Source organism: Sphingomonas sp. LR60 (assembly GCF_036855935.1).
Taxonomy (GTDB): domain Bacteria; phylum Pseudomonadota; class Alphaproteobacteria; order Sphingomonadales; family Sphingomonadaceae; genus Sphingomonas.
Window position 1 is genome coordinate 1610172 of the sequence record NZ_JASPFK010000001.1, and the last position, 57671, is coordinate 1667842.

Annotated in this window: 44 protein-coding genes, 1 tRNA gene and 1 pseudogene (2 of these 46 cut by a window edge); 17 read left to right on the top strand and 29 right to left on the bottom strand. The window is 63.7% G+C overall.

What is annotated here, in order from left to right:
• Window positions 1–2159 carry the 5' portion of a glycoside hydrolase family 3 protein gene (locus QP166_RS07335; RefSeq protein ID WP_333915329.1) on the bottom strand. Its footprint begins 241 nt before the window's first position, so only the first 2159 of its 2400 coding nucleotides appear in the window; its start codon is at window positions 2157–2159; the stop codon falls past the left edge of the window.
• Window positions 2160–2461: 302 nt separating this feature from the next.
• On the opposite strand from QP166_RS07335, the gene QP166_RS07340 reads away from it, so the two are divergent.
• Both QP166_RS07340 and QP166_RS07345 read left to right on the top strand, forming a co-directional pair.
• Complete coding sequence (locus QP166_RS07340) at window positions 2462–4000, top strand: DUF885 family protein (protein WP_333915330.1); 1539 nt, start codon at window positions 2462–2464, stop codon at window positions 3998–4000.
• 93 nt (window positions 4001–4093) lie between these two features.
• Window positions 4094–6943 carry a TonB-dependent receptor domain-containing protein gene (locus QP166_RS07345; protein WP_333915331.1) on the top strand — a complete coding sequence of 950 codons (2850 nt, stop codon included), beginning with the start codon at window positions 4094–4096 and terminating at the stop codon, window positions 6941–6943.
• 44 nt (window positions 6944–6987) lie between these two features.
• Here the strand turns inward: QP166_RS07345 and QP166_RS07350 are convergent, their stop codons facing one another.
• A complete protein-coding gene (locus QP166_RS07350) occupies window positions 6988–8583 on the bottom strand; it encodes a sodium:solute symporter family transporter (protein ID WP_333915332.1) in 1596 nt (531 codons plus the stop codon).
• Between the two features lie 176 nt (window positions 8584–8759).
• Window positions 8760–9680 carry a glutaminase A gene (gene glsA, locus QP166_RS07355; protein ID WP_333915333.1) on the bottom strand — a complete coding sequence of 307 codons (921 nt, stop codon included), beginning with the start codon at window positions 9678–9680 and terminating at the stop codon, window positions 8760–8762.
• 154 nt (window positions 9681–9834) lie between these two features.
• Between glsA and QP166_RS07360 the strand changes: the two genes are divergently transcribed.
• Window positions 9835–10524 carry a DUF2490 domain-containing protein gene (locus QP166_RS07360; protein ID WP_333915334.1) on the top strand — a complete coding sequence of 230 codons (690 nt, stop codon included), beginning with the start codon at window positions 9835–9837 and terminating at the stop codon, window positions 10522–10524.
• A gap of 27 nt (window positions 10525–10551) precedes the next feature.
• Here the strand turns inward: QP166_RS07360 and QP166_RS07365 are convergent, their stop codons facing one another.
• Complete coding sequence (locus QP166_RS07365) at window positions 10552–11388, bottom strand: hydroxypyruvate isomerase family protein (RefSeq protein ID WP_333915335.1); 837 nt, start codon at window positions 11386–11388, stop codon at window positions 10552–10554.
• Between the two features lie 78 nt (window positions 11389–11466).
• Window positions 11467–14364: a TonB-dependent receptor domain-containing protein gene (locus tag QP166_RS07370; RefSeq protein ID WP_333915336.1), complete on the bottom strand. Its 2898-nt coding sequence runs from the start codon at window positions 14362–14364 to the stop codon at window positions 11467–11469.
• Between the two features lie 181 nt (window positions 14365–14545).
• On the opposite strand from QP166_RS07370, the gene QP166_RS07375 reads away from it, so the two are divergent.
• Genes QP166_RS07375 through QP166_RS07385 form a run of 3 tightly spaced genes read left to right on the top strand, consistent with a single transcriptional unit; the run spans window position 14546 to window position 17546 of the window.
• The gene (locus tag QP166_RS07375) at window positions 14546–15820 is read left to right on the top strand and encodes an extracellular solute-binding protein (RefSeq protein WP_333915337.1); all 1275 of its coding nucleotides are present in this window, start codon (window positions 14546–14548) and stop codon (window positions 15818–15820) included.
• A complete protein-coding gene (locus QP166_RS07380) occupies window positions 15817–16698 on the top strand; it encodes a carbohydrate ABC transporter permease (RefSeq protein WP_333915338.1) in 882 nt (293 codons plus the stop codon). Before QP166_RS07375 ends, QP166_RS07380 begins: the two co-directional genes overlap by 4 nt.
• Window positions 16689–17546: a carbohydrate ABC transporter permease gene (locus QP166_RS07385; RefSeq protein WP_333915339.1), complete on the top strand. Its 858-nt coding sequence runs from the start codon at window positions 16689–16691 to the stop codon at window positions 17544–17546. Before QP166_RS07380 ends, QP166_RS07385 begins: the two co-directional genes overlap by 10 nt.
• On the opposite strand, the gene QP166_RS07390 is transcribed toward QP166_RS07385, so the two are convergent.
• The 5 genes and pseudogenes from QP166_RS07390 to cysS form a co-directional block, all read right to left on the bottom strand.
• Window positions 17536–18618, bottom strand: coding sequence for an ABC transporter ATP-binding protein (locus QP166_RS07390; RefSeq protein WP_333915340.1), 1083 nt, complete (start codon window positions 18616–18618; stop codon window positions 17536–17538). The two genes, QP166_RS07385 and QP166_RS07390, sit on opposite strands and share 11 nt — an antisense overlap.
• A gap of 351 nt (window positions 18619–18969) precedes the next feature.
• A tRNA-Glu gene (locus QP166_RS07395) sits at window positions 18970–19044 on the bottom strand.
• A 98-nt stretch (window positions 19045–19142) separates the two neighbouring features.
• Window positions 19143–20518: pseudogene (locus tag QP166_RS07400) on the bottom strand (class II 3-deoxy-7-phosphoheptulonate synthase).
• Between the two features lie 60 nt (window positions 20519–20578).
• Window positions 20579–21358, bottom strand: coding sequence for an SDR family oxidoreductase (locus QP166_RS07405; RefSeq protein ID WP_333915341.1), 780 nt, complete (start codon window positions 21356–21358; stop codon window positions 20579–20581).
• Window positions 21359–21381: 23 nt separating this feature from the next.
• A complete protein-coding gene (gene cysS, locus QP166_RS07410; RefSeq protein WP_333917284.1) occupies window positions 21382–22812 on the bottom strand; it encodes a cysteine--tRNA ligase in 1431 nt (476 codons plus the stop codon).
• A gap of 115 nt (window positions 22813–22927) precedes the next feature.
• Between cysS and QP166_RS07415 the strand changes: the two genes are divergently transcribed.
• The 3 genes from QP166_RS07415 to QP166_RS07425 all read left to right on the top strand — a co-directional run bounded on the left by QP166_RS07415 (window position 22928) and on the right by QP166_RS07425 (window position 24719).
• Window positions 22928–23755, top strand: coding sequence for a carbon-nitrogen hydrolase family protein (locus QP166_RS07415; RefSeq protein ID WP_333915342.1), 828 nt, complete (start codon window positions 22928–22930; stop codon window positions 23753–23755).
• A gap of 99 nt (window positions 23756–23854) precedes the next feature.
• Window positions 23855–24061 carry a 30S ribosomal protein S21 gene (gene rpsU / locus QP166_RS07420; protein WP_007404630.1) on the top strand — a complete coding sequence of 69 codons (207 nt, stop codon included), beginning with the start codon at window positions 23855–23857 and terminating at the stop codon, window positions 24059–24061.
• A 103-nt stretch (window positions 24062–24164) separates the two neighbouring features.
• Window positions 24165–24719, top strand: coding sequence for an FKBP-type peptidyl-prolyl cis-trans isomerase (locus tag QP166_RS07425; RefSeq protein ID WP_333915343.1), 555 nt, complete (start codon window positions 24165–24167; stop codon window positions 24717–24719).
• A gap of 273 nt (window positions 24720–24992) precedes the next feature.
• Here QP166_RS07425 and QP166_RS07430 read toward each other — a convergent pair whose 3' ends face one another.
• From QP166_RS07430 to QP166_RS07440, 3 genes are read right to left on the bottom strand one after another with little or no spacing between them, the layout of a single operon-like run.
• On the bottom strand, window positions 24993–26222 hold the full coding sequence (locus tag QP166_RS07430) for a cell wall hydrolase (RefSeq protein ID WP_333915344.1): 1230 nt from the start codon (window positions 26220–26222) through the stop codon (window positions 24993–24995).
• A gap of 22 nt (window positions 26223–26244) precedes the next feature.
• A complete protein-coding gene (gene cysK, locus QP166_RS07435) occupies window positions 26245–27165 on the bottom strand; it encodes a cysteine synthase A (protein WP_333915345.1) in 921 nt (306 codons plus the stop codon).
• On the bottom strand, window positions 27162–28517 hold the full coding sequence (locus QP166_RS07440; protein ID WP_333915346.1) for an MFS transporter: 1356 nt from the start codon (window positions 28515–28517) through the stop codon (window positions 27162–27164). Before QP166_RS07440 ends, cysK begins: the two co-directional genes overlap by 4 nt.
• A 113-nt stretch (window positions 28518–28630) precedes the next feature.
• On the opposite strand from QP166_RS07440, the gene pdhA reads away from it, so the two are divergent.
• Window positions 28631–29689, top strand: a complete 1059-nt coding sequence (gene pdhA / locus QP166_RS07445; protein ID WP_333917285.1) for a pyruvate dehydrogenase (acetyl-transferring) E1 component subunit alpha — start codon at window positions 28631–28633, stop codon at window positions 29687–29689.
• A gap of 1 nt (window position 29690) precedes the next feature.
• Complete coding sequence (locus QP166_RS07450) at window positions 29691–31109, top strand: pyruvate dehydrogenase complex E1 component subunit beta (RefSeq protein WP_333915347.1); 1419 nt, start codon at window positions 29691–29693, stop codon at window positions 31107–31109.
• A 27-nt stretch (window positions 31110–31136) separates the two neighbouring features.
• Here QP166_RS07450 and QP166_RS07455 read toward each other — a convergent pair whose 3' ends face one another.
• Genes QP166_RS07455 through QP166_RS07470 form a run of 4 tightly spaced genes read right to left on the bottom strand, consistent with a single transcriptional unit; the run spans window position 31137 to window position 34100 of the window.
• Window positions 31137–31817: a TadE/TadG family type IV pilus assembly protein gene (locus QP166_RS07455; RefSeq protein ID WP_333915348.1), complete on the bottom strand. Its 681-nt coding sequence runs from the start codon at window positions 31815–31817 to the stop codon at window positions 31137–31139.
• Window positions 31808–32359 (bottom strand): TadE/TadG family type IV pilus assembly protein, encoded by a 552-nt coding sequence (locus tag QP166_RS07460; RefSeq protein ID WP_333915349.1) that lies wholly within the window; start codon window positions 32357–32359, stop codon window positions 31808–31810. The genes QP166_RS07455 and QP166_RS07460 overlap by 10 nt, the downstream gene beginning before the upstream one ends.
• 53 nt (window positions 32360–32412) lie before the next feature.
• Window positions 32413–33162 (bottom strand): hypothetical protein, encoded by a 750-nt coding sequence (locus tag QP166_RS07465; protein WP_333915350.1) that lies wholly within the window; start codon window positions 33160–33162, stop codon window positions 32413–32415.
• Entirely contained in the window at window positions 33093–34100 is a 1008-nt protein-coding gene (locus QP166_RS07470) for a TadE/TadG family type IV pilus assembly protein (protein ID WP_333915351.1), read from the bottom strand. Before QP166_RS07470 ends, QP166_RS07465 begins: the two co-directional genes overlap by 70 nt.
• A 70-nt stretch (window positions 34101–34170) precedes the next feature.
• On the opposite strand from QP166_RS07470, the gene QP166_RS07475 reads away from it, so the two are divergent.
• Together QP166_RS07475 and QP166_RS07480 are read left to right on the top strand one after the other, a co-directional pair.
• Entirely contained in the window at window positions 34171–34842 is a 672-nt protein-coding gene (locus QP166_RS07475) for a squalene/phytoene synthase family protein (RefSeq protein ID WP_333915352.1), read from the top strand.
• A 66-nt stretch (window positions 34843–34908) separates the two neighbouring features.
• Window positions 34909–35376: a histidine kinase gene (locus tag QP166_RS07480; RefSeq protein ID WP_443027196.1), complete on the top strand. Its 468-nt coding sequence runs from the start codon at window positions 34909–34911 to the stop codon at window positions 35374–35376.
• An 11-nt stretch (window positions 35377–35387) separates the two neighbouring features.
• On the opposite strand, the gene QP166_RS07485 is transcribed toward QP166_RS07480, so the two are convergent.
• The 3 genes from QP166_RS07485 to putA all read right to left on the bottom strand — a co-directional run bounded on the left by QP166_RS07485 (window position 35388) and on the right by putA (window position 42064).
• The gene (locus QP166_RS07485) at window positions 35388–36878 is read right to left on the bottom strand and encodes an HWE histidine kinase domain-containing protein (protein ID WP_333915354.1); all 1491 of its coding nucleotides are present in this window, start codon (window positions 36876–36878) and stop codon (window positions 35388–35390) included.
• 81 nt (window positions 36879–36959) lie between these two features.
• Window positions 36960–38360, bottom strand: coding sequence for a Na+/H+ antiporter NhaA (gene nhaA / locus QP166_RS07490; RefSeq protein WP_333915355.1), 1401 nt, complete (start codon window positions 38358–38360; stop codon window positions 36960–36962).
• Between the two features lie 86 nt (window positions 38361–38446).
• A complete protein-coding gene (gene putA, locus QP166_RS07495) occupies window positions 38447–42064 on the bottom strand; it encodes a trifunctional transcriptional regulator/proline dehydrogenase/L-glutamate gamma-semialdehyde dehydrogenase (protein ID WP_333915356.1) in 3618 nt (1205 codons plus the stop codon).
• Window positions 42065–42179: 115 nt separating this feature from the next.
• Here putA and QP166_RS07500 point away from each other — a divergent pair, with 115 nt between their 5' ends.
• The gene (locus QP166_RS07500; RefSeq protein ID WP_333915357.1) at window positions 42180–42653 is read left to right on the top strand and encodes an Lrp/AsnC family transcriptional regulator; all 474 of its coding nucleotides are present in this window, start codon (window positions 42180–42182) and stop codon (window positions 42651–42653) included.
• A 218-nt stretch (window positions 42654–42871) separates the two neighbouring features.
• Here QP166_RS07500 and QP166_RS07505 read toward each other — a convergent pair whose 3' ends face one another.
• The 4 genes from QP166_RS07505 to QP166_RS07520 all read right to left on the bottom strand — a co-directional run bounded on the left by QP166_RS07505 (window position 42872) and on the right by QP166_RS07520 (window position 47961).
• Complete coding sequence (locus QP166_RS07505; protein WP_333915358.1) at window positions 42872–43600, bottom strand: PEP-CTERM sorting domain-containing protein; 729 nt, start codon at window positions 43598–43600, stop codon at window positions 42872–42874.
• A 187-nt stretch (window positions 43601–43787) separates the two neighbouring features.
• Window positions 43788–46208, bottom strand: coding sequence for a TonB-dependent receptor plug domain-containing protein (locus QP166_RS07510; RefSeq protein ID WP_333915359.1), 2421 nt, complete (start codon window positions 46206–46208; stop codon window positions 43788–43790).
• Window positions 46209–46678: 470 nt separating this feature from the next.
• The gene (locus tag QP166_RS07515; protein ID WP_333917286.1) at window positions 46679–47449 is read right to left on the bottom strand and encodes an amidohydrolase family protein; all 771 of its coding nucleotides are present in this window, start codon (window positions 47447–47449) and stop codon (window positions 46679–46681) included.
• Window positions 47450–47514: 65 nt separating this feature from the next.
• Window positions 47515–47961 carry a hypothetical protein gene (locus QP166_RS07520; RefSeq protein WP_333915360.1) on the bottom strand — a complete coding sequence of 149 codons (447 nt, stop codon included), beginning with the start codon at window positions 47959–47961 and terminating at the stop codon, window positions 47515–47517.
• Between the two features lie 584 nt (window positions 47962–48545).
• On the opposite strand from QP166_RS07520, the gene QP166_RS07525 reads away from it, so the two are divergent.
• From QP166_RS07525 to QP166_RS07535, 3 genes are all read left to right on the top strand, one after another.
• Window positions 48546–49607, top strand: coding sequence for a rod shape-determining protein (locus QP166_RS07525; RefSeq protein ID WP_333915361.1), 1062 nt, complete (start codon window positions 48546–48548; stop codon window positions 49605–49607).
• 222 nt (window positions 49608–49829) lie between these two features.
• A complete protein-coding gene (locus QP166_RS07530) occupies window positions 49830–50474 on the top strand; it encodes a sulfite exporter TauE/SafE family protein (protein WP_333915362.1) in 645 nt (214 codons plus the stop codon).
• Between the two features lie 4 nt (window positions 50475–50478).
• Window positions 50479–50880 (top strand): hypothetical protein, encoded by a 402-nt coding sequence (locus QP166_RS07535; protein ID WP_333915363.1) that lies wholly within the window; start codon window positions 50479–50481, stop codon window positions 50878–50880.
• Window positions 50881–51185: 305 nt separating this feature from the next.
• Here QP166_RS07535 and QP166_RS07540 read toward each other — a convergent pair whose 3' ends face one another.
• From QP166_RS07540 to QP166_RS07560, 5 genes are all read right to left on the bottom strand, one after another.
• A complete protein-coding gene (locus QP166_RS07540) occupies window positions 51186–51782 on the bottom strand; it encodes an Arm DNA-binding domain-containing protein (RefSeq protein ID WP_333915364.1) in 597 nt (198 codons plus the stop codon).
• Between the two features lie 956 nt (window positions 51783–52738).
• On the bottom strand, window positions 52739–54460 hold the full coding sequence (locus QP166_RS07545; RefSeq protein WP_333915365.1) for an anti-phage dCTP deaminase: 1722 nt from the start codon (window positions 54458–54460) through the stop codon (window positions 52739–52741).
• 776 nt (window positions 54461–55236) lie between these two features.
• Entirely contained in the window at window positions 55237–55440 is a 204-nt protein-coding gene (locus tag QP166_RS07550; protein ID WP_333915366.1) for a hypothetical protein, read from the bottom strand.
• A gap of 538 nt (window positions 55441–55978) precedes the next feature.
• On the bottom strand, window positions 55979–56716 hold the full coding sequence (locus tag QP166_RS07555) for a hypothetical protein (protein ID WP_333915367.1): 738 nt from the start codon (window positions 56714–56716) through the stop codon (window positions 55979–55981).
• A gap of 363 nt (window positions 56717–57079) precedes the next feature.
• Window positions 57080–57671: the 3' end of an AAA family ATPase gene (locus tag QP166_RS07560; protein ID WP_333915368.1), read on the bottom strand. It continues 1211 nt past the right edge of the window; the window shows 592 of its 1803 coding nt (coding positions 1212–1803); its start codon lies off the right edge, out of view; its stop codon occupies window positions 57080–57082.

Below are 57671 nucleotides of genomic sequence, written 5' to 3' on the forward strand. Positions count from 1 at the left end.
GTGTCGACGCGGTAGGTGACCTGCAGGTTGAGGTCGGCATTGGTCTCGCGCACCAGCGACAGCTCCGGCCCGGTGATCCGCGCCGTGCCCTTGCCCTTCCACGTCAATCGCACCGCGCCTTCCTGCGCGGTCGCGCTGTCGACCGCTTCGCGCGTTACGGCAGGGTCAAGATCGAGCCGGAACGGGGCAGGGACCCGCCCACGCGCAAAGAACAGGCTGGTGTTCGCAAGGCTCGCATCGACCCCCGCCACTTCGCTCAGCGCGTCGACCTTGCCGGGCTTGGCATAGCTCAGCCCATAGCCGAACGGGAACAATGGGTCATAGCCGGGCGCACCGCGATTGAGCGTGAATTGCCCCGCCGTCTTCGGCCAGCTGAACGACAAGGTCCCGCTGAAATCACGCTTGCCGCCGATCAGCACGTCGGCGACGCCTTCACCCTCCGACCCGGGGAACCACGAGGCGACGAACGCATCCGACTGGTTCAGCTCCGGGTTCACCCACAACGGCCGGCCGGACAGGAACACCGAGACGGTCGGAATACCCGCCGCCTTCAACTGCTTGAGCAGCGCCAGCGACTGCTTGTCGCCGGCCTCGAACTCCAGCGTGCGAATATCGCCGCGCATCTCGGCATAGGGCTGTTCGCCGAAAACGACGATCGCGACGTCGGGCTTGGTCGTGAACCGGCCATCGCTCGACAGCGTCGCGCTGCCGCCGCCCGCGTTGGCCGCCGTGGCGATCCCGGCGAAGATCGAGGTCGCACCGGGGAAGTCGGCATTGGTGTTGCCGTCGCCCTGCCACGACAAGGTCCAGCCACCCGACTGCCGACCGATATCGTCGGCGGCATCCCCCACGACGAGGATATTGGCGCTCGCCTTGATCGGCAGCACGCCATTGTTCTTGAGCAGCACGAGGCTTTTGGCGACCGCCTCGCGTGCGACCGCGCGGTGCGCCGCCGATCCGACCTGGTGCGGCTGCGCCTCATAGGGGCGCGCAGGGTCGAACAGCCCCAGCTTCATCTTGACGCGCAGGATGCGCCGCACCGCATCGTCGATCCGCGCCATCGGGATCTTGCCTGCGCGCGCGGCGGCAAGCGTCGTATCGAACAGCCCCTTCCAGCTGTCCGGTGCCATCGCCATGTCGAGCCCGGCGTTGAACGTCGCCGGGCAGTCGGTGTTCGTGCAACCGGGGATCTGGCCGTGGCCGTTCCAGTCGCCGACCACGAAGCCCTCGAACCCCATCCGACCCTTCAGCACGTCGGTCAGCAGCGAGCGGTTGCCGTGCATCTTCTGCCCGTTCCAGCTCGAGAAGCTCGACATCACCGTCATCGTTCCCGCCTTGATCGCGGGCGGATAGCCGGCGGCGTGGATGCGGATCAGCGTCGCTTCGTCGACCTGCGTGTCGCCCTGATCGATGCCGTCCTTGGTGCCGCCGTCACCTAGGAAATGCTTGACGCTCGCCGCGACATGCCCGTGCTGGATACCGCGATCGGCACCGACGCCCTGCAACCCCTCGATCATCGCGCCGGCATAGGAGCCGACCACCGCCGGATCTTCGGAATAGCCCTCGTAGCTGCGGCCCCAACGATCGTCCTGCGGCACTGCGACGGTTGGCCCGAACGCCCAGTCGATCCCGGCCGCGGCCGTCTCCGCCGCAGTGGCCGCGCCGATCTTTCGGATCAGCGCCGGATCGCGCATCGCGCCCAATCCGATATTGTGCGGGAAGAGCGTCGCGCCGACGACGTTGTTGTTGCCGTGCACCGCATCGACCCCGAACATCAGCGGAACCGCGGTGTGCCCGGCGCGCTGCTCCATCGCCACCGCATTGAACGCCCGCGACGTCGCTACCCAGGGCGCGGCGGGCGAGCGGTCGGGGCTGCCGATCGGCGGCGAGCTGCCACCCGCGAGGATCGAGCCCAGCGGATAGGTGCGGAGATCCTCGGGCTTGATCGCACCGATATCGGCCTGGATCATCTGGCCGATCTTCTCTTCCAGCGACAGCCGCGAGAGCAGGGCGGTGACCTTCGCTTCGGTGGCCGCATCGACCAGACCGGTGCTCTTCGCGGCGGGCCATTGATCGGGATGCGCGACCTGCGCGACTGCCCCGCCCGCCGCAACCGTCATCAACGCCACCGCCAGATAGCTAACGCCCCGCATCGTCATCCCCACCTGCCTTGTTTCTCGATTGTGCTTCAACGATGCTGATACCGCTATCCTAGAGCCCGCGCCACTATCTATCGCGGACGCGGCGACGTCGAACGCTCAGCCAAACCAAAGCCCAAAAGCCATCAAAACAACACTGTTGTTTGCAGCTGCTCATTACATGAATTGACAAGCCAATCGTATACGATAGACGTCTCTCTGTGAGACATGCGCTGCTTTCGCTAATTGTGCTGATAACGGCTCCGGCCGTCGCGCAGACGCCGCCGATATTGGCCGCAACCGTGGATGCGTGGCGTCCGGCTATGGAGCCGGCCATCGTTGATGGCGTCCCGGACTATTCTCCTCCCGCGCTGGACCGTCGTTCGCAGGCGCTGGCCAAGGCTCGCTCAGCGCTCGCGGCGGTCGACCGCGCTCGCCTCGACCCCGCGACATCGATCGACGCCGATCTACTCGAGGCCGAGATGAACGGGCTCGACTTCCAGCTGCGCGTGCTGCGGCCATGGTCGCGTGATCCCGGCTTCTACGCGACCATCTGGTCTGAACAGAGCGACGTTCCTGCGCATGAGGGGCCGAACGCGCCGGTGATCGACCTTTGGCGATACAGCTATCCGCTTTCCGCCTCCGACGCGACGACGCTTGATGCGCGACTGGCGAAGATCCCCGCACTGCTCGACGCGGCGCGCGTCAATCTTGCCTCGAGCCAGGCGCACGACCTGTTCGCTTACGGCGCGCGTGCCTTTCATGATCAGGCCGAGATGCTCGCGCAGCTCGAGGCGGGCACACTCGATCTGCGCTCGCTCGCCGGGCATCGCCGCGCCGATTTGTCGGGCGAGGGGCAGCGCTTGCTCCCGGCGATCCGCGCCGCGCGTGAGGCGTCGGAGCGCTTTGCCAAATGGATCGAGGCAGAGACGCCGCGCCGCACCGGCCCGTCGGGGGTTGGCCGAACCGCCTACGACTGGGCCGCGCGCCACGTCTATCTCTCGCCGTACGACTGGGCGGCGCAAGAGGTTCTGCTCAAACGCGAACTCTCGCGCGCCTGGGCCGGGCTCGCGCTGGAGGAAGTCCACAACCGCACGCTGCCGCCGTTGGCGATGCCGGAAGACCCGGTCGCGTTCGACCGGCGGTCGCTGCAGAAGGCCGAGCGTTTCACGCAGTTCCTGATCGACCGCGGCATGGTCGCCGACCGCCCGTGGTACCGCGCGGCGGTCCCCGCGCAACTGGTCAGATACCGCGGTCCCGCGCAGCGCGACTTCTTCGGTCATGTCGTCGCGCAGGATCCATTACCGCTCTACAGCCACTTCTATCACTGGATCGAGCTGGCGCGGATGGCGCACGAGCCGCACGCCGATCCGATCCGACAAGGGCCGCTGCCGTTCAACATCTGGCAGGACCGGTCAGAAGGCGTCGCCACCGCGATGGAGGAACTGGCGATGCAGGCCGGTCTCTACGACGATCTGCCGCGCGGCCGTGAGCTGGTGTGGATCATGCTCGCCAACCGCGCCGCGCGCGGGCTCGCCTCGCTCTACGTGCAGGCCAACCGCATGACGCTGGCAGAGGCCGGGCGCTTTCACGCGCGATGGACACCACGCGGCTGGTCGGACCCGGACAGCCGGCTCGTCGGGTTCGAGCAGCTCCTCTATCTTCGTCAGCCTGGCTACGGCGCCAGTTACATCGTCGGCAAGGTCCAGCTCGACGATCTGCTCGCGCGTCAGGCGGAACGCGCCAGCCGGGCGGGCAAGCCGTTCGACGCCGCTGCCACCATCGCCATGCTGGCGCAGCCCGGCATCATGCCGCTGTCGTTGGTCGAGCGCGCGCTCGATGCCGGAGCGGCCGCACACTGAATTCGGGGAGAGCGGCCCGCAGAGGCACGCGCCCGGATACCCGCAGCAGGGACAGGGAAACAAATGAAGAAGGGGAAAGCCGTCATGATGAGAATGAATCGAAACGTATGGCGACGTGCAGTCGTCGGCGTCGCCTGGGGCGCGACGCTTGCCGCATTGCCGGCCGCGGCGCAGACTGCTCCGGACTCCGCCAATGATGCCGACGAGCGCGACACTGTCGTCGTTACTGGCTCGCGCATCCGCCAGAACCCACTTGCACAGGCTGCGCCGATCACCACGCTCGACAATGCCGACATCGCGCGCACCGGCCTGTCGTCGATCGCCGACGTGCTGCAGCGCTTGCCCGGCGCAGCGGGCGGGCTCAACTCGCGCTTCAACCGGTCGGGCAACAATGGCAACCCGCCCGATGGCGGCGGCGTCGGCGCGGGTTCGTCGGAAATCGACCTGCGCTATCTCGGCAGCCGGCGGACGCTGGTGCTGGTCGATGGTCTTCGCTTCATCAACGGCAGCGCGGCGAGCGGCGTTCCCGGCGCGGTCGACCTGAACGCGATCCCTGACAGCATGATCGACCGGGTCGAGGTGCTGCGCGACGGTGCCTCGACGATCTACGGCTCCGATGCGATCGCGGGCGTCGTCAACATCATCACCAAGAAGCGCCAGGACGGCTTCGTCGCTTCGGCGCAGGGCGGCGCCTATCCGCAGGGCGATGGCGTGACCCAGAACTATCAGCTCAGCTGGGGGCATCGCGACGAAGAGGCCGGTGTCTCGTTCGTGGCCGGCGTCAACTATATCAAGCAAGGCTCGGTCTTCGCAGGCGACCGCAGCTATTACGCCTTCCCCGATCCGGGCGCGACGGCCTGTACCACCAGCTGTAGCTCAGGCACTCCGAACGGCCGCTTTCTCATCAACAACCCGGTCACCGGCGCCGGGATGAACCTTACGCTCAAGTCGAACCCGCTCGGACGTCCGCGCTTCGACCCGGCCGATCCGACCGGCGCGAACAGTGATTTCAAGCAATTCACCGTCGCCGACCGGTTCAACTTCAGACCGTACAATTATCTGCTCACCCCGCAGGAGCGATTCGGCGCATTCGTCAACTTCCAGGGCGATCTCGGCGACGACGTCCGTCTCACGACGCGGATGATCTATAATCGACGCACCTCGGACAATCAGGCGGCACCGCTCCCGCTGTTCGTCGGACCCGATGCCGGCAATGGCAATCTGCTCGACACGATCTCGATCGACGCCACCAACCCGTACAATCCGTTCGGCGTCACGCTGGCGACCGGCAACGCCGGCCTTCCCCGCAACTACGACTTCATCGGTCGGCGCTTCGTCGAAAACGGCCCGCGGCATTACAGCCAGAAGGTCGATACCATGTATCTCGGCGGCACACTCGACGGGAAGTTCGCGGTGGGCAGCGGGACGTGGTATTGGGACGCAAACGTCATCTACGCCTCGAACACCGCCAAGCAGGTGGTGCAAGGGAACGTCAACGCCGCCAATCTTGCGCGGGCGCTCGGACCGGTTGCCAATTGCACCGGCGAGTGCGTGCCGTTCAACATCTTCGGCGGCGAGGATTCGATCACGCAAGCGATGATCGACTACGTCACCTTCCAGCAGCGCGACCGCAGCGAACAGTCGATGGTCGACGCGACCTTGAACGTCACCGGCACGCTCTTCGAGCTACCTGCGGGGCCGCTCGGTCTCGCCGCCGGCTATGAATATCGGCGTCAGGCGGGGTCGTTCTCGCCCGATCCGCTCGTCGCAGCCGGGCTGGGCTCGGACATCCCGGCGCAGGCGACAAAGGGCAGTTTCGACGTCAACGAGGTCTACGGCGAGTTGAGCATCCCGGTGCTCAAGGACGTCCCGTTCTTCCAGTTGCTCGAAGGATCGTTCGCAGCGCGCTACTCCGATTACTCGACGAGCGGCAGCCGCACGACAATGAAGGCGGGGGTCAGCTGGAAGCCGATCGACGACCTGCGGCTCCGCGGCACCTGGGCGCAGGGCTTCCGCGCGCCCTCGATCGGTGAGCTGTTCGGCACGCCCTCGCGCTTCGATGGCGGCGTGATCGATCCCTGTTCCGCCGACGCAGCCGGAGCATCGGCGACGGTGCGACAGAATTGCGCAACACAGGGCGTACCCGCCGGCTATGTGCAGACCAATCAGCAATTGCCGATCCTGACCGGCGGCAACCGCGCGCTGAAGGCGGAAACATCCGAAAGCTGGATCGTCGGCGGCGTCTACAGCCCGTCATGGGCCGGCGGCGTCGGTCGCCTGTCGCTTGAGGTCGATTATTATACGATCAAGGTCGACAATGCGATCTCGTCGATTGGCGCCGACGTGCTGCTCGCCAATTGTACGCAGACCAACGATCCGACTGCGTGCGGTGCGATCACGCGTTCCACGTCGGGTGCCATCACACAGATCCGCGGGCTTCTCCAGAACATCGCCTCGCTCAAAAGCGAAGGCTTGGACGCGATTTTGACGTGGCGCTCGCCGTCGGTCGGGGCGGGGACGTTCGGACTGTTGTGGTCGAACAACTTCCTGTTCGAATATTCGACCACCCTGCCGACCGCTCCCGGCAGCCAGACCGTCCGGCGGCAAGGCACCGAGCGCGGCGATCAGGCCTATCCGCGCTTCAAGAGCAATGCGACGATCGACTGGTCGAGCCCGAGCTTCGCGGCATCGATTACCGGTCGCTATATCGGGCGCGTGATCGAGCCGGCCTATGACAATCATGTCATGCGCCCGACGCTCTATCTCGATGCGCAGGTCGGCTGGACGCCGGGGATGTGGGACGATCGCCTTACGCTGACGCTCGGGGTCAATAACATCCTCGGCAAGCGTGCGCCGGACTGTCTCAGCTGCGGCGGGTTCGATCCGACCACCTACGATCTGCCCGATCAGTTCGGCTACGCCCGGATCGCGGTGAAGTTCTGATCGTGAAGGGGCGGGGGCTTCCTGGCTCCCCGCCCCGAAACGCCTCACCACCAGGTTGCGTAAAGCGCGATCAGGATCAGCACGATGCCGAGGCAGGCGACGTTGAACCCGGTCGCCGTGCGGAAGTCGACGTCCTGCACCGTCACGCGATTGGCGTTGGCTCGCGAAGGCACCAACAACGACAGCACCACCGCAAGCGCGAGGCTGAGCAGGAACACGAGGCTCATGCGGTTGAGGAACGGCAGGTCCGGCAATGCGGCGCGGAGCACGTAGGACAACACCACCGACGCCACTGCCGCCGCGATCGCCCCCGCTTCGTTGGCACGCTTCCAAAACAGGCCCAGCAGGAAGATCACCGTGATCCCCGGCGTGAAGAAGCCGGAGAATTCCTGGATGAACTGAAACGCCTGATCGGACTGCCCGATCAACGGCCGCGCGGTCAGCATCGCGATCACGATCGATACGCACGCCGCGATCCGCCCGACCAGCACCAGTCGTCGCTCCTGCGCCGGATCGGCGCGGCCGTCTTCGGCGACGGTCCTGCCGCCGAACTGCTTCGCGTACAGGTCGAGCGTGAAGATCGTGGCGATCGCGTTGATCTTCGAGGCGGTGGACGCGATGATCGCCGCGATCAGCGCCGCGAATACCAGCCCGAGCAGCCCGGGCGGCAGCAGCCGCAGCATCGCCGGATACGCTTCGTCGGGCTTGGCAAGGTCTGGCGCCAGGACAACCGCCGCGATGCCGGGCAGAACGATGACCAGCGGCATGAGCAGCTTCAGGAACGCGGCGAACACGATGCCCTTTTGCGCTTCCGGCAGGCTCTTCGCCGCCAGCGCTCGCTGAATGATGTACTGGTTGAACCCCCAATAGCTCAAGTTCGCGATCCACATGCCGCCGATGAGCACCGCGAGCCCCGGAAGCTCCTTATAATGGGGGTTGTCGGGGGACAGGATCATGTCGAAGTGATCCGGAACGCGCCGCGTCAGCTCGCCGAACCCGCCGATGATTCCGGCATCCCCACCGATCGCCCGCAACGTCAGCGCCGAGACCAGCAATCCGCCCAGCACCAGCAGCGTCACCTGCACGATATCGGTCAACGCCACTGCTTTTAGCCCGCCACGCAGCTGATAAAGCACGGCAAATGCGCCAAGCCCGACCAGCGCCACATTCTGGTTGATCCCCGCCACCTGCGTCACTGCGATCGAGCCGAGCCAGATGATCGAGGTCAGGTTGACGAAAATGTACAGCGCCAGCCAGAATATCGCCATGATCGTACGGATCGACGTGCCATACCGCTGCTCAAGGAATTGCGGCATCGTGTAGATGCGATTGTGGAGGAAGATCGGCAGGAAGAACTTGCCGACGATCAACAGCGTAGCACCCGCCATCCACTCATAGGAGGCGATTGCCAGCCCGATGGCGTAGCCCGATCCGGCCATGCCGACGATCTGCTCGGCCGAAATGTTCGCCGCGATCAGCGACGCACCGACCGCCCACCAGGGCAAAGCCTTCGAAGCGAGGAAATAGTCCGACGTATCCTTGCTCTCGCCCGCTTTGTCGCGGCTAACCCATTGCGCGAGCACGAAGATGCCGATCGCATAGCCGATCACCACGACCAGATCGATCGTCTGCAACGTCATAGAATTTCCTCCCCACGATCGTCAGCGACGCGCGATCCGTTCTCCCCTGTTTAGCGCGAACGACGATGACGTCCACGGCCTCTCATTCGCCAGCCTGTCCTCGTCCGGACCGTGACAAGCGATGACGCTGAGTTTTCGCGAGATTCGAGCGTCCTAACTCCGTCGACAAGACCGAGCTATGCGTCGGACAAAGGCGGCCCGAACACTGACCAGCCGGTGCGCGCCACCAGCATCTCCAAAGCGCGAACGCCAAGAATCGAGTTGCCGTGCTGGTCGAGGTTCGGCGACCACGCTGCCATCGACGCAATTTGCGGGGCGATCGCAAGAATGCCGCCGCCGACTCCGCTCTTGGCGGGCAAGCCTACGCGCACTGCGAAGTCACCGGAGGCATCATAGTGTCCGCATGTCATCATCAACGCCAGCACCGTGCGGGTCTGCCGTGCTCGACAATCCCCGGCTAAATCATCGGGATCTCGGCGGGTTGCCGCCAGAAATCGTCCCGCGCGTGCCAGCCCGGCGACGTCGAGAGAGATCGCGCACTGCCGCGCATAAGCGCCCATGATCGCGTCATCAGCAGACAAGATATTCTCGTGATGGCGCATGAAGCTGAGCATCGCGCGATTGAGGTCGCCGCCTTCGCTCAGCACCGCTTCGTCCAGCGTCACTGCGCCATCGACCTCACCCTCGATCAGCTTGACGATACCGCCCTGCGCCGCCTCGCCATATTCCTCGACGAGCATGTCGACGACCACCAACGCCCCGGCATTGATGAAGGGGTTGCGCGGAAGCCCGTGCGTACGCTCCAGATCCACGAGGGAATTGAAGGGATCACCCGAAGGTTCGCGCCCGACCCGTTCGAACACGCGATCCTCACGAGCGCGCAACGCGAGGTCGACGGCGAACACCTTGCCGATGCTCTGAATCGGAAACTTATCGACAGAACCGGCCGTGAGGACCTCGCCACTACACAGCGCAACCGCAATCCCGAACGGTCCCGGCGCGGCTTCGGCGTCCTTCGCGTCGGCCTCGGCCTCGATCGCCGCGGCGTTGGCGTCAATCTCTTCCGCGATGTCGGCAAGCGTTCGTGCAAGGTCCATGTCGTCTCCCTTCCGGCATCACCGCCGGCATCGCGCCAACGTTGGGGGCAGGGCGGAGGCTCCCCACATGGATGACGATCGACGGGGGCGTCGTCAGCCGTGAATGGTCAAGGCGCACGGGTTGCTTTAGGGCGGCGAAAAAACGGGGGTGTACGTGTCTGAATTCCGCTTGGCAGCGTTGCTCTTAGGTGCGGTGCTGTTCGCGACGCCTGCGTCGGCGCAGGTGGAAGACGAACAGTTTTGGGAACAGGTCAACGTCAACGTTCCACTGACGCCCGATGTAAGGGTCACGTTCGAACAGATCGGGCGATGGGGGGATCGTGCCGACGGGATCAGCCAGACCGAATATGGCGCTTTACTCGGCTGGAAGGCCAGCAAGGCGTTTGAATTCGGTTTCGGTTATCGCCGCGTCGGGCTCTTCACGGCGACGGGACCGTCGGTGCACGAGGATCGCCTTCGCCAGCAGGTCGTCTTCACACACGGCAACCTGCTCGGTCGTTTCCGCGTCGACGAGCGGTTCAATCCCGGTGGCGATCAGGTCGGGGTGCGCATTCGGCCGCTACTCCGTCGTAACTTCCCGCTAAGAAGCGGAAAGCTGGCATTCTTCGCCTCGCATGAGAGCTTCGTTCTGCCCAATTCGACCCGGTGGGGACAACGATCGGGCTATGAGCGGATGCGCAACATGCTTGGCATCACGGTGCCGCTGATCGCGCGCAAGGCGATCCTCGATATCGGCTATCTAAACCAATTCCGCTTCGGTCGCACCGGGGCGAGGCCCGTCATGGAACATGCGCTGAGCCTGCAACTGACGATCAACGCGATCGGGCCGATCCTGCACGATTGAACCGGCCACGTATCGTTGCGCGTTAAGCTAGACCGTGCAGGTCCGAACCGCTTGCGCGAGGGCGGTCAACGGATCGCCGGTGGGCACGAACTCGTGCGCGAAATAGCCGTCGAAGCCGAGATCGGCGATGCTGCGCGCCACGGCGTGCCAATTGACCTCCTGCGTATCGTCGAGATTATGACGACCGGGCACGCCACCGGTGTGGAAGTGCCCGAGCCATTTGATGTTCTTCTTGATGGTGGCGATCAGGTCGCCTTCCATGATCTGCATATGGTAGATGTCGTAGAGCAGCTTGACCCGCGGCGATCCGACCTCTTCGGCGACGCGCACGCCCCAGGCCGTGTGATCGGCCATATAGTCGGCGTGATCGACCTTGCTGTTGAGCAACTCGATGCAGATCGTAACGCCATGATCCTCTGCGATCCGCTTCACGCGGTTCAGCCCGATGACGGCGTTTGCGGCGCCTTCGTCGTCCGACATACCCTTGCGATTGCCGGAGAAGGCGATGACGTTGGGCACGCCGGCCTTGGCCGCCTGCGGGATGCCGACACGGAACGCTTTCTCGATTGCGTCATGATTTTCGCGGCGGTTCAACCCATTGGGGATCGTCATGACGTCGGCAGCATAGCCCATCGTGCAGCGCAGCCCATGGCGGCGTGGAATCTCATACTCGCCCGGTTGCAACAGATCGATGCCCTGCAGCCCCATCCGCGCCGCGGCGACGCAGAGTTTGTCGAGCGGAATGTCCTGATAACACCAGCGACTGACAGACTGTTTCAGCCGACCGGCGCGCGGCGGCGCGGCTGCCGATCCCGCGGTTGCCGAGAGGGCCAGAGACGAGGCGACGATTTGGCGACGGGTCATCATACCGCATCAATACGTTAGATGACGCCCTCGTCAAATGGCTTGCGATGGCGCGCAAGACGCCTTCGCATTATCGGGTCATCGCCCGGCCAGCGCGACGCGTGCACCGACGTAGAAGAAGCGCCCAAGTGGAGAGATCGGCACATTGGTGCCATAGGCGGCCGGGTCCGGCTTCTGGTCGGTCAGATTGGTGATGCCGCCGTAGAAACCGAAGCCGTCCGGCACCTGATAGGCAATCTGAAGATCATGCTGCCACAGCGGCGCATTACGGAGATATTCAGCGGCGGCGATGTCGGGATTGGCGGCGGTTTCGTTGCGCGTGAAGGCGCGCGTCGCGTTCAGCCAGCGCAGATTGTAGTTCACCGAGACGCGGTCGAGCGTCCAGGATGGTGCGAAGTTCGCGTTCCACTGCGGCGCGCCGAGCGTGTCGAGAGTGTTGGTGGGCGGCGCACCGGGGCTGGCGATGATCGACAGCCGATTGAGATAGCCACCGATCAGCCGCAGGTCGAACGTCCCGATCCGGGTGGCCGGAAGGCGGTACGTGATGTTGAGATCAAGGCCGGCGGTACGGAAGCTCGCGACGTTCTGCGGTCCCACGGTGAAGCCGTTGATCCGGCCTGTGCCGGACGCGCGTGTGTACGATCGGCAAAAGGCATTATCGAGCGTCGGTTGGTCGACGCACAGGTTGATGACGTCTCCAGCCCCCACGGTGTTGATCGCATCCGTCAGGTTGATATCGTACCAGTCTGCCGACGCGGTCAGCCCCGGCAAGAAGCGTGGTCGCAGGACGACGCCGGCAGTCCAGGTGCGCGCTCGCTCGGGGCGAAGCGTCAGATTGCCTTGAGACACGCCGTTGAGGACGAAGCCGGTGTCGCTTTCGCCCAGTAGGGTCGTGCGCCCCGCGGCGGCGAGTTGCGCCCGACAGTTCGCCTCGCGGAATTGCGTCCCGTTGCCGACCGAGCGCGTGGTGCAGGGATCGTCGAGGAAACCTTGCGCGGTACTGCGTGGCTGGAACAGTTCGCCGAGGTTCGGCGCGCGTACCGCCTGTCCGTAGGACCCCCGGAAGGAGATGTCGCGGATCGGTGCATAGATGCCGGTGAACTGCCACGTCTCCGTCTTCCCGACCGTCGAATAGTGGGAATAGCGTCCCGCTGCGCCCACCGACAGCAACTCCGCGAAGGGACGATCGCGCACGATCGGCACATTCAACTCCCCGAACGCTTCCCAAACGTCGAAACTGCCGCGGCTGGGCAAGACGACGGTCGGCTCGTCGCTGCCGAAATAAGCGGCGGCAACAAGGTTGGGGTTGGGGTCGAACCGGCTGCTTTCCCGACGATATTCACCGCCGAAGGAGAATTGGATCGGTCCGCCGGGCAGGCTGAAGAACTGGCCGAAGTCACCGCTTATCGACGCGCTGGCGACATGCTGGTCGATCCGTACGAAGCTTTGGTCGTTACGCTGGAAATAGGCGAGTTGCGCGTCGCTGGTCGGGCCGGCCCCGAACGGATGGATCGGCAGGCAGCCGTTGCCCGGATTGCTTAGCGTCGAACGGCAGATCGCGGAGCCGTCCGGCCCCGACACTGCGTCCAGCGCCTCGAGATAAGGGGCGGCAAGACGGCTGCCGAGCCGAGTGATCCGCACGTCGGTGCGACCATATTGGTAATAGGCGTCATAGGTCGCATGATCGGACAGGCGCCCGGATGCGGCGATGACGCCACGATAGGTTTGGCGAAGATCGTTCTCGCCCAGTCGTCCAAAGTCGATGTTGTGGCGATTGAAGAATAATCCGTCCGCACCCGCCGCGGTTGCCGCGGCGCGAATGCTTTGCGGGATGAACGGGTTATCAAGCGCAATCGGCAGATAATAGGTTTCCGGATACTGGCCGAAGGTCGTCGCATCGGATCGCGCATACTTAGCGTCGACCGACAGCTTCAGCGCATCCGAAACTTCGAATGACGAGAGGAGGTTGACGACATGACGCTCGATGCCGGGCGACAGATCGCCTTGATAGAAGCCGGGTACGTCGGTGCTGACGCCACCCTGCCAATAATAAGCGATCGGCTGGCCTGGATCGTATGGCCGGCCAAGCCCGTCGAAGCTCGGGTTCGACTCGCCACCCACAAAGATTGCACCAAGAGGGGAGACGTAAGTGTAGTGCAGATTGCCGGCGAGGATCTGATCCGGGACCTTGGGATCGTCGGGCTGGTCGGCCGGATTAGGCACCAGATACCGGCGTCGGCCTTGCTGAAGGTATTTGCGGGCCTCGTACGGCACGCGTTCCTCCGCGCTATACTCATACGCCAGCGTCACATTGCCGCGTCCGTCCGCGAAATTCCGCCCGGCCAGCAGCGAGGCGAAGCGGGTGGCACCGTCGCCATATTGCGAGACGCCCATCTGCGCCCGCGCGCTCACGCCCTGAAAATCGCGCCGCAGCACGAAATTGACCACCCCGGTAACGCCATCGGCGCCGTAGATCGCGGAAACCGCTCCGGTCAGAACGTCGACCCGGCTGATCAGGTCGGTAGGAATGGCGTTGATGTCGACCGCGGCGTTGCTCGCCTCGGCGGCGACATGGCGACGACCATCGACCAGGGTCAGCGTGCGGTTCGCGCCGAGATTGCGCAGGTTCAGCTGGTTGAGCCCCGATTGGCCGAGTTGGGCGCTGGATACCGCATCGCCACCGCCCGCGCGCGTGCTGTCCCGCGAGTTGACCAGCGCGGGGACGCGAACGAGGAAGTTGGTCAGGTTGGTGTTTCCCGACTGCCGGATGTCCGCGGCATCGTTCGAGATGATCGGGCTGGGGGCCTCATAGTCCGGACGCTGAATACGCGACCCGGTCACGACGATATCGCTGACCGCGCTGTCGCTTTCCGCAGCGGCGGATGCGGGCGGGGCCGGCAGTGTCGTTTGCCCAAGCGCCGGTTGCGCCAGCGTGGTCGTGCACATCAGCAAGGCACCGATGGTCGTCTTGGTCATGTCGTTCGAGCCCCTCCGCTTGCGGGCGGCCAGTTCGGACGACTTCGCCTGTCCCGCGTCTGTCGATACGTATGAACCCGTCGCGGGGCTCCCGCACGAAATAATTTAAATATGCGATGTAGATAACACCACTTCGCTTTTCGCTGTTCGAGCTGATCGTGCGCTGTCACAACGATCGCACATGGACGAACGGACAGCGGAGGGATGGACGCGGCGCTGCACGCTGCGCGCGATGTCGGTCGCGGGCACGACCATGCTGCTGCCGGGCTGTATGACCCGCCGCGACCCGGAAGCACTGACTTTTTGGGCGACCGGCTACGAGGGCGACTATGCGCCGCACCTGATGACGGCGTTCACCGCGCGCACCGGCATTGCGGTCGAAACCCAGTCGCTGCCCGGCACTGCCGCGCACGAGAAATTCCTGACCGCTCGCGCCGGCGGCTCGCTGCCGGACGTGATGATGCTTCCCTCGGGATGGGTCGCTGAGTTCGCGATGATCGGCGCCATCGCGCCGCTGCCCGACCCAGCGCTCGGCGAAGACACGTTTCCCGACGTCATGCGCGCGCTGACCTATGCAGGGCAGGGCTATGCGATGCCGTGGTCGGTCGGCAGTCAGGTGCAATTCTACCGCCGGGATTTGCTCGGTGAGCTTGGCTATGAGACGGCGCCTGTCAATTGGGACGGCTGGCGGAAGCTGGGCGCGAAACTCAAGCGTCGTCATCCCGACCGCTACGCGATGTTGATGTTCCTCAACTGGTGGGACACGCTGATCACTTTTGCAGGGCAAGCGGGCGCTTATCCGCTGCGCGACAACGACACGCGCGGCAATTTCCGCACCCCCGCCTATCGCCGCGCGCTGGCCTTCTACGTTTCGCTCTTCGTGGACGGCTACGCGCCGCGGGTGTCATCGAACGAGGTGCAGGATCCGGTGGCGGCCTTTGCGCAGGGGTGGTTCGCAATCTATCCGAGCGGGCCGACGCTGCTGACCGACCTGCATCGTCGCACTGCAGAGATCGCCCCGGAACAATGGGGTGTGGTGCGGATGCCCGGCCCTGATGGCCACGGAGCAGTGTCGGCGATCAATAATAGCATCGCTGTTTCCGCGACGACACCGCGGCCCGCCGCCGCATGGGCGCTCGCACGGCATCTGACCTCTGCGGCGAGCGAGTTGCGGTTCCAGCGGATGATCGGTGTGCTGCCGGCCCGGCGCAGCGCGTGGCGAAGTCCGCAACTCGCCGACCCGGTTATCCGTCCGTTCGCCGAACAGGTCGAGCAGCCCGCCCGCCAGCCGACGATCGTCGAGTGGGAACGCATCCGGCTGGAGGTGCAGATCATCGCCGAGCGGGTGGTGCGCGGCGGGCTGACGATAGACGAGGGACTCGCCACGATGGACGCTCGCGTCGATGTTCTGCTCGCGCAGCGGCGGCGATTGGTCGCAGCGGGGAAGATCATATGACCCGGCAATCGCGCGCGGCGTGGCTGTTCGCGACTCCGGTACTCGCGGTGATCGCACTCGTCTTCGTGCTGCCGACCGTTCTCGCGCTAGGGCTTAGCGTCACCGATTACAGCATCTATGCGCTGGCGGACTGGTCCAATCTGCGCTTCATCGGCTTCGACAACTTCACGGATCTGCTGGCCACTCCGTTGTTCTGGCGCGCGTTGGGCAACACCGCGATCTTCGCCGTGCTCGGCGTACCGATGGCGATCGGCACCTCGTTGTTCACCGCGTTGCTGCTCAATGATGCCACGGTGCGCTGGAAGCCGCTCTGGCGCGTGGCCTTGTTCGCGCCCTATGTCACCGGCATCGTCGCGACGGCGGTGGTATGGCGCTTTCTGCTCAACACACGCTTCGGCCTGCTCAACTGGTTCCTTGGGCAGGTGGGGATCACGCCGGTCGACTGGTTGGGCGATCCGCGCTGGTCGATCCCGGCGATCCTGCTGTTCGTGACGTGGAAAGTCTTCGGCTACAACATGATCGTGTTCACCGCCGCGTTGGCGGCGGTGCCGGAGGAACTGATGGAGGCGGCGCGGCTCGACGGGGCGGGGCCGTGGACACGTTTTCGCCACGTCACCTTGCCGGCGATCGGGCCAACGCTGTTGCTCGCCGCGGTGCTGAGCGTCGCGGGGTTCCTGCAACTCTTTGCCGAGCCCTATGTCATGACGCTGGGTGGGCCGTCGCAATCGACGGTGACGATCCTGTACTTCATGTTCGACGAAGGGTTCAAATGGTGGAACCTGGGACAGGCATCGGGGGTGGCGTTCGTGCTGCTGATCCTGATCCTGTCGCTGACGCTGATCCAGACCCGTATCGGACGGCGTTACGAATGGCTGTGAACCCGCGCCGCCTGCGCGCGATCGTGCTGAACGCCGTGGTGGCGTGCGTGACGTTCGTGACGCTGGTGCCGTTCGTATGGATGGTCATCGTCTCGTTCATGCCGCGCTATGAATCGAGCCGTTACCCGCCGCCGCTCTGGCCGACCCGCTGGACGCTCGGCAACTACTACGAATTGCTTGTGCGCCGGCAGTATGACGGGGCGTGGTTCGACTATCGCATCCTGCCCGCGATGGGGAACAGTCTGCTGGTCGCGACGATCTCGACGCTGCTCGGGCTCTTGTTGACGGTGCCGGCCGGCTACGCCTTCGCCAAGCTGCGCTTTCGCGGGCGCGAATGGTTGCTGAAGGTCTTGATCGCCAGCCTCGTCATACCGGGGCAGGTGGCGATGTTGCCGTTGTTCCTGATCTTCCGCGAACTGGGACTGGTCGACAGCTATGCCGGGGTGATCCTGCCCAGCCTCGCCGGTATCTTCGCGATCCTGTTCGTCCGGCAGGCGACCTTGGGCATCCCCGACGAGATGATCGACGCAGCGCGGCTCGACGGGGCAGGGGAGATACGCATCTTCGTATCGATCGTGCTGCCGTTGCTGATGCCGATCACCGTGACGTTAGCAGTGTTCCTGTTTCTAGGGAGCTGGAACGACTTCCTGTGGCCGCTGATCGTGTTGTCCGATCAGCACCATTATACGCTGCCCGTCGCGGTCGCGGCGATCTCGCGCGAACATGCCGCCGACGGAGAGTTGATGATGGCGGCGGCGGTGGTGACGACGCTGCCGGTGCTGGCATTGTTCCTGGCGTTGCAGCGCTATTATATCGGTGGGCTGCTGGGCGGCAGTATCAAAGGGTAAGACGCGGAAGCGCGCGCCCGTCCTCCCCGAAGACGTGAAGATGCGCTGCTTCGCCGCGAAAACTCAGGATTTCACCAAGCGCGATCCGCCGATCGCCGGGCAGTTGCGCGACGATCGTCGTGCCCAGCCCCGGCGAGCCGAGATGCGCGAAGGATAACGGCCCAAGCCGTTCGAACAACTCGACCGCGCCGCCGAACGCGCCACCGGCATCGGGCACCAGATGTTCCGGCCGAATACCCAGCGTCACCGGCTGTCCGGCTTCGCCAGCGACCGCGACAGGCATCAGTGCGCCGCTCGGCAGCCGAATGTCTGCGCCGTTGCTGTGGACCGCGGCGATCGTCGCCGGCAAAAGGTTCATGCGCGGCGAGCCGATCGCGCGCGCCACCGCCAATGTCGCGGGCTTGTCGTACAGCGCCAAAGGCGCGCCGACCTGCTCGATCCTGCCCGCATTCATCACGACGATCCGGTTGGCGAGCGTCATGGCCTCAACCTGGTCGTGCGTTACATAGATCATCGTCACCGCAAGCTGGCCGTGCAATCGCGCGAATTCGTGCCGCATCTTCACGCGCAGATCGACATCGAGGTTGGACAGCGGCTCGTCGAGCAGCAACACCTTGGGCTCGCGAACGATCGCGCGCGCGATCGACACACGCTGCCGCTGTCCGCCCGACAGAGCCCGCGGTCGCCGCGATAGAAACGGGGTAAGCCCCAGCGTCTCCGCCACAGCGCCGACGCGTTCGGCCACCTCGGCCTTCGGCTTCTTGGCGACACGCAACGGGAAGGCGATGTTCTCGGCGACCGTAAGATGGGGGTAGAGCGCGTAGGATTGAAAGACCATCGCGAGCCCGCGCTCGGCCGGCGCCACGTCGGTGACGTCGCGGCCATCGATCATGATCCGACCGCCGCTCGGCTCCTCCAGCCCGGCGATCAGGCGCAGCAACGTCGATTTGCCACACCCGGACGGCCCGACAATCGCGACGAACTCGCCGTCATCTATCGAGAGGCTGCTCGGCTCCAACGCGGTGATCGCGCCGAAGCGCTTGGTCAATTCGCTGAGGACGACATCTGCCACGTGTATATCCCATCGGCCGATTACCGGTGCAGTGATGCCGGCGATCGGCATCACACTCAGCTCAACGATGGGAGAGCGCGTATCGACGCGCCCGGAGAAGGGAAAGGCGCATTATCCTGTTGATGCACGGCCTTTTATCAGGTCGGTCGTCAAACGAGCCTACGCGTGCCAGAACGACAGTGAAGCCCACGGGTCGCACAGGCAGACGATGAGGCTGTGCTGAGCCGAGGTGGTCAATGCCGATGGCAGCGTTGACCCGCACGACCTACGCGTCGCCGCCAAGTCGTTTGGTTCGAAAATCGAAGCAAATATACCGCGGCAAACGGAGCGACGCGCAAGAAAGGCGCTCGCTGGTGACCCCTACGAGAATCGAACTCGTGTTTTCGCCGTGAGAGGGCGACGTCCTAACCGCTAGACGAAGGGGCCGTGCGCGGTGTGAGGCGCGTCGTTAGGAGGCGGGGGCGGGCGCGTCAAGCGACTTTCACTCCGCCCCTGCATTTATGTCCTTCGACGGCTTCAGTCGATCATGCCGCCTTGCGGCGCTCCGCCATTTCATCGTTCAGCATCTCGGCCAGCAGGAACGCCAGCTCGAGACTCTGCCCGGCGTTGAGGCGCGGATCGCAGTGCGTGTGATAGCGATCGGCAAGGCTCTGCTCCGTCACGTCGATCGCCCCACCGGTGCATTCGGTCACGTTTTGTCCGGTCATCTCGGCATGGATGCCGCCCGCGTGCGTGCCCTCCGCGCGATGAACCGCGAAGAAGCCGCGCACCTCGGACAGGATGCGCTCGAACGGCCGCGTCTTGTACCCGCTGGTCGCCTTGACGGTGTTGCCGTGCATCGGGTCGCAGCTCCACACCACCGGATGCCCCTCGCGCTTCACGGCGCGCACCAGCTTCGGCAGATGCGCCTCGATCTGGTCGTAGCCATAGCGGGTGATAAGGGTCATCCGCCCCGCGACACGCGCGGGATTGAGCGTATCGAGCATCCGGAGCAGCGCGTCGGGGTCGAGCGACGGCCCGCACTTCACACCGATGGGGTTGCCGATTCCGCGAAGGAATTCGACGTGCGACGACCCCTCGAAGCGGGTGCGATCGCCGATCCACAGGAAGTGTGCTGACGTGTCGTACCAGTCGCCGGTCAGCGAGTCCTGCCGGGTAAGTGCTTGCTCGAACGGCAGCAGCAGCGCCTCGTGGCTGGTATAGAAGGTCGTCTGCGAAAGCTGCGGGACGGTGTCCGGGCTGATCCCGCACGCTTCCATGAAGTCGAGCGCCTCACCGATCCGATCGGCGGTTTCGGCATATTTCTTCGCCCATGGGCTGCGGCCCATGAAGTCGTGCGTCCAGCGGTGCACCTGATGAAGATTTGCATAGCCGCCCTGCGCGAACGCGCGAAGCAGGTTCAGCGTCGCTGCCGATTGCGCATAAGAGCGGATCATCCGTTCCGGATCGGGAACGCGCGACTCCGGCGTGAATGCGATGTCGTTGACGTTGTCACCGCGATAGCTCGGCAGCTCGACGCCATCGATCGTCTCGGTATTGGCCGAGCGCGGCTTGGCGAATTGCCCCGCCATGCGGCCGACCTTCACCACCGGCAGCTTCGAAGCGAAGGTCAGCACCACCGCCATCTGCAGGATGACGCGAAACGTGTCGCGGATGTTGTTGGGATGGAATTCCGCAAAGCTCTCGGCACAATCGCCACCCTGCAGAAGGAAAGCCTTTCCTTCCGCGACCTTGGCGAGATCCGCCGTCAAGTTGCGCGCCTCACCCGCAAAGACCAGCGGGGAAAGGAAGCCAGCCGCCGCGTCGCATCATCCAGCGCAGCGGCGTCGGGATAGACGGGGAGCTGGCGCGCTTCGGCATTGGTCCAGCTATGCGGGGCCCAGGTGGCCATGGTATTCATCCTTTCAACTAATGCCCGCGCCTTGAACCAACCGCGCGCAGGCCGCAATCAACTTCCTCTTTACAGCACGCCGGGATAGGCGCCGCCGTCGATCAGCAGACTTTGCCCGGTGATGAACCCGGACGAGGCCGCGCACAGGAAGGCGCAGGCGTCACCGAATTCGCGCGGATCGCCGAAGCGGCGGGCCGGGATACGTTGCCGCGCGTTTTCCGCGGCTTCCTCGACCGATACGCCATTTGCCTCCGCGTTGAAGGCGTGCACGCCAGCAAGCCGACGCGTTTCGAACAGTCCAGGAAGCAGGAAGTTGATCGTCACATTGGCATGCGCGACCTGCCGAGCCACCCCGGCCAGAAAGCCGGTCAGCCCGACTCGCGCGCCGCTCGACAGATCGAGGCCCGGTACTGGCGCCTTCACCGATCCGGATGTGATGCAGACGATCCGCCCGAACTGGCGCTCGATCATGCCATCGATCACCTTCTGAACCAGTCGGATCGGGGTGACCATATTCGCGTCAACCCCGGCGTGGATCGCGGCGCTGTCCAAAGCACGGAAGTCGCGGAGTGGCGGACCGCCGTTGTTGTTTACCAGAATGTCCACTTGCCCGCCCGCTGCGTCGAGCAACGCCTCTTGTACACGGTCGTCACCGACGTCGCCGGCAACCGTCCGCACGTCCGCACCACCGGCGCGTAAGGCAGACGCCGTCTCCTCCAGCGCGGGGGCGTCGCGCCCGTTGAGCACGATCACGCAACCGGCCTCCGCAAGCGCGGAGGCGCAGGCCCGCCCAAGGCCATGGCTCGATGCACAGACGATCGCCGTCCGCCCTGTCAGCCCGAGATCCATATCGATCGTCCTTCCTGTTGCCGTTAGCTCGGCAGTTTCCAGTCCCAGCCGAGCGGATCGCCGTCCATCACCTCGACCCCGGCTTCGACAAGTTCGTCGCGGATCGAATCCGAACGCGCGAACTCCTTGGCTGCGCGTGCCGCCTTGCGCTCTTCAAGGCGGGCTTCGATCGCGGACTCGTCGATACTTGCGTCGATTGGCCGAACCCGCAGCGCCCCGCGATCGAGCCGCGCGAGGTCGAGACCCAGTACGTTGTCGAACGCAGCGAGCGTCGCCAGCCGATCCGCGGCCGACGCCTTCTTGTCGCTTAACAGCGCATCGAGAACGGGAAGCGCCCGCGGTGTGGCCAGATCGTCGCTGAGTGCGGCGTCGAGCTGATCGGTATACGCCGTCATGACCGTGCCGGCTGCAGCGGCGCGTGTCCGCAACGCCTCGACGGCGTAGACCCAGCGCTTGAGCCGCACCTGCGCCGCGGCCAGGTTTTCCCAAGAGAATTCCAGCTCACTGCGATAATGCGCCTGCAGGCACATCAGCCGGTAGGAGAGGGGATGGAAGCCGCGCTCCACCAAGCGAGAGAGCGTCAGGAACTCACCCGAGGATTTGCTCATCTTTCCCGTACGATCGACGAGGAAGTTGTTGTGCAGCCAGAACGTCGCGCCGGTATCGGCGCAGCCGCAATGCGCCTGGTTCTGCGCGATCTCATTGGGATGATGGATCTCGCGATGATCGATCCCGCCGGTATGGATGTCGAACGCCGCGCCAAGATATTTCGCTGCCATCACCGAGCATTCGAGGTGCCACCCCGGTGCCCCACGGCCCCAAGGAGACTCCCACTCCATCTGGCGCGTCTCGCCGGGCGAGGTCGTGCGCCAGATTGCAAAATCCTGTGGATGACGCTTGCCGGCGACGGTTTCGATCCGCCCCTGCGCGGCATCGTCGACGGCACCCGCAAGTCGTCCGTAGTCCTGCACCGTCGTCGTGTCGAAGTAGAGGCCATCGTCCAGCAGGTAGCAATGCTTCGCCGCGATCTGCTCGCCCCACGCAATCATCTCGGCGACATGATCGGTGGCCAGCGGCATATGCGTCGGTGTGCGGATGTTCAGATCGCTGAGGTTCTGCTTGAAGGCATCGGTATAATGCCTTGCGATCGCCCAGATATCCTGGCCAAGCGCGCGTGCCGCCGCCTCCATCTTGTCGTCGCCGGCATCCGCATCCGACGTCAGGTGTCCGACGTCAGTGATGTTGATGACATGGGTCAGCGGCCAGCCCTTTGCGGTGATTGTGCGGCTGAGCGTGTCGGTGAAGACATAAGCGCGGAGATTGCCGAGATGCGCATAATGGTAGACGGTCGGCCCACACGAGTAGATGCGAACGTTGTCGGGATCGAGCGGAGTGAACGTCTCCTGCTGTCGCGAGAGGCTGTTATAGAGTGTGAGGGGGCGCCGGTCATGCAGCGCTCTTAATCCGCCGACCGCATCGCGCCAACCATTTGCGGCCTGTGCGACCGTGCAACGCTTGCGCCGATGATGCGCTTGCTGTTCGGAACAGCGCAACAGCAAGGAGCCATGCGTGACGAAGATTGCCGTCGTACAGACCACGACCGGGATCGATCCTGCCGAGAATGCCGCGACGCTGGTGGCGGCGATCGACGAGGCGGGCAGGGAAGGTGCCGCCATGGTCTTCACGCCGGAAATGTCGGGGCTGCTCGACCGCGATCGCGCGCGTGCGGCGTCGTCGATCGTACGCGAGGCCGACGATCGCGTATTGGTGGCGGTGCGCGAGGCGGCGGCGCGCGCCGGCATTTGGGTGCATCTCGGCTCGCTCGCGCTCCGGCGCCCTGACGGGCGGTTCTCCAACCGCAGCTTCGTGATCGACGCGGTCGGCAACATCCGCGCCCGCTATGACAAAATGCATCTCTTCGACGTCGACCTTCCGACCGGCGAGAGCTGGCGCGAGTCGGCGAGCTATGCGGCGGGTGATCGACCGGTGGTTGTCGGCACGCCACTTGGGCCGATGGGGCTGTCGATCTGTTACGACATGCGCTTTCCCGACCTGTTCCGCGCGCTGACCGATGCTGGTGCGCAATTGCTGTCGGTTCCCGCCAGCTTCACCCGCCCGACCGGCGCAGCGCACTGGCATATCCTGCTGCGTGCGCGTGCGATCGAGGCGGGTGTCCATCTGGTTGCGGCGGCGCAGACCGGAGTGCACCCGGACGGTCGCGCCACCTACGGGCATTCGCTCATCATCGATCCCTGGGGCGAGGTGCTGCTCGATATGGGCGAAGCACCGGGGATCGGCTATGCTGAAGTCGACCCCGCTCGGATGCAGGATGTGCGCGCACGTATCCCGGCGTTGAAGCATCGCCGGGTGGTGACCGCACCGATCGTGATCGCGTGAACGCTTGCGAGGCCCGGCACTTGCTGCTAGGGCCGCTGTGTTCGGCGCGAGCCTCGCTCGCCGCCGCATTACTTGTTTGATCCGGAGTTGAAGGTTCCAATGCAGATCATCGTTCGCGACAACAATGTTGACCAGGCCCTCCGCGCGCTCAAGAAGAAGCTGCAGCGTGAAGGCGTGTATCGCGAAATGAAGCTGCGCCGCCACTACGAGAAGCCCTCGGAGAAGCGTGCGCGCGAGCGTGCGGCTGCGGTGCGTCGGGCACGCAAGCTGGAGCGCAAGCGTGCGGAGCGTGACGGCGCACGGTAAGACGCTGCGTCGATCGTAGCGCCGCAAGATACGGCGCTGCGGTCACACCGTTTCTGCCAGCGCGTCGTCGCGATGACGCGTGCAAGCCTAAGGTTGCCCGCCGATGTCGACTGTCACCGCCGTCCCGATCGCTCCCGTCCGGCGCGCCTATGTGCTCTGGCTGGTAGCGGGGCTGCTGGTCGCCCTGGTGGCCGGCATCGCATTGGCGCGCGCGGGAGATACCGGCATCCTCACGACGCCGTCGGGACTGCGCTATCAGGTGCTCAAGGCCGGTGACGAAAAGGGTGCGCGGCCTACCGACACAGACGTGTCGCTCGTGAATTACGAGGGGCGGCTGGTGGACGGAACCGTCTTCGACAAGTCGCAGCAGCCTACCCCGCTGCCGGTCGCCGGCGTTGTACCGGGCTTCTCCGAAGGCCTGAAGCTGATGCACAAGGGCGCCAAGTACCGGCTCTGGATCAAGCCGGAACTCGGGTATGGTGAGCGCGCCAACGGCCCGATCCCTGCCAACTCGACGCTGGTCTTCGACGTCGAGCTTCAGGACTTTCTCCCTGAGGCAACCGTCCGTCAGCTTCAGATGCAGCAAAGCATGATGGGTGGGATGCCGGGCATGGGTGGTCCGGGCGGTCCTGGGGGACCTGCTCCCGCCGGACGCTGAGCGGCGGCACGAACGAGATGATCGAGGGCGGCCGGATTGGTCGCCCTTTTCGTTGGGCAAGCGCAAGCGACGCCTCCAAGCGCTGCGCTCTGATCTCAGTTCCGGTTTGTCTCCGGCGAGAGTGACCAACCCTCGCCGTTCGTGCCAAGCCTACCGAAATACGCTCACGCAGCACGCCCTTCGTCACGCTGAGGACGAACAAAGGGTGCATTTAAGCTTGCTGCTGCTTGCCGGTGATGGTTCGAAACCGCGAAGCGGACGGTCGCCAAGCGCCTATAGCAAGGCACCCGGAGCCGGGGCCCCATTTGGCTCTTCACGGCGGCGTACCCCGTCCAATGCCCCGGGACCGCGCAGGGCCGGTGTCGCGCTGGGAGCCGGGGCAGGGAAGGCCTGCCGGCGCATGCATAGGCCGGGGCCCGTGCGCGGGAACTCCCGGCAATTCCACAGTTCGCGTTCCAACCCGGCGTCCTTGTCGCGCAGATAGCTGAACGACATGCTCGCCATTTGTACCGGGGTCATCGGCGTCCCACCGGGCAGCATCGTGCGATCGGTCCAGCCGAGGAACTTGCACTTCGGCCGCTGCCCGCAGGCGGCCTTCGCGATCGCCGCATAGCTTTCGGGTGCCCCCGCCGTCAGCAAGGCCGTGAAACTATCCGGCTCGCCGGCGACGGCGCTGGTCGCCAGCGGCGCACCGGCCGATCCCGGTCCTGCCGCAGCAACTGCAACAGCAGCCTCGTCCAGCGCGCCGCCAAGCCGATGCACCGGTGAGATAGCGCCTAGCTTGGCGATCACCGGCTCGTCGCTCGAGACGACCCGCCGGAACGCGGCGGGGGTGCCCCACCAGCCGGTCCAACGGAAAAACAAATGCGTGTTTACCTCGGCGAGCTTGTCGAGGCTCGCGCTCCAATACGGCACGACCCAATCGGTATGGTAATGCGTGGCATAGCCGATCTTGCTGAAAACCTCACCATTCATCGCCTTGGTCGCGATCTGCCGCGCGCGCTCCCAAGCCGGCTCGGATGGTCGCCGCGTCAACGCGCCGTCGCAGGTGAAGGTGAACTGGCAGCCGGTCGAACGCTCCTGGCCCTGGAAGACGACCCCACACACCGTCTTCGGAAACGCCGGGTGCCGCAGCCGGTTGAGCACGACCTGCACCACCGCTCGCTCCCCGACGGGATCGTCCCCGGCCTCGTACCAGGCGGCCGCTGCGAGGCAATCGGTCGCACGCGAACGCTCCGTCTCGTCACCCGCGAAGAGGAACGGACGCGCCGCCGGACGCGGGCCCCGCACGAACGGAATGGCCGCGTTGAAGAGCCGCGCGTCGGCAGGGGTAAGGTCTTGAAGCTCGACAGGTTCAACCGCCGGAACCTCGCTCGCCGCCACCACGCGTTGTGGGCGCACGACCTTCGCCGCGATCGCACGCGGCACCTCAGGCGCGCGACGTGCGATCAGGGCGGGCGCGACCAGCGCCGATGTCGCGATCCCGACAAGGATCGCGCGCATCTTCCAGCTCAGATCGGACAGGTCAGTTCTCCGGCAGGAAGTCCGGCACCGACAGATAGCGCTCGCCGGTATCGTAATTGAAACCGAGCACCCGCACGTCGTCGGGCAGATCGGGCAGCTTCTGGAGGATCGCCGCCAGCGTCGCACCCGAGGAAATGCCGACCAGCAACCCCTCTTCACGCGCCGATCGCCGCGCCATGTCCTTGGCGACGGCGGCATCCACCTCGATCACCCCGTCAAGCACCTGCGTGTGCAGGTTCGAAGGGATGAAGCCCGCGCCGATCCCCTGGATCGGGTGCGGCCCGGCCTGTCCACCGGAGATCACCGGCGATGCCTGCGGCTCGACCGCGAACACCTTCAGGTTCGGCCACTCCTTCTTCAGCACCTCGGCGACGCCGGTGATATGGCCGCCGGTGCCGACGCCGGTGATGATGACGTCGATCGGGGTCTCGCGGAAATCGTTCAGGATTTCCTGTGCTGTCGTGCGGACATGCACGTCGATGTTCGCGGGATTTTCGAACTGCTGCGGCATCCACGCGCCGGGGGTCTGCTCGACCAATTCGAGCGCGCGCTCGATGGCGCCCTTCATGCCCTTTTCGCGCGGGGTCAGGTCGAACTCGGCGCCATAGGCCAGCATCAACCGCCGCCGCTCGATGCTCATGCTCTCGGGCATGACCAATACCAGCTTGTAGCCCTTGACCGCCGCGACCATCGCCAGGCCGATACCGGTGTTGCCGCTGGTGGGCTCGATGATTGTCCCGCCCGGCTGCAACGCGCCGGACGCCTCGGCCGCCTCGATCATCGCCAGCGCGATGCGATCCTTGATCGAGCCGCCGGGGTTCCCGCGCTCGGACTTGATCCACACTTCCGAGCCGGGGAACAGCTTCTGAATGCGAATATGCGGCGTGTTGCCGATCGTCGCGAGGACGTTCTGGGCCTTCATGGCTGCGCTACTCCATGTTGTGGTTCGATGTCGAACATGTCGGGCGGATCAAAGGTCCGCGCCCGTCGGAGTTCCGGAAACAGCCGCGACCATAGCAAAGTCACTGCGATCGCGCCGACGCCGCCGAACACCACCGCGCCGACCGGGCCGAGCAGCGAAGCGAGCAGCCCGCTTTCCGCCTCTCCGAGTTCGTTCGATGCCGAGATCGTCAACTGCGACACCGCACTGACGCGACCACGCATCGCGTCGGGCGTGTGGAGCTGGATCAGCGAGGTGCGAACATAGACCGAAACCATGTCCGCACCGCCCGCGATGATCAGCGCGATCAGGCTGATGACGAAATCGACCCGGATCGCGCCGCCCGCGCCGAGGCGCGTGATGCCCAGCAGCTCGGTCAGTTGCGTCGCGATGCCGAAGGTCAGGATCGCAAGTCCGAAAACCACCACTGCTGCCAGCATCTTGACGCCGACGTTCGACTTCATCGGCCGGAAGGAGAACCAGATTGCGGTCGTGCCGGCGCCGATCCCCATTCCCGCAGCAAGGAAGCCGAGACCGCTCGCGCCGACATGCAGGATGTCGCGGGCATAGATCGGCAGCAATGCCGTGGCCCCCGCCAGCAGGACCGCGAACAGGTCCAAGGTAATCGTCGCCAGAACCAGTCGGTTACGGCGAACATAGGAGAAGCCGTCGAGGATGCGCTGGATCGGGTGTCGATCCTTTTGCGCGGCCGGTTGGGGCACCTTGCCGATCATGAACATCGTCGCGAGCGCCAGCAGGAGCAACGCCGAGATCACGCCATACGCGACGTCCCGGTGGATCGCATAAAGCAGTCCGCCGATGCTTGGGCCCGCCACCGTCCCGAACTGCCATGCAATCGACGAAATCGCGATCGCGGTCGGCAGGCTTTCCTTCGGCACGAGGTTCGGAGCAAGCGCCGAATAGGCCGGTCCGGAGAAGGCACGCGCGATCCCGATCAGCACCGCCGCGCCGAACAGCGCCGGCAACGAAAGATTACCTGACCAGGTCAAAACCCCCAACACTGCGGCGTTGACGCACAGCAATGTGGTCGTTCCCCGCACGATCCAGCGCCGGTCGACGCTATCCGCGACCAGCCCGACGACCGGCGTCAGCAGGAACAGCGGGATGAACTGCACCAACCCGATCATGCCGAGCATGAACGCGGCCTGCCGGATGTCCATCGTCTCGCGAGCGAGACCGTAGACCTGCCAACCGATGATAATCGCCTGCGCGCTGACCGCGATCGTGCCAGCGAAGCGGGAAAGCCAATATGCGCGGAAGTTCGCAATCCGCAGCGGATGTTGCGGGGCAGGCGAGGGGTCCGGCACACTCATCGACGTTCGCCTAGACCGCGCCCCAATCCCTTGCAACCCGGTGGGGTTTGCAGTCTGTGCCATGCCGTGGCTATAGGCCGCTACGTCTTTCAAGAAACGAGGTAGTGTCCATCGTGGCAAAAGCCCCAGCAGCACGCAGCGAAGCACCGGCTGCCGACCCGCAGAAAACGAATCGCGAGCGTCCCGCCGAGCCACGCCCCTATGAGGCGAGCAAGGACGAACTCCTCAAATTCTACGAGGACATGCTGCTGATCCGCCGTTTCGAGGAAAAGGCTGGGCAGCTTTACGGCCTCGGCCTGATTGGCGGCTTCTGCCACCTGTACATCGGTCAGGAAGCGGTCGCGGTCGGGCTTCAGTCGGCACTGACCGAGAAGGACTCGGTCATCACCGGTTATCGCGACCACGGCCACATGCTGTTGTGCGGGATCCCGCCCAAGGACGTCATGGCGGAGCTGACCGGGCGTCAGGCCGGCATCTCGAAGGGCAAGGGCGGCTCGATGCACATGTTCAGCGTCGAGCATAAGTTCTACGGCGGCCACGGCATCGTCGGTGCGCAGGTCTCGCTCGGCGCGGGTCTCGCCTTCAGCCACAAGTACAACAACGACGGTGGCGTGTGCCTCGCCTATTTCGGCGACGGCGCGGCCAACCAGGGCCAGGTGTACGAAAGCTTCAACATGGCCGAGCTGTGGAAGCTCCCGATCATCTTCGTGATCGAGAACAACCAATACGCCATGGGCACCAGCGTGAACCGTGCCTCCGCCGAGGATCAGCTGTATCGCCGGGGCGAGAGCTTCCGCATTCCCGGCATCCAGGTCGACGGCATGGACGTGCTGGCGTCGCGCGGTGCGGCCGAAGAGGCGCTGGCATGGGTCCGCGCCGGCAAGGGGCCGATCATCCTCGAGATGAAGACCTATCGCTATCGCGGCCACTCGATGTCCGATCCGGCCAAATACCGGTCGCGCGATGAGGTGCAGGCTGTCCGCGACAAGTCCGACCCGATCGAGCACGTCAAGAAGCTGCTGTCCGAAGGCCACGGGGTCAAGGAAGAGGACTTCAAGGCGGTGGAGCAGCGCATCCGCAAGCAAGTCGCCGAATCGGCCGATTTCGCCGAGAGCACGCCGGAGCCGGATCCGGCCGAACTGTATACCGACGTTCTGGTGGAGAAGTACTGAGATGGCGATCGACATCAAGATGCCGGCGCTGTCGCCCACCATGGAGGAGGGCACGCTCGCCAAGTGGCTGGTCAAGGAAGGCGATACCGTGAAGTCCGGCGACATCATGGCCGAGATCGAGACCGACAAGGCCACGATGGAATTCGAGGCGGTCGACGAAGGCACCGTCGCGAAGATCCTCGTTGCCGAAGGGACCGACGGCGTGAAGGTCGGTACGGTCATCATGCAGCTGGCCGGCGAAGGCGAGGAGGCGGGTGCTGCCACCAAGGACGACTCGCCCAAGGCGGATGCACAGGCCGACGAGAAGAAGACCGACACCGTCGAGGACTCGGCGCACCCCGCGCAGGAGAAGGTGGACACCGGCACCCGTCAGCTGTTCGAGGCCGCCTCGCACAAGGCTGAGGTCACCGACCCCGCGATCCCTGCGGGCACCGAGATGGTGAAGGTCACGGTCCGCGAAGCGCTACGCGACGCGATGGCCGAGGAAATGCGTGCGGACGAGCGCGTGTTCGTGATGGGCGAGGAAGTCGCGCAATATCAGGGTGCCTATAAGGTCACCCAGGGTCTGCTCGACGAGTTCGGCGACAAGCGCGTCATCGATACCCCGATCACCGAATATGGCTTTGCCGGTGTCGGCACGGGCGCGGCGATGGGCGGGCTGAAGCCGATCGTCGAGTTCATGACCTTCAACTTCGCGATGCAGGCGATCGACCACATCATCAACTCGGCCGCCAAGACCAATTACATGTCTGGCGGACAGATGCGCTGCCCGATCGTGTTCCGTGGTCCGAACGGCGCTGCGAGTCGCGTCGGTGCACAGCATTCGCAGAATTACGGGCCGTGGTACGCTTCGGTGCCGGGGCTGATCGTGATCGCGCCCTATGATGCCGCCGATGCCAAGGGCCTGCTGAAGGCGGCGATCCGTAGCCAGGATCCGGTCGTGTTCCTCGAGAACGAGCTGCTGTACGGCCGCTCGTTCGAGATCCCGAAGCTCGACGATTGGGTGCTCCCGATCGGCAAGGCGCGCATCATGCGTGAGGGCAAGGACGTGACGATCGTTAGCTATTCGATCGGCGTCGGGCTCGCGCTCGAAGCCGCGGAGACGCTGTCGGGCGAGGGGATTGAGGCGGAAGTCGTCGATCTGCGTACGCTGCGTCCGCTCGACAAGCAGACCGTGCTCAAGTCGCTCGCGAAGACAAACCGGCTGGTGGTGGTCGAGGAAGGCTGGCCGACCTGCTCGATCGCGTCGGAAATCGCTGCGATTGCGATGGAGGAAGGGTTCGACGACCTCGACGCGCCGGTGTTGCGCGTCACCAACGAGGACGTGCCGCTTCCTTACGCCGCCAACCTCGAGAAGATCGCGTTGATCTCGTCCGACAAGATCGTCGCGACGGTAAAGAAGGTCTGCTACCGCGGCTGAGTGACCGCCCCACCTCTCCGTCGCCGCTCAGGTGGCGGAGAGGTGCGCGGCATCACACAGGCGGCGTTTCGCGTCGGGTATGTTGGTGCTGTTGGTCAGCGTCTGCGAAGAGCGATCGCGCACCGTGAAGGACTGGAGCGCCGTCAGCTCACGCGCTGCCAGAAAGCCAGTGCCGACGATCGGTCGGTAGGTGTACCGCAATTCCGCGAAGATCAGCGCCGAATTGTTGACCGGCTTCACCTTGTTCGCCGCAGGGCCGATGCCCGTCGCCAATGTAGCGTTGGTGGCTCCGGCGCCTTCGGCACCATAAGACGATGTGACGTTCTTCGCGCCGAAGCAACGTTGCCAGGTAATCTTATAGCCTGCCTGCGTGCCGGTCTGCCCGTTGGCTTCGACGGTGGAAACGATCACGCGGCCTTGCTGGCCGAAGTCGATCCCGCGCCCTGCAAAGGCCACCCCGGTCATCACCTCGTCGACCTGCGCTTCGTCGATGCCGCCGCGATACCGCGCGACATTGTCCGAGACCATCATCGCGAGCTGGTTCAGCCGCAACGTCGCCACCGCAAAATTGGCGAGTTCAATCCCGGTCAGCGCGATCGGCAGCAGGAATACCAGCGACAGCGCGAACTCGATCATCGCGACCCCGGAATGGTCACGCCGCAGGCGTCCCCACACTTCGGCCGTCACCAGCACCCAGCTCACGAACATTTCACCCGGATCTGCTGGTCGCCATATGGCTGGTTGCGGACCAGCGTTCGTGCACCCACGATGGTGAACGGGCTCAGCCCGATCGCTCCGGCGAACGGAAACAGTCGCGGCACCTTCACAAGCACGTCGTAATAGATGACGTCGTCCGCCGTCCCCATATCGTCGCCACCGCCGAACGTGGCGTCATAGCGGCCGTTGTTGTTGCGATCCTCGTAGCAGTCGGTCGAATTATACTGGCCGACCGGTGCTGTATCGGCAACGATCCGCTCGCCTTTGCCGACCGACGCGAAATTTGTGTAGCTCAGCGGGGTTACCGTCACCGCGCCGGGATCGTCACGACTGCCGTTGGGCAGGATCGTGCGAACCTCCGAGCGGATCGCCGCCACGACCTGATCCTTGCTTATGCTGCCGACCGTCGCGCGGCGTGCAGCGCGCTCCATCGCGCCGTTCGTGAGCGCGCTGAGATACACCTGGAAGCCAAGATCGAGCGCACCCATCAACAGCGTCAGGAACGGCAGCACCACCAACCCGAACTCGACCAAGGTCGCGCCATCGGACGCATGCAATAGCGCGGCGAGGGATCGTCGATCCCGCTTCACGACGACAACCGCAAGCCGCCGATCGTCTGCGCGATCTTGGCAAAGGATTGACGAAGCGCCGCAGTATCGGTGGCGATCGACCAATGATCGGGATCGGTCGCGCATTCCTTCAGCTCCTGCGACAATCCTTGATTTCCGAAGCCGACGATCCAGATGATGAAGCCACGCTTCTTCATCTCGTTGCAGATGATCTGCGTACGACGCAGATGGCTCGCATAAATGCGGGCCTCACTTGCCGAAGGCGGCGCGACGGCATTGTCCGCCTGAACCCTGTTCATGATCGCATTCACGCCCCAGGCGTCGGCCAATTTCCCATCCGTATCCAATTGACCATCGGTCATGAAGACGATGTGGCGAGACACCTGGTAGCCACCCGGCGCTACGGCGTCGGCGTTCGTCGCGCTGTAGATACCGTCGGGTGCGAGAAGACGCGCGCCCCAGATCAGACCGATATCATGATAGGTCTGACCTGTCGGGACAAAGGCGTTCACATACGAGTCGAGACTCGGTGAGCTTTTCGAAGTGGCGTTATAATCGCTCGTATACTGCCGAAGCGGATTTACCTCCTTCGGGCAGCTGTAACCGACCGCCCGCAACGTGTCGTCGGGCCAAGGGTATTGCTGATATTGCAGCTGAGACAAAGCCGGCTTCCAGCGCGTGGCGGCGCTCGTCGGCTTCAGATCGATTTGAAGATCATAGGCGCTCGACGGCACCTCCAGCGACGAGGTTCCCGTGATATCCTGCACCGTGCTTGCTTCACGAATGCAGCCGTTCCACGCGAAAGAGGACGGAGCGCTGCCGTTCTGGCCCGTGGGATCGCCTTGCCAAAAGCCGGGTTGGTGACCCTTCCGGTCGTACGGACCCAGTCTGAAACATCGACCGAAAGATTGGTCCACGACCATTGCACATAATCGCAATTGCTCCGGCCGTCGCTGCACTTGCTCGCTTTGTATTCGCCACGTCGCGATGGAAAATTGATGTATTCGTCGCCTAATCCGCCGGCGATGTAAGCAGGATTGAGCGCGTAAAGAACCCGCCCGACATTGACGTTCGAGGAATAGGGCACGAAGCCGTAACGGATACGGCCAGCGCCCGTCGACGGGCCCGGGCCCAGCGCCGCATAGAAGTCTTTTACCGCCTGCTTCAGTCCGTCGATCTTGCTCGGATTTTGGCTGGTCTCCGCGCCACCCGCCGGATTGGCCGACATCGAGCCCGTCACATCGAGCACGAACATGATGTCGGTATTCGGAATATGCAGTTCCGCCTTGCGCGTCGTGCTCACCGGAACCGCACCGAAGCCGAACATCCGCATCAACGTCGTCGGCATCGACAGCGATGCGCGGCCGACCACGACACCGTTTGCGCCCTTGTCGTAGACTGCGGTGACCTGTTCGGCCGAATAGGTGCCGGCGGGAAAGTTGAAGCGGAAGAACTCGTTGGCCTTGGCTTTCTCGGCAGCGGTCAGGGTGGTGACGTTCGCCATCGCCTTGCGCCCGGCGAGCGCGCCGGCATCGCACGCCTGTTGCAGACGCGTCGCGGCCATGTACGTTCGGCTGGCGTCGATCGCACCACCGATCATCGCCAGCAGCGGAATGACCGCGAATGCCGCCATGATCGCGACGTTGCCAGAGACGTCGCGTATCAATCGAGGCAGGGAACGCGGTAGGGTAAACGGCACGCGCATGTCTCGTCACGGTCGGTCGGCGGAGGCGCACGGCCATGCGGCCGAAATGGGTAAGGATGGCTGAAGCCGAATGGTTAATGAGGAAAAGATCCCGATCGTCAGCGATTTGGAGCGAGCGCTGGCGATGACCTATGCCGCGCCCGCGCATCGCGCGGCGCTGGACGCATTGTGGCAGCTCGATGATCGGCTGGCGGCGATCCTGCGCACCACACGCGAGCCGATCGTCGGACAGATGCGGCTGACGTGGTGGCACGAGGCCCTGCTCGCGCTCGACACGGCCCCGCCGCCCGCCGAGCCGGTGCTTCAGGCCCTTGCGCGCGATGTCGTGCCGCGCGTGCCCGCCCGTCGCCTTGCCGATCTCGTCGAGGGCTGGGAGGCGCTGCTCGAACCCACCTTGGACCAGGACGCGATACAGGCTCATGCGACGCACCGCGGCCGCGGGATATTCGCCGCAATGGCGACGATCGTAAGTGTCGAGGATGCCGCGATCCCCGCGTCGGGGGAGGGGTGGGCGCTGGCCGATCTGGCGCGGCACCTCGAAGCGCCAGCGACCGCCGATCTGGCGCGCAACATGGCCCGCGATACCTTCGCAGCGGTTGACAACTATCGTTGGCCGGCCGCGGCGCGAGCGATCGGTGCGATCGCCCAATCCGCGCGACTCGATCTCGCGACCGATCCAAGGCCCCGCGGCCACCCTGCGCGCGCCGCGCGGCTGTTATGGCTTCGGGTCACTGGACGCTGACCGCCATCTTGCCCTCGTCGACGTGGACGCTAGCCTGTGCGCGATCGAAACGGGGGACATGGGGGCATGTGGCGTTATTTGGTCGGCGGCGTGGCGGCGCTCGCGCTGGTCGGGGCAGGGTGGCTGATCTTCGACGGGGTCGCGCGCCCCGATCCGCTATCCGCGCCGATGGGCGCCGCTCGCCAAACCGCCGCGGGCGTGCAGGACGATCCGCAAGCGACGTCCCTGCCCGAAGCACCGGCGCGAGACCGTGAGCAAAAGCGCTTCGACCGCTACGACAAGGATCGGGACGGCAAGGTCACGCGGGACGAATATCTCGTCCCACGCCGCAAGGCTTTCGCCAAACTCGACGTGAACGGCGACGGGCGCCTCTCGTTCGACGAATGGGCAATCAAGACCACCACGCACTTTTCGGATGCCGACCACGATCGCTCGGGCGCAATGGATGCCAAGGAGTTCGCGACGACCGCTCCGAAGCGTAAGACGCAGCGCCCAACCTGCCGTAGCGACGACGCCGTCAAATCAGATGAGTGACGCCCGACGGGTCAGACCGGTGCCTCGATCTCGAACCGCGCGCCTGATGGCGGATAGCTCATCGCTGCCTTGCCGCTGACGTGAGCCGCAAGCACCCGCTCGATCATCCGCGTACCAAAGCCGATCCGTGTTGGCGGCACGACCGGTGGCCCGTTCTGCTCGATCCACGAGAAGCAGAAACGCCGCTCCCCCGCGAGACCCGCCAGCGCCCAACGGATGTGCACGACTCCATCGGAAACCGACAAGGCACCATATTTGATCGCGTTGGTTGCAAGCTCGTGTAACGCCATCGACATCGCCAGCGTGATTTCGGGCGACAAGCGGATCATCGGTCCTTCGATCGAAAAGCGGCTGCCGCCAGTATCGATGAACGGAGCCAGCACGCGCTCGACGATTTCGTTGATCGCCGCGCCCTCGACCTCGTCGCGCACCAGCAATTCATGCGCGGTGCCGAGGCTTGCGATCCGACCCGCGACTGCGCGGCGTCCTTCGTCGAGCGATGCAGCGTCGCGGAGCGTCTGGCTGACCACCGCGCCGACCGTCGCTAGCGTATTCTTGACGCGGTGGGTCAATTCGCGTGCAAGCACCGCGCGATGCTCCTCCGCGAACTTGCGCACCGAGATGTTCGAGGAGAAGCCGGACAGGAGGAGCGGCGATCCGTCCGCGCGATATTGCAATGCGCCTTGCGCGTGAATCCAGCGTTGCTCCCCATCCGGGGTCAGCACGCGATATTCGATATCGTACGGCGCACCATTCTCGACCGTATCGGTCAACGCCGCACAGACGCGCTGATAGTCTTCCGGATGCAGGCTTCGCTCGAAGTCGGCGAAGCTGAATCGCTCGTCTGCCGGCTGACCGAAATTGTCCAGATACGCCGGCGAAGCCGTGAGATTGAGGTCGGGCAGCGCAAGCGACCATGTGCCGAGCCCGCCCGCCTTCAGCGCCATCGCCAACCGCGCCTCGCGCTCGACGAGCGCCGTCTCGCGACGTTCCACTTCGGCGGTCAGCGCGTCGCGATCCTCCTGCAACCGGCGCAGTCGATGGCGCTCGATCGTCACGTCGAGCTGGGTGGCGACGAAATAGCGTAATGCGCCGGCTGGGTCGAAGACCGGCGCGACCATCAACCGGTTCGAGAACGGCGTCCCGTCCCGGCGGTGGTTGAGCAGATCGATGTCAATGCGCTCGCGTCGCGCAATCGCTGCACGCAGGCGCTGTATATCCGCTTCCTCGGTCAGGGGGCCTTGCATGAAGCGACAATTGCGACCGATCACCTCACTGGCCGGGAAGCCGGTCAGCGCCTCGAACGCCTGGTTGACGAAAATGATCGGGTTATCCGGCAGCCGAGGATCGCTGACGACCATCGGCGTGATCGAGTGGATTACCGCTGCCAGGAACGGGTCGCTTGGATCCAGCGAAGATTCAAACGCCGCGATCGCCGCGGTTACCTCGAGCGGCGCGACGTACGGCGTGACAGGGTGAGGGGCGAGAGGAGAACGATCCAAGGCTTCTCCAACCTAGATCAGTAAGCATTACGATACAATGTCATGCCGTAGCGGAAGCGCGTTTTATTACGTTGCTTCTGATCAATCCGCGGCCTGTTTGCCGTCCATGTCCTTGGCCGCGCTCCACAACATCACATAGCCGAACAAACCCGCGATCAGCGAGGCGGTCAAGATCGCCAGCGCGGCCACTTCGGTGCGTTCCGCGCCCGCAAAGGCCAGTTCGGCGATAAACAGCGAGATCGTGAAGCCAATCCCCGCAACGCCGCCGACGCCGACGATCATCCGCCACGTCACGCCTTCGGGCAACTTGCCGATCCCCACCGCCGCGGCCATGCGGGTCGCAGCGAAGAAGCCTACCGGTTTGCCGATCACCAGCCCGACAACGATCCCCAGCGCGAGCGGCGACTGCAGCGCCTCACCGATCAGTTCGCCCGACAAGTGGATCCGGACGTTCGACAGCGCGAACAGCGGCAGCACGAAATACGACACCCACGGCGTCAGGATACGAACCAGCCGTTCCGCCGGCTCGTCGGTGGCCGCTGCCATCTCGTGGATGTAGCCAAGCTGGCTCTGCGCCTCTTCGCGCCCGCGCTCTGCCGTTTCGCCGTCGGTGGCGGTGCTCGCCACCTTCTGCGCGCGGCGCAATCGGTCGACCGGACGCTGCACGCGCTCGACGAAGCGTTGCTCCGACAGTCGCGAGCTGGTCGGAAGCAGCAAACCGATCGCCACCCCCGCGATCGTCGGATGGACGCCGGAGCCGAGCACCCCGATCCACACCGCGGCGCCCAGCAGCACATAGGCCACCGACGCCACCCATCCGAGCCGCAGCAGGATCAGGATTCCGATATAGCCCGCGCCCGCCAGCAGCAGGTAGCTGGCCTGCAACGTCTCGGTATAAGCGAAGGCGATCACCAACAGCCCGAAGACGTCGTCGATCGCCGCAAACGCCAGCAACACGGCGCGGACCGCCGGGGGCAGGCGGGTGGTAAAGATCGCCACGATCGCAAGGCTGAACGCCGTGTCCATCGCCGCGACCACACCCCAGCCGTGCTGAGTGTCCGTCCCGTAGTTGAAGGCAAAATAGATGCCGATCGGCACCACCAGCCCGCCGATCGCGCCCGCCACAGGCAGGACGGCCGTCTTGAGTGACGAGAGCGAGCCCTTGCTGAACTCGCGCTTCACCTCCGTGCCGATGATGAGGAAGAACAACGGCATCAGCGCGTCGTTGACCCATTCCGCAAGCGGCAGCGCGATCGCTTGCCCACCGTAGCTCAGTCGCAGCGGCGTATCCCAGATCTGCTCATATCCAGCACTCAACGGCGAGTTGACGAGAGCGAGCGCGATCAGCGAGGCGATCAGCAGCGGACCGCCCGACACCTCGCCGATCGCGAAGAACGGCGCGGCACGTTTAAGCAGGCGTGCCGCACCGGAATGATGCGCCCGGGCGGCAACCTGCCCGGAAAGGCGCGGAGTGAGCGCCATTAAATCCCTCGATTGTGTGTCGGGACTATACGGCTCACTCCCAGCGCCGTTCCGGTCGGCGCGATCGGGCTTTACTCACATCAACGTCAATTCAGGCTCATCAGGCTCGCATTGCCGCCGGCGGCGGTGGTGTTGATCGACGTCGAGACTTCCTCGACGAGCCAGTCGAGCCGATAGCCAGCACTCGCCGCCTGGGGGAGCACGATCGGTCCCGGTAGCGCCGCAAGCGACTGCAGCACCTTGCCGACGCGGTCGCTATCGCCTTCGATCAACGCGCCCGCGAAGGCCGGCTCTCGCCGCCAGTCGTCCGCGACGCGGACTCGCGCTGCCACCGTCTCAGGCAAGAGCGCGAGCGTGTCGCGGACCGCGTCGCCGTTGCCGATCACCACTTCGTTGCCGGTCGCCAGCGCGACGCCCAGCTGATCGATCAACCCGTCCCGCGTCTCAGGCAGCGCCAGCACGCGCCCGCGTGGATGCAGCGCATACAGATTGCGCTCGCCCACCGGCCCGCCAAGCTCGACCTCTGCGCCCAGCATCGACGCCGCGATCGCTGCACGCACCCGCGTCGCCGCATCGCTGTCGCCGCGCTCTTCGAGCCGCGTCGCCAGATCGCGCGCCGCCGGATCGGCATGATCGCACACCACCGCCGGGGGCAGGGCCGCGCCGCCAACCAGCCGCCCGAGATACAGCGGCCCGCCTGCCTTGGGGCCCGTCCCGGAAAGCCCACGTCCGCCGAACGGCTGAACACCGACGACAGCGCCGATGACATTGCGGTTGATGTACAGATTGCCCGCTTTCACCCGGCTGGTGACATGCGCGATCGTCTCGTCGAGCCGTGTGTGCAAACCGAAGGTCAGGCCATAACCGGTGGCGTTGATCCGGTCGATCAACCGGTCGAGATCGGCACGGCGGAAGCGCACGACATGGAGCACCGGGCCGAACACCTCGCGCTCCAACTCGGCGATGTCGCTCAGCTCGATGATCGTCGGCGGAACGAAGGTGCCGTTCGCGGTATCCCCCGACAGCGCCACCTGCTCGACGCGATGCCCGCCCGCCCGCATCCCCGCGACATGCGCCTCGATTGTCGCCTGCGCCTCGGCAGAGATGACCGGGCCAATGTCGACTGCCAGCCGGTCGGTACGCCCGATCGACAGCTCGTGGAGCGCACCGCGGATCATCGTCAGCGTGCGATCCGCGACCTCTTCCTGGAGACAGAGGATCCGCAACGCCGAGCACCGTTGCCCGGCGCTGTCGAAGGCGGAAGCGATCACGTCCGCGACCACCTGTTCGGCGAGCGCCGACGAGTCGACGACCATCGCATTCTGGCCACCCGTTTCGGCGATGAACGGGATCGGCGCCCCGTCGGGAAGCAGGCGCGTCGCCAGCTCACGCTGGATCAGCCGTGCAACCTCGGTCGAGCCGGTGAACATCACCGCAGACGTCTCGGGTGCCGCTACTAGCGCTGCACCGATCGCGCCGTCGCCGGTGATAAGGTGCAGCACGTCACGCGGTACGCCGGCCTCGTGCAGGATCGCGACGCCCTGCGCGGCGATCAGCGGCGTCTCTTCCGCGGGCTTGGCGAGCACCGCATTGCCTGCGACCAGTGCCGCCGCGATCTGACCGGTGAAGATCGCGAGCGGGAAGTTCCACGGACTGATGCACGTCACCACGCCCAATGCGCGATGCCCGGCGCCCAAGGTCGAGCGCGCCTGCTCGGCATAATAGCGCAAGAAGTCGATCGCCTCGCGCACCTCGGCGATTGCGTTGGGCAACGACTTGCCCGCCTCGCGGACGATCAAGGCCAGCAGCTGCGGCATCCGCGCCTGCATCGCATCGGCGGCGCGGTCGAGGGTCGCAGCGCGTTCGGCCGGCAGGCGCGCAGCCCAGCCCGCCGCCGCACCCGCAGCACGTTGCGCTGCGTCGCGCGCTTGCTCGACCGACATCTCGCGCACGACGCCAACCTGATCGCGATGATCTGCCGGGTTCAGCACCACGCGCTCGGCCCCGTCATCGCCCGCCTGCCACGGCCCTTCTGCCGCCAGCGTCCGGCTCAGTGAGGAGAGCACCGTCTCGTCGCTGAGGTCCAGCCCGGCGGAATTGCGCCGAATGCCGTATAGCTCGTGCGGCAAGGCAATCTGCGGGTTTTTCTGCCCCGGCACCGCCATCCGCCGCACCGTCTCGACCGGGTCGGCGACCAGATCCGCGATCGCCACATCGGGATCGGCGATGCGGTTCACGAACGAGGAGTTGGCCCCATTTTCCAGCAGCCGCCGGACGAGATAGGCCAGCAGCGTCTCATGCGTCCCAACCGGCGCATAGATGCGGCACGGCCGGTTCAGCTTCGCAGGTCCCACGACTTCATCGTACAGCGGCTCGCCCATGCCGTGCAGGCACTGGAACTCGTAATCGCCGACCGTGAAGTCCGGGCCGGCAAGCTGATAGATCGCGCTCAGCGTCTGTGCATTGTGCGTCGCGAACTGCGGGAACACCGCGTCGCGCGCCGCGAGCAGCTTGCGCGCGCAGGCGGTGTAGGCGACGTCGGTGTGGACCTTGCGCGTGTAGACCGGGAAGTCGACAAGCCCGTCGACCTGCGCGCGCTTGATCTCGGCATCCCAATAGGCACCTTTGACCAGCCGTACCATGATCCGTCGTCCGGCCCGCCGCGAGAGATCGACGATCCAGTCGATGACCAACGGGCAGCGCTTGCCATAAGCCTGCACAACGAAGCCGAGCCCGTTCCAACCCGCAAGATCGGGATCGGTCGCGAGGCTTTCGAGCAAATCGAGCGACAGCTCGAGCCGATCCGCTTCCTCGGCATCGATGTTGAAACCAATGTCATAGCTCTTGGCGAGCAACGCCAGCGCCTTCACGCGCGGCAGCAACTCGTCCATTACGCGTCCGGCCTGCACCCGCACATAGCGCGGGTGGAGCGCGGAAAGCTTGATCGAGATGCCCGGACCTTCGTAGATCCCGCGCCCTGCGGACGCCGCACCGATCGCGTTCACTGCGACCTCGTAATCGCGATAATAGCGATCGGCATCCGCTGCGGTGGTCGCGGCCTCTCCGAGCATGTCGTAGCTATAGCCGAACCCACGCGCCTCCAGCGGACGCGCGCGCTTCAGCGCCTCGCCGATCGTCTCGCCGGTGACGAACTGCTCGCCCATCATCCGCATCGCCATATCGACGCCGCGACGGATCACCGGCTCCCCGGCGCGCGCGATCAGCCGCGTCAGCGCCGCGCTCAACCCGCTGTCGTTGACGCTACCGGTCAATTTACCGGTGACAACCAGCCCCCATGTGGCGGCGTTGACGAACAGCGACCGCCCGTCGCCGACGTGACTGCGCCAGTCGCCTCCGGAGATCTTGTCGCGGATCAGCGCGTCACGGGTCGCGACATCGGGGATGCGCAGCAACGCCTCGGCGAGGCACATTAATGCCACGCCTTCCTGGCTCGACAGCGCATATTCCTGCACCAGCCCTTCGACGCCCGTACCCTTGTGCTTGGCGCGCAGCGCGGTGACGAGCGCAGTCGCGGTGGCGGCGGTTGCCGCACGAACGTCGTCCGGGAGCGTCGCTGCGTCGAGCAACGGGGCGAGGCACTCCGGTTCACGGCGGCGGTAGGCAGCGGTGATCGCCTGTCGCAACGCGCTTTGCGTGCGGATCGGCGGGGCGAAATCAGCGAACGGGGGCAAAGCGGCGCGCATCGCGGAATATCCTCTCGTGGTCAGCGCTCCATAGCGAGTCACAGCGTGGCAATCCGTCCGGATTTGCGGCATCGTTGCGCTGAACGAAGCTATTTAGGCAGCCATGGTAGACCGAATGGACCAGAAAACGTCGATAGCCGGACCGATCGACGCGTTCGATCGGCGGATCATCGAGGCGCTGCGCGCCGAAGGGCGGTTGTCGGTCACCGAACTGGCGAAACGCGTGGGGTTGTCGAAGACCCCATGCCAGGTGCGGCTGCGGCGGCTGATCGACGGCGGCTACATCCTCGGCTTCCGGGCGATCGTCGACCCGGCGCGGCTCGGGCTCGATCACATCGCCTTCACCGAGGTCAAACTGTCGGACACCCGCGAGACCGCGCTCGAGGAATTTCGTCGCGCGGTGTTGCGCATCCCTGAGGTCGAGGAATGTCATATGATCGCCAGCAGCTTCGATTATCTGCTCAAAGTGCGCACCGCCGACATCCGCCGCTATCGTGAGGTACTCGGCGAGCGCATTTCCTCGCTCCCGCATGTCGCGAGCACCTCGACCTTCGTGGCGATGGAGACGATCCGCGACGCAGCGGTCTGAACCCGCTTGCTCAGCCCTTCAGCGCGAACAGGCATAGTCCCGCGCCGGCGAGCCCCACGCCGATCAGGACGATCATGAAAACGAGCGCCTTGGTCCGTCGACGCAGGCGCTGGGGGCGGTGATACCGACTATAAATGGCGCGACCTCGACCGTTTTGGTTTTATGTACTCGTGGGGCAGCACGGATTGCCCTGCGATGAAGCGCGCGGCTCGACCGCCTTATCGGCCGCAGCCGCCATTGGTGGTGATGGCATCATGCGCGGATTGCTGTAGCGCGACGGTTTCCGCTTCCGAAAAGCCCAGATCGCCCGCCGCCGCCTCGCGTGCGCCAAGGCTAAGCGGATCGACGCCGGTCACGCGCGCGAACACCACCAGCGCCTCGATATAATAGCCGTAGCTGCTGGCGTGATAATGATCGTAGGACCACAAAGGCACACGCGTATAATCGATCCCGTCATACGGGTTTGCGTCGGCGACTCCGCTTCGGATCGCACACGTGAATGCCTGTCCGACGGGTGCGACATCCGCCTTCGCGCGCCGCGCCGCGGCATCGATCACGCGCCGTACGTCGATCGCCATCTTTTCGATCGGCGTACCCGACCATGGCTTGTTTGGCAGGAATACGAGGTCGGGTCGCGTCCAGGTCGAGGTCAGCGTGATCGCGACCTTCGGATTACGCGTGCGCAGCACCTCGGCGATGCGCGCCGCGTCGGCAATCGTCGCCGCGCCGTCACCGGGCCGCGCCGGATCGAGCGTGCTATATTCCTGCAGGACGACATGATCCCAAAGGCGGTCGAGCACCGCGCGTCGCTCGGCCAGATGCCAGCCCAGCGTCTTGCCGCCGGACGTTTCGAGCGACACCTGCCAATCGAGCCCGGCCTGTTCGGTGAAGCGTTTGAAGAGGCCCGGTACGCCCCCGATCTCGCTCGTTGTTGAGGTCGGTGACACGGTCGGCGTTCAATACCCGCACCGGCGTATTGGCGCCGAAGGTGAAGCTGTTACCGATGAAGAGGATCGTCTCCGCCCGTGCCTGCGCTGTGGTGGTAAGAAGAGCAGCAAGCCCCAGGAGGATCGTTCGCATGGCGCTGCTCATAGCGCCGCCGCCGCGATCCGTGAACCGCGGCGGCTGGCGGGATCACCAAGTCAGGTTAAGACGGCCGTAGACCTGCCGGCCGTTGAACCCGAACGGCGAGTAATAGGGGAAGGCTGTCACCCCGTTGTTGTTGAGCGCGGCTGGCGTCGTGTTCGGGTAGATATCGAGCAGGTTCTCTGCACCCAGCGCCAGCGTGACGTTGTCGTTGAAGCGATAACGCCCCTCCAGATCGATGATCGTACGCCGTCCCGTATAGATGTCGTTCGCAACGACGGTGCCGGGTTGCAGCACGTTGCCGTAATGCACCGCGCGGAGCGTCGCGCCCAGCGCCTCGCCGCGCCAGTCCACTGCGCCGACGATCTTGGTGCGTGGCGTCCCTTGCTCGATCGTCAGGACACGGTTGCGACCGAACAGGCTAGGGGCAGGGTTGAGCGATGCCGTGGAGGTCGGGACACGATCGACCGAAATGTCGTTCAGGTTCGCCGCCGCGCTCAGGTTGAAGCTACCCAGATTCTGCGTGCGCAACGTATAGGCCGCGACGATATCCAGCCCCTTGGTGGTCGTCTGGACACCGTTGATGAAGAAGCGCGCCGCCTGCACCCGGAACGGCGCGAGCAGACTGCCGACCTGCGTGCTCGCCGTCGCCTGGATGTTCTCCGACAGCGCGATCTGGTCGCGGATGCGGATGTGATAGCCATCCACCGTCAGGCTGAACCCGCCGAAGCGCACGACCGTACCGGCCGAATAGTTGCGTGACTTCTCGGGATCGAGCGGCAACGCGCCCAGCGCCCGCGCGATATCGCTGGAAACCGGGTAGAGGCCCGTTTCCTGAAGCACGTTGCCGTTCACCAGCGACTGGGTCGAGGTATAATATTGCTGCTGGAGCGACGGCGCGCGGAAGCCGGTCGAGACCGACCCGCGAAACGCCAGCCACGGTGCGATGTCATAGCGTGCCGAGAGCTTGGCGGTCGCCGTCTCGCCGAAATCCGAATAGGTCTCCCCACGTGCGGCCGCACCGAGCGTCAATTTGTCCCAAAGCCGTGCCTCGACGTCGAGGTACAGGCTGCCATTGCTGCGATGGACGTCGACCTCGTTCTCCGGCCGAAACCCGACGAACCCCTGCGCCCCTGACGCCAGCCGCGTGTCGGCACCCGCCGCGCGATCATAGCTTTCCGATTGCCCGGCACCGATCGCGAAGCCCTCGCGACGATATTCGCCACCCGCCGCGATGTTGATGACCGCCGCACCGAGCGTATATTCGCGCGCCAGGTCGAGCCCGGCGGTCAGCTGATCGTAGCGAAGCCGCCCGCTGTCGAAATTCTGCGGCGATGCAATGCCATAGGTCGCATTGCCCGAGTTGCGCGTCTCGAAGTCGATCGTGTTGCGTCCATAGCTGACGGTCAGGTCGGCGTTCCAGCCGCCCAGCTCTCCGCGTACCCCCGCTGTCGCGTTATAGTCCTTCGACCGTGACCCGATCAGCGGCAGGAAGCCGTCCGGGTAGAGGCCGATCAGCGCCTCCGCGTTCAGATTGTTGGCGTTGACCACGCGCGGGAAGGCGCCGCTCTCGCTGTCGCGTTGCTGGAACCCGCCGTTGGCATATGCAGTCCAGTTTCCGTCGCCGAGCGGCACCGCGGCATTGACGTAGACCGTGCCCTGTTCGACCTCCGGATCGCCGAACCGCGCGCGGATCCGGTTGGGCGCCGTCCCACGCGGATCGATATCGGCGCGATTGGTCGGCTGGCGCGAGACATATTCGCCCGAAACGGTCAGGAAGCCCTCGCTGCCGATCGCGAAGCCCTTCCATCCGCTGAACGTCGCCGTCTCGCCATCGCGTACCGACCGCGAGGTGCGGGCGGCATCGTACTTGGTCGCATAGGTGCCGAAGGTCACGTTCGCGCCGCCACCCTCGCGTGCCTCGCGCAGCCGCAGGTTGATCACCCCCGCGATCGCGTCCGAACCATATTGCGCCGATGCACCTTCGCGCAGCACTTCGACGCGGTCGAGCGCGACGGTCGGGATCGTATTGAGATCGACCGCCGCCGACCCGCGACCGATCGAACCGTTGATGTTGAGCAGCGCCGACGTATGCGCGCGCGCCCCGTTGATGAGCACCAGCGTCTGGTCCGGCGAGAGACCGCGCAGCGTAGCGGGGCGGATCGCATCGGTGCCGTCGACCGCCGCCTGCCGCGGGAAATCGATCGATGGCGCCACTGTTGACAGCGCATCGGCCAGCTCGGTCGTGCCCTGCGCCCGCAGCGCGTCACCGGTCAGCACGTCGACCGGCGAAACCGTATCCAGCCGGCTGCGACCCGGTGCACGCGTACCCGTGACGACCACCTCATTGTCGGCTTGCGCTTCGGCATCCGTGGTAGCAGCAGGTGCGGTCTGCGCGACGACGGGCGTGGTCAGCGCAGGCAGCAACAGCGCGGCGCTGGCCAGCAGCGCGGCTTGAGTGGTGCTCATGGGAATTCCCCTTCTTTTTATATGCGACGGTCTTTGATCCGTCATTCTCTACCGCGCTGATGGTGATTACGCGTCCAAGGCTTGCTTTCGCGCGAATAAGCGCGGCTTGGCCCGGGTCGCTACAGTCGATCGCGCGATGCGAATGATCGGGAAGATACCCGTAAGCCATTGGCGGAAGAGGTGGTGGGGCGGTGGCGTGGCTACGCTGAAGGTGCTGGCCGAGCTGGGGATTGAGTTGGAGGCTACGGCTCGGCGTACGCCGGAGCTGGTCTTACGAGGGTGTCAGTCGCGCATGCACGCGATGCTGCGCCCGATGGTTGGTGGATGACGCAGCGGCCTGTTCGATGCCGGCGTGAGTGGGGCAGGGTGGGTATCGCTCGGGTACCGGGGTGATCTAAAGCGGAAGATGGCCAGTGTTTCCGCAGCTTTGAGACGACCGAGGCGGAGGAATCCTCCGCCTCGGTGCTTCTCTACGGCAAAAGCTTGCGCGAGACTGCGTAGCCGTTTTTCCAGATCAGCCGGATACGCCGGGTGGCGGCGATATCCTTGGTCGGGTCGCCGTCCAGCAGCAGCATGTCTGCCTTACGCCCTGGAACGATGCGTCCCCGATCCTCGGCGTGGAAGAACGATGCTGGGGCAGACGTGGCCGAGATCAGCGCCTGCGTGGGCGTCAAGCCAGCCCGTTCCAAGAGCGACAACTCGAGATGAAGCGACGGCCCGAACGCAGTAGTTGGATTGGGAGCATCGGTGCCCGCGATCATCATCACGCCTGCGCGCGCCAGCCGACCGACGTTCGCAAACGCGATGTTGTAATCCGCCGCGCGGGGGTGCGGCCAATCCAGCTCGAGCATACCACGCTGGCGCGCGCCCAGGTAAGGAGCGATTACAGGGTCAGCGGCCAAATTGCGTGCGTCAGGCAGCCCGGCCAATCCTGCATAAACTGCGAGCGTCGCGGTTTGCGCAACACCCCGTCGTTTCATCTCCGTGGCAAGCGCGTCACTGATCAATTCGTCGCAGACCGCATGCTCCAGCGCGTCGGCACCGTGCTCCACAGCAAGCTTCGCATCCGCCAGCCGCTGGACGTGAACAACAACCCGCCGCCCTGTCGCCTTCGCCGCCGCCAATACGGTGACGAAGCGAGCTGGGGAGAACGCAGGCAAGCTCGGGGCCCTACCTGGACGGGAGCCATCGTCCTGAAGCACCTTGATGTAGTCCGAGCCCCCCGCCACGCGAGCGCGCATGAAGGCGTTCGCATCACCATCGGACGCGAGCGTCGGCGGCGGGGGCACATCGGACGGAAGGTCCTTCAGCAACTCGGTAGGATGACCCCCGGCGGCGTGGCGCCGATCGCCGCGGTGTAGGTATCAGCCTCGCCTACCTCTCCATCTGCAACGCGCTGCTGGCGCCAACGCTCGATTGTTGGTCGATCAGCGAGCGAGTACATGTCGAAGACCGTCGTGACGCCGAAGCGAAGCGCATCGGCCTGTGCGCCAGGGAAGACATGGACGTGCCCGTCAATCAGCCCTGGTATCAGAACCCGTTCATGCGCTTCGACGACTTCGATCCCGCTTGGGGCGCCGATATGGCGGGCGACCGAGGTGATCCGGCCAGCTTGAACCAACACGTCACGCGTTCCCAGCATGCGAGTGCCGTCGAATACGCGAGCATTGCGGATGAGCACGCTACCGTCGCGCGCGATCGCTGGCGACGATATGAGCAGCGCCGCGATACTCCCGATGATCGTCCGACGCATGCTGCCCCCTTATCGCATCAACAGGATGCGCCTGGTTTCATCTTGAGCGCTCTGCAGGGCAGCCTCAAGAGCGCCACGTTGGTGCGCGGGTATTTGACGGGTACGATCGGCTCCAGCACGGCTGACACTCCAAGGGCTGCGTTGAGCAAGGCGGATTGCCTTCGCAAGATCCCGTCTTACCCTCTACATCACCGCATGGATGACGATCAGCGATCAGAGCCACCCCGCTGGAGCGAAGAGCCGGGGCCGGTCTACAAGGCTTTCGGTTGGGGCTGCTTGCTTCTGGCCGTCCTGCCCATCCTCTACGTCTTCTATATCGTTTTCTCCTTTTGCGAGTATCGCTGCGGCTAAGGCGAGGCTGGTTAGCAGCTTGCGGATATCTGGCGGATACAATCGCCGTCGTACGGCACCTGCGCCCTGGAGAGAAGCCGACCGAGGCGGAGCGATCCTCCGCCGCGATTGGCACAACAGGCGGAGCACCTGTTCTCGCTCACCGCCGTACGCGCGTCGCTCATCGCAACGGCGTTGACGCACCGATCGTTAGCGACAACTGCCTCGTGTCCCGAGGTCGGCGACGCGCTGGCATGATCGAAAGAGCGACGCCTGTGCCCCTATTCTCGATGCTCGGGTTCCGCTCGCACGATGTCGCCATCGACCTGGGGACCGTCAACACGCTGGTCTATGTCGCGGGACGAGGGATCGTCATCGATGAGCCGTCGGCGGTAGCATTGGAGCTGCGAGACGGCGTTCCGCGCGTTTTCGCGGTGGGTGCCGACGCAAAGCTCATGATGGGCAAGACGCCCGAGAACATCCGCACGATTCGTCCGCTGCGCGACGGGGTCATCGCTGACCTCGACGTCGCCGAGCAGATGATCAAACACTTCATCGACAAGGTCCACGGCGGCACAAGCCGCATGCAGCGCCGACCGAAGATGGTCATTTCGGTGCCGACGGGCTCGACCCAGGTCGAACGCCGCGCCATCAGACAGGCGGCGCTGAGCGCGGGCGCTTCCGAGGTGCGATTGATCGAGGAAGCCTTGGCGGCTGCGCTTGGTGCGGGCCTTCCGATCACCGGTCCGACGGGCTCGATGGTCGTCGACATCGGCGGGGGAACGACGGAGGTTGCCGTCCTGTCGCTGAGTGGACTGGCCTACAGCAGCTCCGCCCGGGTCGGCGGCGACAAGCTGGACGACGCCATCATCTCCCACATCCGGCGCAGGCATAACCTCCTGGTGGGCGAGGCGACCGCTGAGCGGATCAAGATCGCGCTTGGCGCGGCCAGCCGGCCGCACGGGCCCGAGCGGCGGTTGCAGGTGAAGGGCCGCGATCTCGTCAACGGCATCCCCAAAGAGATCAGCATCGGCGAGGCCGAGATCGCGGATGCGCTGGCCGATCTGGTGGGGCAGATCATCGAAGCCGTCCTGCGAACGCTCAGCGACGTGAAGCCGGAACTCGCAGCCGACGTCGTCGATCGCGGCATCGTCCTGACCGGCGGGGGTGCACTGCTTTCCCGACTGGACGAGGTGCTCAGCATGGCGACCGGCCTGCCCGTAGTAGTCGCTGACTCACCGCTGCTTTGCGTCGCGCTCGGTGCGGGCCTTGCGCTCGAGAACGCAAGTTTGATGGAGGCCCTGTCCGAAGGGTGACGCTGCTGAAGGCACGGTGGCTGTTGGCAAAGGCCGGCGAGCACGCCGGGGTATCGGACGGGTAAAATCGCGCTTGTTCACCCTTCCGGATGAGTGAGGAAGGCGACCGAGGCGGGGTGCCGCTCCGCTCAACCGTAAAAGCTGGAAGCTTCGAGGATGGCTGGATCAGTGCGATGTTCAGACGGTCTTTGGCGTGTCGATCGGGTCGGCTACTGACGACAAATGATCGTCACGATTGTCTTTGTGGCCGCCGTTCTTGCCTTCATCGTCAGCTCGGTGGCTGGCGGTGGCGCGGGCCTGGTGCTCGTTCCGCTGTTGCGCCTTATTCTTCCGATCGCGTCGATACCGGGAGCGCTCTCGATCGGGACCGCCGCGAGTTCGATGTCGCGGATCTGGCTGTTTCGCACCCGCATCCGCTGGGACGTCGTACGCCGTTTCGTCCCGACGGCGCTGCCCGCCGCAGCGCTGGGTGCATGGCTGCTTACGAGGTTCGACGCAGTCTATGTCGAGTTTCTGCTGGGCTGTTTCCTGCTCCTCAACCTTCCCGCGCTGTTTCGACGCATGCCGGCACCGAAGACAGAGCAGCCTTTGCCGCTTCACCATCTTCCGGCCCTCGGCGCCGCAGCCGGGCTTTACCGGAGCGGTGGGGGTCGTTTTCAACCGCGCTTATTACCGGATGGGACTGACCAAGGACGAGATCGTCGCGACCCGTGCGACCAACGAGGTGCTGCTTCACCTCCTCAAAATCGCGCTCTACGGCATGTTCGGGCTATTGCCGCGATCGGCATTGATCGCGGGTGCGCTGATCGCGACGGCCGCGGTACTGGCCTCGCTGGTCTCCCGCAGGGTCCTGTCGTTGATGCGTGAGAGCATGTTCCGGCGTGCCGGTCTGATCGCGATGGTGGCGTCCGGCGTTGCGATGTTCACCCTGTCGGGCGGCCAGATCATGGCGATCCACCGCGCTTGGGTCGCGTATGTTGCTCCTGGAGACGAGCAGGAGATCCAGTTGTACTGGGGCGGCGCCCGCACGGCTGCGATCGAGCGCGAAGACAATGGGCGATTGGTCGTGGAGCGTGTCGTCCGGGCGTCGGAGCTACCGCCTGCCGTCCGCGCGGCGTTGCCCTCCATCGCTGCAGGTGGCGAAATCCTGATGATCGAGGAGGTGCGCGGCGAAGGTCGGTACTATGAGATCTATCGGAGACAATCCGGTGACGTCCGTAAGTTCGAGGTCAGCCCGGATGGAACACCGCGTCATCGCGCGATGATCCCTTGAGAGTTTGCTCAGAAAGCGGCCTCCAGCGTGGGGTACAACCATCATTTTCTCGTCCTGCGACGGAGGAGAAAACGGAAGTGAGGCGGAGGGCTTCTCCGCTTCAGTGTCCGGGTAGGACAGAAACGCCGACCAAATTATTTCGGCAAGACTGCAGCGAACTTACCTTGCCTCGCCAAGCTCATCTCTGGGTTCCTCGCCGTCTCTCCCGTTACAGCTTGTTGTAGAAGTCCTCAGCGACCGTCTCGAGCCAGGTCACGGACGTACCGTCAAGTGTTTCGGACACTGCCACATGCGTCATCACGCTATCACGCGCCGCGCCATGCCAGTGCTTGACGCCGGGTGACGCGTTTCCGCTCGATCCCCAGCGTCATCTTCGCGGCCGGGATGCGCCAGATCGGCTCGGGGCCGTCCAGTCCTTCAAACTCGTGCCGCTCGGCCAGGCGGACCGGCGCCGAGCGCGCGCGAACACCTCGGAGATCCGCTGACGCATCCGGTGCGCGGTTTAGACCGCGCCGCGCGCCTCGATCGGCTGCAGCACCTCCAGCACCAACGGCGTCGTGATCGACGCGACCGGAAGCTTGCCGATCTTCGGAAAGATGTCGTTCTTGAAGCTGCTCAGCACAAGATCCGCGTGGCGCTTCGACCAGATCGTCGTCTGGCTCCCCATGCAATTCGAGCGCCACCGCCTCGAAGGTGCTGCCTGCGGCCACCGCCTGCTCGGCGGCACGCTGGCGTTTCGAGATCGCCGGATCCTCGCCTTTGCGGAGGACACGAGCGGCATCGTTCCGAATCTCCCGCGCCTCGTTCAGCGAGATCGAAGGGTAGGGCCGAAGACTAGCCGCTTCTCCTTTTGCGCGGATCGAGATTTTCCAGCGCCAGGATTTGTAGCCGCTTGGGAGCACTTAAAGGTACAATCCGCCGGCATCGCCCAATTTGTAGGGCTTGGCCTTTGCTGCGGCTTTCCGACAGGCTACGTCGGTCGGCATTCGGTGCCCCCAACGCAGAAAGCCTGTGCCCCCAAAGTGCCCCCAGAATCGTCGCGCTGCATCGATGCATGTTGCGACGAACTGAGACGCTGGACAAGTCGTTCGCAGAGGGTGGGGCCGGTCCTACGAGGTCGTCTGAGACAATCCGACGTAAGCCATTGGCGGAAGAGGTGTCCGACAATGCCAGTAGCTAAACAACTGTGATAGCTTGATAAACCGTGCTTTCCGCGTTTTATGGCTAACCCCCTGCCTGACCCCGGAATGACCCTGTAGCCGGGATCAGCCAAGAAAAATTCTGGGTAAAGCCAGCATCAGTTGACCCCGCCGCCGGTGAATTGCCGGTCAGCCGCGTTGACGCGATCCTATTGCATAGCCGCCCGCGCAACGGTGGTGTCATCAGCGTTAGGCGCGCTGATGTGATGGACCGGAGAATAGCTCAGGTTGCCATTTGCGCAGCTATCGGGGCAGCAGCACGGTTGTCGCTGGCGAAGCTGCCCACATTGCTGCAGCTGGTGCATTAGGCGGGGGTGCGCTGTCGAAGAAGCGATGGCAGATCGCTTCCGTTAGAGGCTGATCGCGCTTTGCAGGTTAGCTGTTGTGTACATATGGTGGAATTCCTCACCCGAGTGTGAGGAATTCCGAGTGGCACTTATTTCTTCATACTGCCAACGCAGGAGCATTATTCCAAGCAGGCAGGAAGATTTGATTATGCGGTAAGCCGCTCTTCAATGGCGAGCGGAAGATTATACACGTCACGGTAAGGTGATGTTCTAAGAATTTGGACCTGCTTGTCTAGGACGTACTGAAACTCGACTGTCAAACCAAGAAATTCTTCCTTATCTGTTTGATTCTGCTGACGGATTTGCTCCAAGCTAACCCGCATTGTCCTGCTCCCCTTGCGATGGCAAACACGCTTCTAGACCCACCTTGGGTAAGCTATCAAGGCCTAGAGCGATCCTACGCTCGACCTGCAAATTCGAATCAGGGAGTTCGAAAATTTTCGGTTTGGCGAAGGCTCTTTGCCAATTGACCGTATAGCCCTGACTATCCTTGCGGCTGTCTGGCGCACGGAAAAGTGGCCCGTACAAGCGAGGCGCGACGCCTTCATAAGGCTCAAACCGAACGGTTGTGATAGCGGTTGGCATTCCCTCCAATCGCTTCCCCGAGTCATCCGTTGCAAAGTCCTTGTGGTCGATCATCACCGACTCAGGGAACAGTTCTGAAGTCATACTCTTGGGGTAAGGCTCTATATAGATAACCTTTGTGATACCCGAAGCAATAATGTGCCTAGCACACATATGGCAAGGGAACGTTGTGCTGAATATAGTGGAGTTATCTACACTGATTCCACGTTGGGCCGCTCGCATAAGTGCAAACATTTCAGCATGGACAACTCTGCCAAACTCTATGAGATTAGAAATCCTTAGTTCCTTAAAGGTGCTTTTGAACTTCCCCGTAACAAGTTGCCTAGTGATTTCCGCGGGATCGTCTTCACTCGTTCTCTTGTACAGATTATTATCTTCTAGGAATTTGAGCATCTCGTTGATAATGTCGAACTTTTTAACCGAATTAAAATCTTGGCCAGTTTTGAAATCTCTGTTGTCAAGAGACGCGGGATCGTCGGGCCAATATGTCCCACCACCTGCCATGGGAACGTCATTACAGCCTGAAGACACGATTTCATTTTGCGGGCTAACAATTACCGCGCCGATCTGCCTTGATAGATCAACAGAGCGCAATGAGGCGGCGCTTGCCTCAAACATGAAATACTCGTATCGATAAGGGGTAAGGTAAGGACTACCGAAGAGAAGGTCTATGAACCGTCCAACTTTTATCTCGTAGTCACCGGCAACTCTTACAAAGAAGTCCCCTAGGGGAAAAGAATCGCGAACATTTTGACCAATTCCGCCGCCGGGCCTTTTTGAGTCGATGTTAATTAGGTTGACCGCTTCCTTTCGGTACCTTTCAAGGTCGGTACTGACATTTTCTTTTGCAATATCACGTTGCAGTTTAGAGGTTCTTGAGTCCACCGCGTCGAATGCTGACACAAGGATGAAGCCGCTTCCGTAAAGCCGTCGCAGCGTTGATATTTCGTCAGGGTGCTTAAGAGAATCTACTATGTAGCAAGCGTTTTCTGCATGAATATCTTCCGTCACCCCATCTTCTTTGTTAAATTCGACTCTTGCCGCCCTGATTGCCGCTACAATCAACGGCACCAGAGCATCACCTTTATCGGACTGACCGCGCAGGAAATCGCCCGCATTCATAAGCAGCCTCGTCCGCTCGCCGCCCTTGATGTTATTTAAATGCTCAGAAAGTTTTTCGTCGCACATGCTTCTAATCAAAGCACTAACACGGACTTTCTCACAGCGGTATTTAAACGCCGCCATCTTCTCTTCAATTAAAGTAGCTAACGCGTGTAGGTCTGTGCCAACCGGGCCAACTAAGCCGATAACGATCTCTGGCTTGGACCGCTCGCGACCGACCTTTTTCAATATTGGCCCATGCTTTGTCGGAGCTTGCTGACCTAAGCTAGATCCTTCGAGCTTCGCATTCTCAGTTCTCTTATCTGCTACTTCGCCGACCCCAGTCACAAACCTCTCCCCGATGATTGTCGTTCACATCACAGCCAACGTGATCCCATAATCGTTACATCGAACAAAATTGTTTGGAAATGCAACAGGTTTGACGGACATATAATCCGCCACATGTGGGCATAATTTGGCTGATTTGCTGGCATTTACGGCTAGCAGCGCGTCAAACCTGACTATCGGGCTGACCCTACTGCTTTCGCCGCCATCCTAAATTCCAAAGTTCATGCGCCTTGCGCAACTCCCGCTCTGCGTCACTACCTGACGGATCGCCGTAGCCGTATGGGTTGGCTACCACCGGGTAGCCATGCGCCTTGGCCATACGACCTTGCCGGTACGCTGGCTGTTCCGATGGTGCCATGACTACATCAACCTCTCGGCTGGCACGGCGATAACGCCCCAGCGCTCCAACTCCTCCCGGGTGGCTTGGCGTCCGATGCCGGACAAGCCTGACCAATCGTCCATTGGCTCTGGCTCGGGTTCTGGCTCAGGGCGGGTGAAGGCCGAAGCGGGTAGCTCTTCCTCCCGGTTGCTGAATTCGTCGGCGTAGACTTCCCACATGGCGACAGGCGATCCGAGGATACCCCGTGCGCGCTCATGGAGGGCTAACAGAGGCTCTCCCGGTTCCCGACGGACGATCACCCCGGTTGGGTCGCTCATGCCCTCACAGAACGGCTCAGCGTCGAAAATACGGCAGGCCATGCGCGGGAACGTCCTAGGAGCCTTCTGGCGTTCGTAACGAGCAACCCGCGCGATCAAGCTGGCATGGCGAGCCACGGTTAACGCCCCTCGATCTTATCCAAACGTTCGCTCAATGCCTCGACGGCTTCGCGCTCCAACGCGCGGCTAATTTCAGTAAGCGCATAGATCAACTTTGAGCCTTTGGTAACATCAAGCTCGCCACTGGCCATCTGGCGATAGACCTTGACCATCTGACGGCGAGCAGCAGCACCAGTTTCAATACGCAGCCGCTTGCCCGGCACTTTACCGATGGCAGGGGGAGGTCAGCCAAAAAAGCACCGCTGTTCGTCGATAATGACGAAACAGCAGCGCCATTAGTTGCCTCTACCGGCGGGTATGAAGACCATCCTTTTGCCATTTTTCGTCTCTAACCTCACTGAGGCTTAGATGGCTTGTCTTCACCGGTCTGTCCATAGCCCGCGCCCCAATTCTGCTCCAAGTTCGGCCTAGGGTCGCAAAAGCCGCAATGACACTGATCGAATATTGCAGCTATTTCATTGTGACCCGCCAACAGCTTTCGCTTCTTAAGATCATTGTCGCATCGCAAAGAAGCCATGAACGACGCACACATGGTTCTACGTTCACCGAGCGGTAAACTTAGAGCCTCCACCATGTCACGTTCAATCCTTACCGCCTCTTTTTCACACTTGGCTAACTCATTACAACGGTAAATCTCATATGCGCTGGCTTTGCTATTATCGTTTGCAGTCATGAGGCCAAGCCTTCTGTCGGAAGTGAGCCGCTAGCCCACATTAATGGGCTAGCGGTTTGAGGTTAAAGTTACTCGGCTTCGGGTTCCGGGTCATTCTGAAAGCCGGTCGGCTCATACGATGCCAGCAGAGACTTGCGCTTTGCGGCCGCAGCAGCATGACCACCCGTACCAGCCGTTGCCTTAACCTCCCAATTCAGCATTGCCTTATGCTGCATGTCGGCAAAGCTGAGATATCGCTGATGCTGCTTGATCGCAGCCATTTCCGCAGGAGCCGTCTTGAGCTTGAACTGATTGTAGAGAGGGTCACTCACGCTACGGTCAACACCCGTCAGAATAGCAGGAGCGTCGCCGCCGTAGATCGCGCCGATGACGTTCATGTCTCCATCATTAAATGCCTTTCTGACCGTGGCCAGCCTTTCTTCAGCCGGCATAGCCAGCAACACCCGGCGGACTTCGCTGGCATAAGCGGTTTCACGAACGCTGAGCTTGCCAGCCAGCTTGCGAGTGGCATCGGCCAAGGAAGCTTCAAGCTCTTGCCGGGCAACCTTGTAGGAACGTTCAAATTCAGCAACGACCCGCTCGGTTCGCCGTTCGATATTAGCCAGATGGGCAGCACGGGTTACGGTCGGGTCAGGGTTCTTGCGCAGATAGTCAACTGCCTCAGCCGCCTTCATGGTGCCCACACTATGAGCCTTGAAAGCCGTAGCGCCGGCGGACACATTATCGTCAATGCCAAAAGCGCCATGGTTGAGGTCAGGCTGACCCGCAGGAGCAAGGTTCGGAGCTTCGGGTTGATAAGTAGCCATGTCAGTTACTTCCTTCAGAGTTGAGTTGGTTAAGCAATTCGGTAATCATGGATCGTTCGGCAAAGGCAATGTTACCAAGCCAAGAGGTCAGAAAACCAGCAAGCCGGTTCTCCATTAGATTAGCCCACATGGGGGCGGTGGAGACTTCCTCTATTCTATCAGGCGCTCCCTAGAGGGAGCCTGATATATATATTTTATAGGGGGGGCTCGTGGTGCGTATGGTGCAAGGGTAGGTGCAAGCAAAGTCAAGCACTTAGCCATTGTTACTGTGAGGGGGTTGGTGCGGGTTGGTGCAGGGTTCAGTGCAGGGGTAGGTGCAGAGCAAAATCAAGCACTTAGCCGGAGGGGTCGGTGCAGCCGGGGTCATAGCGCGACGCCCGATGCGGCAAGTCTAATGCCCTTGACCCATGCCCGATTATCTCTCTGCCAAACCCTTTGTTCGAGCAGAATAACACCCGCACCGTTGAGCCGCTCGAAAGCCCGCTTAAATGCCGCTTTTTTAAGGCCACCCGCTTCAGGCATTCCCTCGAAGATCTTAGGCGCGTAGTTGACCCCCTCTACATGCCCAACGTTTCGTTTTTGGGCCGCGCAAACTGCCAAGCAACGTAGGAATGCTTCATTCTCAAAGTTCGCTTGTGAGTGAGTAGCGATCCGGCCACGCTCAAGCTCGGCAATGTCAGCTTCTCGAATGAACGCCCCTTCATGCCAACGAAAGGTCAAGCTCTCGCCAGCGCGCCCGTAATTTGACTTGGCGCGTACCAGATAACGAGCGTCACGGTCCCGGATTGTCCCATCGGCTTCCTGTGGGATGCCAAGGTTAAGACGGGTGCGGACTTGGTTTTCCCAAGCCGTTGAACCGCTGAAGCCAGCACCGCTTTTATTAGGATGGCCAATCAAGATGATTGCTGCACCCGTTTCCTTGGCCAAACCGGTCAGCAGGTTTAGGAATGCAGCG

What these genes read in the sequence shown, in the direction of transcription:
- QP166_RS07535 (WP_333915363.1), top strand. Translation starts at nt 50,479, where the DNA reads ATGTTCCGGCGTGCCGGTCTGATCGCGATGGTGGCGTCCGGCGTTGCG.
- QP166_RS07480 (WP_443027196.1), top strand. Translation starts at nt 34,909, where the DNA reads ATGTGGCGTTATTTGGTCGGCGGCGTGGCGGCGCTCGCGCTGGTCGGG.
- QP166_RS07555 (WP_333915367.1), bottom strand. Translation starts at nt 56,716, where the DNA reads ATGGCTACTTATCAACCCGAAGCTCCGAACCTTGCTCCTGCGGGTCAG.
- cysK (WP_333915345.1), bottom strand. Translation starts at nt 27,165, where the DNA reads ATGAAGGCCCAGAACGTCCTCGCGACGATCGGCAACACGCCGCATATT.
- QP166_RS07500 (WP_333915357.1), top strand. Translation starts at nt 42,180, where the DNA reads ATGGACCAGAAAACGTCGATAGCCGGACCGATCGACGCGTTCGATCGG.
- QP166_RS07425 (WP_333915343.1), top strand. Translation starts at nt 24,165, where the DNA reads ATGTCGACTGTCACCGCCGTCCCGATCGCTCCCGTCCGGCGCGCCTAT.
- QP166_RS07440 (WP_333915346.1), bottom strand. Translation starts at nt 28,517, where the DNA reads ATGAGTGTGCCGGACCCCTCGCCTGCCCCGCAACATCCGCTGCGGATT.
- QP166_RS07350 (WP_333915332.1), bottom strand. Translation starts at nt 8,583, where the DNA reads ATGACGTTGCAGACGATCGATCTGGTCGTGGTGATCGGCTATGCGATC.
- QP166_RS07375 (WP_333915337.1), top strand. Translation starts at nt 14,546, where the DNA reads ATGGACGAACGGACAGCGGAGGGATGGACGCGGCGCTGCACGCTGCGC.
- QP166_RS07530 (WP_333915362.1), top strand. Translation starts at nt 49,830, where the DNA reads ATGATCGTCACGATTGTCTTTGTGGCCGCCGTTCTTGCCTTCATCGTC.
- QP166_RS07430 (WP_333915344.1), bottom strand. Translation starts at nt 26,222, where the DNA reads ATGCGCGCGATCCTTGTCGGGATCGCGACATCGGCGCTGGTCGCGCCC.
- QP166_RS07520 (WP_333915360.1), bottom strand. Translation starts at nt 47,961, where the DNA reads ATGCGTCGGACGATCATCGGGAGTATCGCGGCGCTGCTCATATCGTCG.
- QP166_RS07450 (WP_333915347.1), top strand. Translation starts at nt 29,691, where the DNA reads ATGGCGATCGACATCAAGATGCCGGCGCTGTCGCCCACCATGGAGGAG.
- QP166_RS07475 (WP_333915352.1), top strand. Translation starts at nt 34,171, where the DNA reads ATGGTTAATGAGGAAAAGATCCCGATCGTCAGCGATTTGGAGCGAGCG.
- rpsU (WP_007404630.1), top strand. Translation starts at nt 23,855, where the DNA reads ATGCAGATCATCGTTCGCGACAACAATGTTGACCAGGCCCTCCGCGCG.
- glsA (WP_333915333.1), bottom strand. Translation starts at nt 9,680, where the DNA reads ATGGACCTTGCACGAACGCTTGCCGACATCGCGGAAGAGATTGACGCC.
- QP166_RS07370 (WP_333915336.1), bottom strand. Translation starts at nt 14,364, where the DNA reads ATGACCAAGACGACCATCGGTGCCTTGCTGATGTGCACGACCACGCTG.
- nhaA (WP_333915355.1), bottom strand. Translation starts at nt 38,360, where the DNA reads ATGGCGCTCACTCCGCGCCTTTCCGGGCAGGTTGCCGCCCGGGCGCAT.
- QP166_RS07525 (WP_333915361.1), top strand. Translation starts at nt 48,546, where the DNA reads ATGATCGAAAGAGCGACGCCTGTGCCCCTATTCTCGATGCTCGGGTTC.
- QP166_RS07510 (WP_333915359.1), bottom strand. Translation starts at nt 46,208, where the DNA reads ATGAGCACCACTCAAGCCGCGCTGCTGGCCAGCGCCGCGCTGTTGCTG.
- QP166_RS07365 (WP_333915335.1), bottom strand. Translation starts at nt 11,388, where the DNA reads ATGACCCGTCGCCAAATCGTCGCCTCGTCTCTGGCCCTCTCGGCAACC.
- QP166_RS07385 (WP_333915339.1), top strand. Translation starts at nt 16,689, where the DNA reads ATGGCTGTGAACCCGCGCCGCCTGCGCGCGATCGTGCTGAACGCCGTG.
- QP166_RS07380 (WP_333915338.1), top strand. Translation starts at nt 15,817, where the DNA reads ATGACCCGGCAATCGCGCGCGGCGTGGCTGTTCGCGACTCCGGTACTC.
- QP166_RS07345 (WP_333915331.1), top strand. Translation starts at nt 4,094, where the DNA reads ATGAATCGAAACGTATGGCGACGTGCAGTCGTCGGCGTCGCCTGGGGC.
- QP166_RS07455 (WP_333915348.1), bottom strand. Translation starts at nt 31,817, where the DNA reads ATGTTCGTGAGCTGGGTGCTGGTGACGGCCGAAGTGTGGGGACGCCTG.
- QP166_RS07340 (WP_333915330.1), top strand. Translation starts at nt 2,462, where the DNA reads ATGGAGCCGGCCATCGTTGATGGCGTCCCGGACTATTCTCCTCCCGCG.
- QP166_RS07405 (WP_333915341.1), bottom strand. Translation starts at nt 21,358, where the DNA reads ATGGATCTCGGGCTGACAGGGCGGACGGCGATCGTCTGTGCATCGAGC.
- QP166_RS07470 (WP_333915351.1), bottom strand. Translation starts at nt 34,100, where the DNA reads ATGCGCGTGCCGTTTACCCTACCGCGTTCCCTGCCTCGATTGATACGC.
- putA (WP_333915356.1), bottom strand. Translation starts at nt 42,064, where the DNA reads ATGCGCGCCGCTTTGCCCCCGTTCGCTGATTTCGCCCCGCCGATCCGC.
- QP166_RS07515 (WP_333917286.1), bottom strand. Translation starts at nt 47,449, where the DNA reads ATGCGCGCTCGCGTGGCGGGGGGCTCGGACTACATCAAGGTGCTTCAG.